The sequence below is a fragment of the Rhizobium sp. TH135 genome, from assembly GCF_002855515.1.
GTDB lineage: Bacteria > Pseudomonadota > Alphaproteobacteria > Rhizobiales > Rhizobiaceae > Allorhizobium.
This window is the reverse complement of sequence record NZ_PKRP01000008.1, coordinates 57,672-115,342: the sequence shown is the minus strand read 5'-3', so window position 1 is coordinate 115,342 and position 57,671 is coordinate 57,672. Positions and strand designations below refer to the sequence as shown.

General features: G+C 61.5%; 49 protein-coding genes and 1 other RNA gene (2 of these 50 cut by a window edge). 14 read left to right on the top strand and 36 right to left on the bottom strand.

The annotated features are described in order from the left end of the window. The 3 genes from C0V73_RS21635 to C0V73_RS21625 all read left to right on the top strand — a co-directional run. On the top strand, positions 1-1,565 hold the 3' portion of the coding sequence (locus C0V73_RS21635; protein ID WP_102022093.1) for a methyl-accepting chemotaxis protein. It extends 403 nt beyond the left edge of the window; only the last 1,565 of its 1,968 coding nucleotides appear in the window; the start codon falls outside the window, past its left edge; it ends in the stop codon at positions 1,563-1,565. 2 nt (positions 1,566-1,567) lie between these two features. After that, the gene (locus C0V73_RS21630) at positions 1,568-2,032 is read left to right on the top strand and encodes a chemotaxis protein CheW (RefSeq protein ID WP_006725961.1); all 465 of its coding nucleotides are present in this window, start codon (positions 1,568-1,570) and stop codon (positions 2,030-2,032) included. A gap of 239 nt (positions 2,033-2,271) precedes the next feature. After that, positions 2,272-2,634, top strand: a complete 363-nt coding sequence (locus C0V73_RS21625) for a hypothetical protein (protein ID WP_102022092.1) — start codon at positions 2,272-2,274, stop codon at positions 2,632-2,634. Positions 2,635-2,843: 209 nt separating this feature from the next. Here the strand turns inward: C0V73_RS21625 and C0V73_RS21620 are convergent, their stop codons facing one another. Both C0V73_RS21620 and C0V73_RS21615 read right to left on the bottom strand, forming a co-directional pair. Beyond that, positions 2,844-3,332, bottom strand: a complete 489-nt coding sequence (locus tag C0V73_RS21620) for a CreA family protein (RefSeq protein WP_102022091.1) — start codon at positions 3,330-3,332, stop codon at positions 2,844-2,846. Positions 3,333-3,378: 46 nt separating this feature from the next. Further along, complete coding sequence (locus tag C0V73_RS21615; protein ID WP_102022090.1) at positions 3,379-4,017, bottom strand: 3'-5' exonuclease; 639 nt, start codon at positions 4,015-4,017, stop codon at positions 3,379-3,381. 192 nt (positions 4,018-4,209) lie between these two features. On the opposite strand from C0V73_RS21615, the gene C0V73_RS21610 reads away from it, so the two are divergent. The 4 genes from C0V73_RS21610 (at position 4,210) to C0V73_RS21595 (ending at position 8,808) form a co-directional block, all read left to right on the top strand. Then, a complete protein-coding gene (locus tag C0V73_RS21610; protein ID WP_102022089.1) occupies positions 4,210-6,294 on the top strand; it encodes a DEAD/DEAH box helicase in 2,085 nt (694 codons plus the stop codon). 136 nt (positions 6,295-6,430) lie between these two features. Then, complete coding sequence (locus tag C0V73_RS21605) at positions 6,431-7,297, top strand: TIGR02587 family membrane protein (protein WP_102022088.1); 867 nt, start codon at positions 6,431-6,433, stop codon at positions 7,295-7,297. 11 nt (positions 7,298-7,308) lie between these two features. Then, positions 7,309-7,719: a hypothetical protein gene (locus C0V73_RS21600; RefSeq protein ID WP_143708364.1), complete on the top strand. Its 411-nt coding sequence runs from the start codon at positions 7,309-7,311 to the stop codon at positions 7,717-7,719. 243 nt (positions 7,720-7,962) lie between these two features. Then, complete coding sequence (locus C0V73_RS21595; protein ID WP_172450261.1) at positions 7,963-8,808, top strand: GGDEF domain-containing protein; 846 nt, start codon at positions 7,963-7,965, stop codon at positions 8,806-8,808. A 2-nt stretch (positions 8,809-8,810) separates the two neighbouring features. Here the strand turns inward: C0V73_RS21595 and ligA are convergent, their stop codons facing one another. The 28 genes from ligA to C0V73_RS21455 all read right to left on the bottom strand — a co-directional run bounded on the left by ligA (position 8,811) and on the right by C0V73_RS21455 (position 41,773). Further along, positions 8,811-10,967 carry an NAD-dependent DNA ligase LigA gene (gene ligA, locus C0V73_RS21590; RefSeq protein ID WP_102022085.1) on the bottom strand — a complete coding sequence of 719 codons (2,157 nt, stop codon included), beginning with the start codon at positions 10,965-10,967 and terminating at the stop codon, positions 8,811-8,813. Between the two features lie 63 nt (positions 10,968-11,030). Further along, positions 11,031-11,843 carry an endonuclease/exonuclease/phosphatase family protein gene (locus C0V73_RS21585; RefSeq protein ID WP_102022084.1) on the bottom strand — a complete coding sequence of 271 codons (813 nt, stop codon included), beginning with the start codon at positions 11,841-11,843 and terminating at the stop codon, positions 11,031-11,033. Positions 11,844-11,918: 75 nt separating this feature from the next. Further along, positions 11,919-13,367, bottom strand: coding sequence for a phospholipase D-like domain-containing protein (locus C0V73_RS21580; RefSeq protein WP_102022083.1), 1,449 nt, complete (start codon positions 13,365-13,367; stop codon positions 11,919-11,921). 58 nt (positions 13,368-13,425) lie between these two features. Beyond that, positions 13,426-15,099 carry a DNA repair protein RecN gene (gene recN / locus C0V73_RS21575; RefSeq protein ID WP_102022082.1) on the bottom strand — a complete coding sequence of 558 codons (1,674 nt, stop codon included), beginning with the start codon at positions 15,097-15,099 and terminating at the stop codon, positions 13,426-13,428. 33 nt (positions 15,100-15,132) lie between these two features. After that, positions 15,133-15,999, bottom strand: a complete 867-nt coding sequence (locus tag C0V73_RS21570) for an outer membrane protein assembly factor BamD (RefSeq protein ID WP_102022081.1) — start codon at positions 15,997-15,999, stop codon at positions 15,133-15,135. Positions 16,000-16,221: 222 nt separating this feature from the next. Beyond that, positions 16,222-17,178, bottom strand: a complete 957-nt coding sequence (gene lpxC / locus C0V73_RS21565; protein ID WP_102022080.1) for a UDP-3-O-acyl-N-acetylglucosamine deacetylase — start codon at positions 17,176-17,178, stop codon at positions 16,222-16,224. Between the two features lie 262 nt (positions 17,179-17,440). Next, positions 17,441-19,186: a cell division protein FtsZ gene (gene ftsZ, locus C0V73_RS21560; RefSeq protein WP_102022143.1), complete on the bottom strand. Its 1,746-nt coding sequence runs from the start codon at positions 19,184-19,186 to the stop codon at positions 17,441-17,443. A 96-nt stretch (positions 19,187-19,282) separates the two neighbouring features. Then, positions 19,283-20,614, bottom strand: coding sequence for a cell division protein FtsA (gene ftsA / locus C0V73_RS21555; protein WP_102022079.1), 1,332 nt, complete (start codon positions 20,612-20,614; stop codon positions 19,283-19,285). Further along, positions 20,611-21,519, bottom strand: coding sequence for a cell division protein FtsQ/DivIB (locus C0V73_RS21550; protein ID WP_102022078.1), 909 nt, complete (start codon positions 21,517-21,519; stop codon positions 20,611-20,613). Before C0V73_RS21550 ends, ftsA begins: the two co-directional genes overlap by 4 nt. A gap of 11 nt (positions 21,520-21,530) precedes the next feature. After that, positions 21,531-22,457 (bottom strand): D-alanine--D-alanine ligase, encoded by a 927-nt coding sequence (locus C0V73_RS21545; RefSeq protein WP_102022077.1) that lies wholly within the window; start codon positions 22,455-22,457, stop codon positions 21,531-21,533. A gap of 203 nt (positions 22,458-22,660) precedes the next feature. Continuing rightward, entirely contained in the window at positions 22,661-23,515 is an 855-nt protein-coding gene (locus C0V73_RS21540; protein WP_102022076.1) for a GGDEF domain-containing protein, read from the bottom strand. A 71-nt stretch (positions 23,516-23,586) separates the two neighbouring features. Then, positions 23,587-24,561, bottom strand: coding sequence for a UDP-N-acetylmuramate dehydrogenase (gene murB / locus C0V73_RS21535; protein WP_102022075.1), 975 nt, complete (start codon positions 24,559-24,561; stop codon positions 23,587-23,589). Then, positions 24,562-25,974 (bottom strand): UDP-N-acetylmuramate--L-alanine ligase, encoded by a 1,413-nt coding sequence (murC, locus tag C0V73_RS21530; RefSeq protein ID WP_102022074.1) that lies wholly within the window; start codon positions 25,972-25,974, stop codon positions 24,562-24,564. It abuts the gene before it with no gap. Further along, complete coding sequence (gene murG, locus C0V73_RS21525) at positions 25,971-27,092, bottom strand: undecaprenyldiphospho-muramoylpentapeptide beta-N-acetylglucosaminyltransferase (RefSeq protein ID WP_102022073.1); 1,122 nt, start codon at positions 27,090-27,092, stop codon at positions 25,971-25,973. The genes murC and murG overlap by 4 nt, the downstream gene beginning before the upstream one ends. Positions 27,093-27,098: 6 nt before the next feature. After that, positions 27,099-28,253, bottom strand: a complete 1,155-nt coding sequence (gene ftsW, locus C0V73_RS21520) for a putative lipid II flippase FtsW (protein ID WP_102022072.1) — start codon at positions 28,251-28,253, stop codon at positions 27,099-27,101. A 1-nt stretch (position 28,254) separates the two neighbouring features. Further along, the gene (gene murD / locus C0V73_RS21515; RefSeq protein ID WP_102022071.1) at positions 28,255-29,664 is read right to left on the bottom strand and encodes a UDP-N-acetylmuramoyl-L-alanine--D-glutamate ligase; all 1,410 of its coding nucleotides are present in this window, start codon (positions 29,662-29,664) and stop codon (positions 28,255-28,257) included. A 7-nt stretch (positions 29,665-29,671) separates the two neighbouring features. Continuing rightward, on the bottom strand, positions 29,672-30,772 hold the full coding sequence (gene mraY / locus C0V73_RS21510) for a phospho-N-acetylmuramoyl-pentapeptide-transferase (RefSeq protein WP_102022070.1): 1,101 nt from the start codon (positions 30,770-30,772) through the stop codon (positions 29,672-29,674). A gap of 24 nt (positions 30,773-30,796) precedes the next feature. Then, positions 30,797-32,230, bottom strand: a complete 1,434-nt coding sequence (locus C0V73_RS21505) for a UDP-N-acetylmuramoylalanyl-D-glutamyl-2,6-diaminopimelate--D-alanyl-D-alanine ligase (RefSeq protein ID WP_102022069.1) — start codon at positions 32,228-32,230, stop codon at positions 30,797-30,799. Continuing rightward, a complete protein-coding gene (locus C0V73_RS21500; RefSeq protein ID WP_102022068.1) occupies positions 32,227-33,681 on the bottom strand; it encodes a UDP-N-acetylmuramoyl-L-alanyl-D-glutamate--2,6-diaminopimelate ligase in 1,455 nt (484 codons plus the stop codon). The genes C0V73_RS21505 and C0V73_RS21500 overlap by 4 nt, the downstream gene beginning before the upstream one ends. Positions 33,682-33,739: 58 nt before the next feature. Further along, positions 33,740-35,485, bottom strand: a complete 1,746-nt coding sequence (locus C0V73_RS21495) for a penicillin-binding protein 2 (protein WP_102022067.1) — start codon at positions 35,483-35,485, stop codon at positions 33,740-33,742. Further along, on the bottom strand, positions 35,485-35,877 hold the full coding sequence (locus C0V73_RS21490) for a hypothetical protein (protein ID WP_102022066.1): 393 nt from the start codon (positions 35,875-35,877) through the stop codon (positions 35,485-35,487). Before C0V73_RS21490 ends, C0V73_RS21495 begins: the two co-directional genes overlap by 1 nt. 2 nt (positions 35,878-35,879) lie before the next feature. Next, the gene (gene rsmH, locus C0V73_RS21485; RefSeq protein WP_102022065.1) at positions 35,880-36,905 is read right to left on the bottom strand and encodes a 16S rRNA (cytosine(1402)-N(4))-methyltransferase RsmH; all 1,026 of its coding nucleotides are present in this window, start codon (positions 36,903-36,905) and stop codon (positions 35,880-35,882) included. Between the two features lie 17 nt (positions 36,906-36,922). After that, positions 36,923-37,360 (bottom strand): division/cell wall cluster transcriptional repressor MraZ, encoded by a 438-nt coding sequence (gene mraZ, locus C0V73_RS21480; RefSeq protein WP_102022064.1) that lies wholly within the window; start codon positions 37,358-37,360, stop codon positions 36,923-36,925. Between the two features lie 382 nt (positions 37,361-37,742). After that, positions 37,743-38,141, bottom strand: an RNA gene (rnpB, locus tag C0V73_RS21475) — RNase P RNA component class A. Positions 38,142-38,220: 79 nt separating this feature from the next. Beyond that, positions 38,221-39,411, bottom strand: a complete 1,191-nt coding sequence (locus C0V73_RS21470; protein ID WP_102022063.1) for an FAD-dependent oxidoreductase — start codon at positions 39,409-39,411, stop codon at positions 38,221-38,223. Between the two features lie 83 nt (positions 39,412-39,494). Then, positions 39,495-40,019 carry a lytic transglycosylase domain-containing protein gene (locus C0V73_RS21465; RefSeq protein WP_102022062.1) on the bottom strand — a complete coding sequence of 175 codons (525 nt, stop codon included), beginning with the start codon at positions 40,017-40,019 and terminating at the stop codon, positions 39,495-39,497. A 258-nt stretch (positions 40,020-40,277) separates the two neighbouring features. Further along, positions 40,278-41,039: an N-acetylmuramoyl-L-alanine amidase gene (locus C0V73_RS21460; RefSeq protein WP_102022061.1), complete on the bottom strand. Its 762-nt coding sequence runs from the start codon at positions 41,037-41,039 to the stop codon at positions 40,278-40,280. Then, positions 41,036-41,773 carry a DnaJ family molecular chaperone gene (locus tag C0V73_RS21455; protein ID WP_102022060.1) on the bottom strand — a complete coding sequence of 246 codons (738 nt, stop codon included), beginning with the start codon at positions 41,771-41,773 and terminating at the stop codon, positions 41,036-41,038. The genes C0V73_RS21460 and C0V73_RS21455 overlap by 4 nt, the downstream gene beginning before the upstream one ends. A 315-nt stretch (positions 41,774-42,088) precedes the next feature. Between C0V73_RS21455 and C0V73_RS21450 the strand changes: the two genes are divergently transcribed. The 3 genes from C0V73_RS21450 (at position 42,089) to C0V73_RS21440 (ending at position 45,092) form a co-directional block, all read left to right on the top strand. Beyond that, positions 42,089-43,303 (top strand): pyrophosphate--fructose-6-phosphate 1-phosphotransferase, encoded by a 1,215-nt coding sequence (locus C0V73_RS21450; protein WP_102022059.1) that lies wholly within the window; start codon positions 42,089-42,091, stop codon positions 43,301-43,303. Between the two features lie 46 nt (positions 43,304-43,349). After that, positions 43,350-43,985 (top strand): LysE family translocator, encoded by a 636-nt coding sequence (locus tag C0V73_RS21445; protein ID WP_102022058.1) that lies wholly within the window; start codon positions 43,350-43,352, stop codon positions 43,983-43,985. Between the two features lie 132 nt (positions 43,986-44,117). Then, positions 44,118-45,092, top strand: a complete 975-nt coding sequence (locus tag C0V73_RS21440; RefSeq protein WP_102022057.1) for a lytic transglycosylase domain-containing protein — start codon at positions 44,118-44,120, stop codon at positions 45,090-45,092. A gap of 10 nt (positions 45,093-45,102) precedes the next feature. Here C0V73_RS21440 and C0V73_RS21435 read toward each other — a convergent pair whose 3' ends face one another. Together C0V73_RS21435 and C0V73_RS21430 are read right to left on the bottom strand one after the other, a co-directional pair. Continuing rightward, positions 45,103-46,470 carry a serine hydrolase gene (locus C0V73_RS21435; RefSeq protein ID WP_102022056.1) on the bottom strand — a complete coding sequence of 456 codons (1,368 nt, stop codon included), beginning with the start codon at positions 46,468-46,470 and terminating at the stop codon, positions 45,103-45,105. A 90-nt stretch (positions 46,471-46,560) separates the two neighbouring features. After that, positions 46,561-48,015 (bottom strand): EAL domain-containing protein, encoded by a 1,455-nt coding sequence (locus C0V73_RS21430; protein ID WP_245408067.1) that lies wholly within the window; start codon positions 48,013-48,015, stop codon positions 46,561-46,563. A 259-nt stretch (positions 48,016-48,274) separates the two neighbouring features. Between C0V73_RS21430 and C0V73_RS21425 the strand changes: the two genes are divergently transcribed. The 4 genes from C0V73_RS21425 (at position 48,275) to C0V73_RS21410 (ending at position 52,395) form a co-directional block, all read left to right on the top strand. Further along, complete coding sequence (locus C0V73_RS21425) at positions 48,275-49,525, top strand: DUF3419 family protein (RefSeq protein ID WP_102022054.1); 1,251 nt, start codon at positions 48,275-48,277, stop codon at positions 49,523-49,525. Continuing rightward, a complete protein-coding gene (locus C0V73_RS21420) occupies positions 49,522-50,202 on the top strand; it encodes a class I SAM-dependent methyltransferase (protein ID WP_102022053.1) in 681 nt (226 codons plus the stop codon). Before C0V73_RS21425 ends, C0V73_RS21420 begins: the two co-directional genes overlap by 4 nt. 127 nt (positions 50,203-50,329) lie before the next feature. Beyond that, positions 50,330-51,109 carry a GH25 family lysozyme gene (locus C0V73_RS21415; protein WP_102022052.1) on the top strand — a complete coding sequence of 260 codons (780 nt, stop codon included), beginning with the start codon at positions 50,330-50,332 and terminating at the stop codon, positions 51,107-51,109. 101 nt (positions 51,110-51,210) lie between these two features. Then, positions 51,211-52,395 (top strand): lytic murein transglycosylase, encoded by a 1,185-nt coding sequence (locus C0V73_RS21410; protein WP_102022051.1) that lies wholly within the window; start codon positions 51,211-51,213, stop codon positions 52,393-52,395. Between the two features lie 521 nt (positions 52,396-52,916). Here the strand turns inward: C0V73_RS21410 and metF are convergent. The 4 genes from metF to C0V73_RS21390 all read right to left on the bottom strand — a co-directional run. Further along, positions 52,917-53,825, bottom strand: a complete 909-nt coding sequence (gene metF, locus C0V73_RS21405) for a methylenetetrahydrofolate reductase [NAD(P)H] (RefSeq protein ID WP_102022050.1) — start codon at positions 53,823-53,825, stop codon at positions 52,917-52,919. Further along, positions 53,825-54,832, bottom strand: a complete 1,008-nt coding sequence (locus tag C0V73_RS21400) for a metalloregulator ArsR/SmtB family transcription factor (RefSeq protein WP_102022142.1) — start codon at positions 54,830-54,832, stop codon at positions 53,825-53,827. Before C0V73_RS21400 ends, metF begins: the two co-directional genes overlap by 1 nt. A 148-nt stretch (positions 54,833-54,980) precedes the next feature. Next, entirely contained in the window at positions 54,981-56,630 is a 1,650-nt protein-coding gene (ettA, locus tag C0V73_RS21395) for an energy-dependent translational throttle protein EttA (RefSeq protein WP_102022049.1), read from the bottom strand. A gap of 126 nt (positions 56,631-56,756) precedes the next feature. Then, positions 56,757-57,671, bottom strand: the 3' portion of a protein-coding gene (locus tag C0V73_RS21390) for a hypothetical protein (protein WP_102022048.1). The gene runs 870 nt beyond the window's last position; the window shows 915 of its 1,785 coding nt (coding positions 871-1,785); its start codon lies beyond the right edge, outside the window — the gene reads right to left on this strand; it ends in the stop codon at positions 56,757-56,759.

Sequence of the window (57,671 nt, the reverse complement as noted above, 5' to 3'; positions counted from 1 at the left end):
TCGACCTGAAGCGGATGGTCGAGACGGGAGCTCCGGAAGAAGATTATGCCGCAATTGACGATGCGATCGACGGCGCCGGCGAGCGACTTGCGGGCGTGCTCAACAATCTCTCGGCCCTTGGTGGCAACCTCGTCGAAGACTACGTCAATGAGGCGACCAACCGAAGCGACCAGGCGCTGACCTTCCAGCTCGGTCTGGGCAGCCTTGCCTTCATTACCGTCATCCTTCTCCAGCTCGTGCACGGCAACTCGATCGCCAACGGCATCCACCTCGTCCGCAACAGCATGAAGCGAATCACCGAGGGCGATTACGATTCGCAGGTCGAGGGCACCGATCGGCGCGATGAAATAGGGGGCATGGCCCACTCAGCCGAGCTCTTCCGCAAGGCCGCGATTGAAAAGCGCGAACTTGAAGAGAGCAGCAAAATCCAGCGCGAACAGAATGAAACGGAGCGCGAAACCCGCACGGCAACCATGGAGGCTGACACGCGCGCCTTGAAACTGGCCGTCGATGCGCTCGGTGAAGGGCTCACACGCCTGTCCAAGGGAGATCTCTGCGCCGCCATCACCGGCCCCTTCCCTGCTGATCTTGAGCGGCTCCGGACCGACTTCAACGAGGTTGCGACCAACCTCAAGCGGGTCATGACCGAGATCGCCACCAACAGCAGCTCGATCTATGCCAACAGCCAGCAGATGCGCAGCGCCGCAGACGACCTGGCACGCCGCACCGAACAGCAGGCTGCGTCTCTCGAAGAGACCTCGGCCGCTCTTTCCGAGATTACCGAAACCGTGAAGACCGCCACCGACCGTGCTGAAGAAGCGAGCCATATGGTCGACAATGCCAAGGTCTATGCCGAGAAGTCGGGCGCCGTGGTCAACGACGCAATGTCAGCCATGAACCGGATAGAAGACGCGACCGACGAAATCGGCAAGATCATCAACGTGATCGACGAGATCGCCTTCCAGACCAACCTTCTCGCGCTCAATGCCGGTGTGGAAGCAGCGCGCGCCGGTGAAGCCGGCAAGGGCTTCGCAGTCGTGGCACAGGAAGTGCGCGCGCTTGCCGGACGGGCTGCTGACGCGGCACGCGATATCAAGACCCTGGTCACCCGATCCAACGACGAAGTGCGCTCTGGCGTCGAACTGGTCACGGCGACCGGACAGGCGCTGCACCGCATCGGCGAAGATGTTTTACGAATTAACGAGCACGTTAAGGCAATCGTTACCAGCGCGAGAGAACAATCAGTCGGACTGAGTGAGATCAATTCGGCCGTCGGACAGATGGACCAGGTCACGCAACAGAACGCCGCCATGGTGGAGCAGACCAATGCGGCAAGCCATACGCTGGCAAGCGACGCGGAAAATCTTTCGCGGCTTGTCGGACAGTTCAAGGTGAACTTGAACGAGACTGCTCATGATCAACATCAGGAGCCGGCCCGGGCCGCCTCCCCTCAGAAACCGTCTCCCGCACGGGCTCTGATGAACAGGGTTGCGGGATCGTTCAACCGTACTGCTTCGGCAACAGCTCCTGCTGCCGCGGCGCAGGAACACTGGGAAGAGTTCTGAACATGAGTAATGCCATCAAACAGTCGGGCGCCTATCTGGAAATCGTATCCTTCCACCTCGGCGACCAGGAATTCTGCATCGACATCATGGCCATCCGCGAAATCCGCGGTTGGGCACCGGTGACCCCGATGCCGCATACCCCGCCTTACGTTCTGGGTCTGATAAACCTGCGTGGCGCCGTTATACCGGTTATCGACATGGCCTGCCGCCTCGGCATGAAGATGACGGAACCGTCGGAGCGCGCCGCCATCATCGTCACCGACATCGCCGGCAAGCTGGTTGGCCTTCTGGTCGAACAGGTCTCCGACATGATGACGATCAAGAGCGAAGACCTCCAGCCGGCACCGGAAATCATTCCGGAAGCACAGCGCGCCTTCTGCCGTGGCATCGTCGCGCTCGAAAAGTCGATGGTCTGCTTCCTCAACCTCGACACCGTGATTGCCGACGAACTGGCCCAAGCCGCCTAAGCCTACATACCTTCCCAGGAAAATGCTCCGCAGCTGCGGGGCATTTTTTCTTTCGTTGACTACCGAACGCGATCGGCTTCACCGATGGCGTGCTTTTTCGTTGTATAAAGCTAAGACGAATATTGGTTATAAATTATAAATAATTTTAGCGCCTGCTGGAACCCTAGTCATGGTCCTGCGTTCTTCTGTCAGCTTCCCACGAAGCAGAAAATTCTGAAAAGAAACCAAGGAGAAAGACCATGAATTCTGCAGTAAAGCTTGCGCTCGCCGGTGCCATGTCCATCGCCTCCGTTTCGGGCGTTGCCCTTGCCCAGACAACTGCCCCGATGGTCGATTCCACGACCACCACGAATTCCACAACGATGGCGACTGAAGGCGTGAGCATCATCCGTCTCGACAGCCTCGACAACGACCAGGGTCGCCAGGAGCACACCCGCCTTGAGCAGATGGCAAACGACCAGGCTGCTATGACAGAAGCCCAGGCTGAAGTCGCCGCTGACCCGGCTATCATGGCCGCTCTCCAGGCCGATAGCATTGAAACCATGAACGTGATCGACGTCGAGACCGCTGCCAACGGCGGCAAGATCGTCTACGTCAAGTAAGCTCTCTCGCGAGACGTCTGAGAACGCCCTGGATCCGAAAGGTTCCAGGGCGTCTTTGTTTGGAGTGGAGAACAGGTTCCGCTCCGGCCGGCTGCGAAATGGGGGTGACGCGACACCGGCCTGGCATGAATGGAGGAGCTAACGCGCTTCGAAAAGTGATCGGCGTCACACGAATGAGTAGCGACGCCGATCCACCCTAAACTGGTCCGTTACTGCGGTTTGCCCGCCGTCCACACGACATTCTGATTGAACAACGGCACGGTCGAGATCGCCATTTTGGCAGACCCCTCCACGACCTGGCGCGAATGCGCCAGATAGATCAGCGTGTCGTTTTCCTTGTCGTAGATTCTGTTCACGACCAGCGACTTCCAGATGATCGAGAGACCTTCGCGGAAGACTTCCTCGCCCTCTTCCGAAAGCTCGATGTCGCCGATCTCGATCGGCCCGGTCTGCCTGCAGGCGATCGAATTGTTGGAAGGGTCTTCGAACCAGTTCCCCTTCGATAGACGATCGATGATCGAGCGGTCGAAATAGGTGACATGGCATGTGACGCCCTTGACGGCGGGATCTGTCATCGCCTCGATGACGATATCGTTGCCGACCCAGTCCACCCCGACCTTGCCGACAACCTCGGCCGCGACAGGAACAGCGGCCACGACTGTCAGCGTGGCGGCGGCGAGGACGTGCTTGAAGGACATATTCTTCACTCCTTTGTGAACTGTCCCCCAAACATAAGGTGCCGCATCAGGCTTGCAAGGAGGCGACGCGGCGCGGCTTCCGCGCAAACGAGCAGGGTTCATAGCCGCGCCGGTTGAGACGCCCGACATTCAGTCCGAGCTTCAAAGCCAGATCGAAGCAATCCAGAGCCTCCGCTTCCACCGCCATGGCAAGGCAGGCCTCGGCGCAGATCCGCGCATCTTCCGCCGCATTGTGATGCGCAAAAGTCAGCCCCAGATGTGCCGCGAGAACGTTTAGGCGGTGCGAACCCAAATCCGGCCAGTGACGCTGGGCGAGCTTGACGCTGCACAAATAGGAAAGCTCGGGATATTCCAGCCCGACAAGGTCAAGGCAGGCCCGCAGCACGGAAAAATCGAACGAAGCATTATGCGCGATCATCCGCGCGCCTTCGAATTCACCCGCAAATTCGGCCATGACATCCGCGAAGTCGGGCGCATGCGCCGTATGTTCGGGACGAATGCCGTGAATGGCGATATTGAAGGGAGAATAGCGGTTGTCCGGCGGCCGGATCAGGCGCTCCTCGATCCGGACCACGCGCCCATTCTCGATGAAGGCAAGACCGATCGAGCAGGCACTGGCCCGTGCTTCGGTCGCGGTTTCGAAGTCGATGGCAATCGTCTTGCCGGAGAAATCGGAGATAGACATGGCAATTCCTTAGGCGTCGGGCGGGATTCGGGCAAGGCATCGGCTTGCACCCGCCTTCACCATAAGACGCCTTTTCCACGCCTCCCCCTCGACTTTCCGGGTCTGTGCGAGTAGGAACAGCGCCAACATACCCGCAATCGGCGGGCGCGGCGCTTTGGCCCGCATCATCCATCACATTCGAAAGACCAATTCATGACTGATTTTGACGCCATCGTCCCGGCGATCGCTGAGGCCTTGCGCAAGCGCGGGTACGAGACCCTCACCCCCGTGCAGCAGGCGATGATCGACCCTGACCTTCAAGGTCGCGATGCGCTCGTCTCAGCCCAGACCGGCTCCGGCAAGACCGTAGCCTTCGGCCTTGCCATGGCCCCGACGCTGCTGCCGGAAGGCGGTCGCTTCGAGCGCGCCGGCGCACCGCTGGCGCTGGCAATTGCACCGACACGTGAACTTGCCATGCAGGTCATGCGCGAACTGGAATGGCTCTATGCCGAGACCGGCGCGATCATCGGCTCCTGCGTCGGCGGCATGGACATCCGCAACGAGCGCCGTGCGCTGGAGCGTGGCGCCCATATCATCGTCGGCACCCCGGGCCGTCTGCGTGACCACATCACCCGCCGCGCGCTCGACCTGTCGCAGATGCGCGTCGTCGTGCTCGACGAAGCCGACGAAATGCTCGACCTCGGCTTCCGCGAAGACCTCGAATTCATCCTCGAAGAATCGCCGGAAGACCGTCGCACACTGATGTTCTCGGCAACCGTGCCGCGTTCGATCGCCGACCTTGCCAAGAGCTACCAGCGCGACGCACGCCGCATCGAGACTGTGTCCGAGCAGAAGCAGCACGTCGACATCGAATACCGCGCGCTTGCCGTCGCGAACCCCGACCGCGAGAACGCGATCATCAACGTGCTTCGCTACTACGAAGCCCGCAATGCGATCGTGTTCTGCTCGACCCGCGCTGCGGTCAACCACCTGACATCCCGCCTGCACAATCGCGGCTTCTCGGTCGTCGCCCTCTCCGGCGAACTGTCGCAGAACGAACGCACCCACGCGCTGCAGGCCATGCGCGACGGCCGCGCCCGGGTTTGCATCGCCACGGACGTTGCCGCCCGCGGCATCGACCTTCCCGGTCTTGAGCTGGTCATCCATGCGGATCTTCCGACCAATTCCGAAACCCTGCTGCACCGTTCGGGCCGCACGGGCCGCGCCGGTAACAAGGGTGTCTCGGCACTGATCGTTCCGAACAGCGCCCGCCGCAAGGCCGAGCGCCTGCTGGGCGGCGCCAATGTCCGCCCGACCTGGGCGCTGCCGCCCTCTGCCGACGAAGTTCAGGCCCGCGACGACGAACGCCTGATGGGCGATCCCTCGCTGACCGAAGTGATCACAGAAGACGAAGCGCCGATGATCGCATCGCTGATCGCGACTCACGGCGCCGAACAGGTGGCCGCCGCCTTCCTGCGCCTGCAGCGTGGCAAGCGCTCGGCACCCGAAGACCTGATCCCCGTCAGCCTGGAAGCCGGCAAGGCCCGCAAGGAGCCTGACTACGCCAACCCTTCCAATTCCGCGACAAAGCCGCGCGGCGATTTTGGCGCCAGCGTATGGTTCTCCGTCTCCGTCGGTCGCCGTCAGAACGCCGAGCCCCGCTGGCTGATCCCGATGCTCTGCCGCAACGGCAACATCACCAAGAATGAGATCGGCGCCATCAAGATGCAGCCGGAGGAAACCTTCGTCGAGATCGCCGCAAGCGCTCTCGACACCTTCCTCGGCGCGCTCGGCCCCAACAAGGCCATGGAACGCGGCATCACGCTCGCCCAGCTGCCGGGCATGCCGGACTTCGGCGCACCGCCGAAGGAACGTGCACCCCGCCCGCCGCGCGAAGAAGGCGATCGCAAGCCTTACGGCGAAAAGAAAGCCTATGGTGACAAGAAGCCTTTCGGGGAAAAGAAGCCCTTTGGCGATAAGAAGCCGTTCGGCGACAAGAAGCCCTATGCCCGCAAGGACGATGCGCCCGCCCGTCCGCGCGATGCCATGGCCGTAACGGATGCCGACGTCTGGGGCGACGCGCCCAAGCCGAAACGCACCGACTGGAGCGACGACAAGCCGGCTTTCAAGAAGAAGCCAAAGGCCGCTTCCAACGCCTGGGACAAGCCGGCCAAGCCCGACTGGTCCGGCAAGCCGAATGGTGACAAGCCAGCCTTCGCCGGCAAGCCGAAGGGCAAGTTCGAAGACCGCGGCGCAGCCGCTGGTCCGAAGAAGAAAACCTTCAAGCCGAAGGGCTGATTGCGCCGCACGCGCAGTAGACTTCCCTCTCAGGTGAGAGGCATTGTGGCGGCCATTGGCCGCCACCTTCTGCCCCGGCAGATGGAACAACCATCGTCTGTTGCGCATTCCCTGCGCGGCAAGGGACGGTGGAACAATGACAGCAATCGACAATGACCATGACGATCCGGCCCGGGTGAACCGGTTTCTGGTCGGCCTGGCGCGCGGTATCGCAGGCGCCCTGCTCTTCTCCATTCCGATGCTGATGACCATGGAGATGTGGTTTCTCGGCTTCTACATGGATCGCGAGCGACTGTTGATCCTGCTCGTCGTCAACCTCCCCCTCCTCCTGCTTCTCTCCCATCGCATTGGCTTCGAACGCACGGCAACCTGGCGCGAGTCGGCCCGGGATGCGATCGTCGCCTATGGCATGGGCGTGGCTGCCAGCGCGCTGATACTGTTTCTCTTCGGCGTGATCACGATCGACATGTCACCGCAGGAATGGGTCGGCATGGTGGCGGTCCAGGCAGTGCCGGCAAGCATCGGTGCACTGCTCGGCCGCAGCCAGCTCAGCATGAAAGACGACGAAGACACGGACGAGGAGGAAGACGAACCGGCTGTCTCCAGCGAGAGCGGCTATGTGATCGAACTCTTCATGATGGCGATCGGCGCCCTGTTCCTATCGCTCAATCTGGCGCCCACGGAGGAAATGATCCTGCTCGCCTACAAGATGACCGTGTGGCACGCTTTGGCCTTGATGCTCCTCTCCATCCTCCTGATGCATGGCTTCGTCTACGCCCTTGCCTTTCGCGGCGGACACCATCTGGACGCCGATACGCCCGTCTGGCACGCCTTCATCCGCTTCACGATCCCCGGTTACGTCATCGCCCTCGCCGTCAGCCTCTACGCCCTCTGGACCTTCGGCCGGCTGGACGACATCGCCGCAGCGGAAGCCGTCCTGACCATCATCGTCCTCGGTTTTCCGGCTGCCATTGGCGCAGCCGCAGCCCGTCTCGTCCTGTGAGGTATCCATTGGTGACCCGTTCCACGCACAGCCAAAACGCCGCCAAGCTTCGCCCGCACTGGATCGAATGGCTGACCGGCGTCATTGCAACCCTGATGGTGCTGGCAATCATCGTCTGGACCCTGTTTGAAGCCGCAACCACCACCGATCGCCCGCCGGAACTGTCGACCCATATACTGGCCGTCGAGTCCGTCGCCTCGGGATGGCGCGTGATGATCGAGGTCCGCAACGAAGGCGATCAGGCCGCAGCAGCCGTCGAGGTGAAGGCTGCCCTTCTCGACGGGACAACCGCTGTCGAAGAAGCCCAGACGACCTTCGACTACGTGGCCGCAGGATCAAGCTCGCGTGGCGGACTGATCTTCGCCCAAGATCCAGCGGGTTTCAGACTGGAAGTTGCGCCTTCAGGCTTCACCGAACCGTGATCGTACCGCTTCGACACAGGATCAATTGCAATCCTGAGTTACAAATTCATTCAAACTTAATTTTTAAGGGACTAAGACTAATAGAAATGCAAATGAGCGCTTTACTGCTCAGGTTGCATTCGTCACCTTGACGTAAATCGGCCGCGGGGCACGGGGCCATACATATTCATGACAGCAGTCGGCATAGTCTTCCATGCTGCGCTACAATTTGTCGTTTCAAGTCTTATTGTGTGGTCAAAACTGATGTTGAAGAAACAGATCGAGGCGTGGGTTATCCGCGATATTGGACTGACAGAGTTCGATAACTGGGACACTGTGCTCCGTTTCGCCACTCGACTGTCAATCCGCAACTCCATCATTGCCTGCGTCATGGTCGCCGGGCTGCTGATCGTCCTGCACGCCTTCGATGTTCTTCTCAATCCCCTTGTTCGTGACATCGCGATAGGCTGCGGCATCGCGGTCATCGTCGCCTTTGTACTGACGATGCTGTGCTGCCTCTACATGGGCTACGCTGTCATTCACCTCGCCCGCACGCGGCTAGAGTTCCGCCAGATGAGCCGGACCGACATGCTGTCGGGGCTGCTGAACCGCCGGGCCTTCATCGAGGACCTCTCGCAGGTCGAACGTGGCTACCTGCTCATTCTCGATATCGATCGCTTCAAGCAGATCAACGACCGTTACGGCCATCTGGCCGGAGATGACGTCATCGTCTCCGTCGCAAACACGCTGACCGAGATCGTCGGGCCGACCAACCTCGTAGCCCGCATCGGAGGCGAGGAATTCGCCATTCTCTTCCAGGATGCGGAGTTTGCCGAAGTGGTCGCCATGACGGAACGCCTGCGCCGTTCGATCGCCAATCGGCTGATCGATGCCTTCCACCAGACGATCGCCGTCACCGTATCCGGCGGCCTCGCCGACATCACGCCCCTGCGGGATTTCTCCGCGGTCTACGCCGCTGCCGACCGCGCGCTTTATGCGGCCAAAACCTCAGGACGCAATCGTATCGTGCTGGAGCGGGACATGTCGCGCAGCCCGCAAGCGGATACACCAAGCCTCACGCTGACGGACGCGGCCATCAGCGCGGCTTGATCTCAGCCCCCGATCAGGGCCAACCACTCGTCTTCCGTCATGACTTCGACACCGAGCTCACGCGCCTTGTCGAGCTTGGAGCCTGCGCCGGGGCCGGCCACGACGTAATCGGTTTTCTTCGATACGGACCCGGCGACCTTCGCGCCCAGGCCCTCGGCCCGTGCCTTGGCCTCATCGCGCGTGAAGCGTTCGAGGGAACCGGTGAAGACAACCGTTTTGCCAGCAACGGGACTATCGCTGACAACGGCCGCCTCCGCATCGAGAGGCGTGACTTCGCTCAGGAGACGCTGAACGACCTCAAGATTGCGCGGCTCCTTGAAAAACTCGACGATCGAAGCGGCGACGACCTCGCCGATCCCATCAATGCTGTTCAATTCGTTCCAGGCGTCGCCAAACTTTGGTCCAGCCGCCTGCATGGCCTCCGCAAAGGCCGCGTAGCTGCCATAGGAGCGCGCTAGGAGCTTCGCCGTGGTCTCGCCGACATGACGGATGCCGAGCGCGAAGATGAAGCGGTTGAGCGCGATCTCGCGCCGTGCATCGATCGCCTCGAAGAGCTTGCGCACACTGACCCGACCGAAGCCTTCTATATTCTCGAGCTTGGTCAGCGACTGGTCCTGGCGCGCCTTCATGGTGAAGATGTCAGGCGCCGTTCGGATCATCAGCGCCGGATCCTCGCTTTCGAAGAAGAAGTCGACCTGCTTGGTGCCGAGCCCTTCGATATCGAAGGCGTTGCGCGAAACGAAATGCTTGATGTGCTCGACGGCCTGGGCCCGGCAGACGAAGCCGCCGGTGCAACGGGTGACGGAATCGAGCTTGCCCGTCTTCTCGTTCTTCTCGCGCACCGCATGGCTGCCACAGACCGGGCAGGTCTTCGGAAACACGTAAGGCGTCTGACCTGCTTCACGCTTTTCCAGAACCACGTCGAGGACCTGCGGAATGACGTCGCCGGCCCGCTGGACGATCACGGTGTCGCCGATGCGGATGTCATGTTCTTCCGGCCGGATTCGATCGCCGGAATTGCCGATGCCCTTGATATAATCCTCGTTGTGCAGCGTCGCGTTGGTGACCACCACGCCGCCGACCGTGATCGGTGTCAGCCGCGCAACGGGCGTGAGTGCACCGGTCCGACCGACCTGGATGTCGATTGCCTCGACCGTCGTGAAAGCCTGCTCGGCCGGAAACTTGTGAGCGGTCGCCCAGCGCGGCGAACGAGACCGGAAGCCCAGGCGCGCCTGCAGGTCGAGACGGTCCACCTTGTAGACGACACCATCGATGTCATAGTCCAGATCAGGCCGCTGCAGCCCGATATCGCTGTAGTGAGCGATAATATCGGCAACGGAACTCAACCGCCGCGTCAGCGGATTGATCGGGAAGCCCCAGCGCCCAAAGACCTGCACCATGTCCCATTGCGTCTCGGCCGGCATCTCGCTCATCTCACCCCAGGCATAGGCAAAGAAGCGCAGCTTGCGGTTCGCCGTCACCTTCGGATCGAGCTGGCGCAGCGAGCCGGAAGCCGTGTTGCGCGGATTGACATAGGTCTGCTTGCCCTCGGCCTCCATCTGCGCATTGAGCGCCAGGAAGTCGGATTTCGCCATATAGACTTCACCGCGCACCTCGACGATATCGGGCGCATCGGCGGGAAGCTCGGTCGGGATTTCCTTGATCGTCAGGATGTTCGCCGTCACGTTTTCGCCGGTCGTGCCATCGCCCCGGGTAGCAGCCGTCACCAGCTTGCGGTTCTCGTAGCGCAGCGACATCGAGAGACCGTCGATCTTCGGCTCGGCGGTGAAGGCGATCGAATTGTCCGGCATCTGCCCGAGGAAGCGATAGACCGACGAGACAAAGTCCTGCACGTCCTCATCGGAAAACGTGTTATCGAGAGACAGCATCGGCCGCGCATGCACGACCTGGGCAAAGATGCCGGCAGGGGCAGCCCCCACCCGTTGCGAGGGGCTGTCGGTGCGCACCAGCTGCGGAAACTGCGCCTCGATCGCATCATTGCGCCGCTTCAGCGCGTCGTAATCCGCGTCCGAGATCTCGGGCTTGTCCTTGCCATGATAAAGCGCGTCGTGATGGGCGATCTCGTCCGCCAGACGCTGCAGCTCGGCCTTCGCCTGCTCCTCGGTCAGGGTTTCGACGGGAATGGTGTCAACGGCCATGGCAACCTCCGGAAATCTCCAGTCGGGTTTAGCGGAAAATCGGCGAATGAAAAGGCCCGGACCTCAGTCCTCCACCTTGCTGAGATCAAGCCGCGCCGTGAGCGGCAGATGGTCTGACGCAAGCCTAGCAAGCGGCGTGTCATGCACAGTCAGATCGGCGATCAACCCGGCCCGGTTTGCCATGATCCGATCGAGTGAGAGCACCGGCAAACGCGCGGGAAAGCTGGGGATCGCTGGCGGCAATGGCCCGAACACCGGCTCCAGCCGCGTGAGCGCCGACCCTGGCCCGAGCCGCCATTCGTTGAAGTCGCCCATCAAGAGCGTCGGGCGCTCATCGCGGCTCTGCAGCAGATCGAGGATAACGTCAGCCTGCTGGCGCCTTGCCCAGCGCAACAGCCCGAGATGGGCAGCGATGACCCGCAGTCCAGCCTTTCCCTCAAGGTCGATCTCGGCCACCAGCGCGCCCCGAGGCTCAAGCCCGGGCAGAGCCACCTGATGCACATCCCGGACGATCCCCTCGCGAAATAACAAGACATTGCCGCGCCAGCCATGCGACTTCGGACCGGCAACCACAGGGACCGGAAGCAATCCGGTTTCGAGCCGCAGCCGGTTGAGATCGAGCAGACCGGAGCGCTCGCCGAAGCGCTGATCCGCCTCTTGCAAGGCAATTACATCGGGGCGAATTTCGTGGATGACATCGATGATCCGCTCCGGATCGAAGCGCCCGTCGGTCCCCACACATTTGTGGACATTGTAGGAGGCGACCGTCATGACACCGTCAGGCGTATCCGAGACCTGCCGCTCGCCCGGACGCCATTTGCGATTGCGCAGCGAGGTCACCATCGTGCGGGCGAGGCTGGGCTTGGTTTTCTTCATCACACCAGGGGCATCCGTCGTCTCTCGAGGCATTGACCGCTCATGGCCATCACAGCCATGAGCAGCTGCGCTATGTCAAAGATAGGGCGATCCGAGCCAGAACAAACGGTCGATCATCCGGTTCGGCAGAGAACGCGCTCGCAGGCCTTCAAGCGTGACCTGTTCTGCCGTTGCCAGTCTCTCGTCGATCCCGTCTTCAATTTGCTCGGCAAGAACTCGGTCATAGACTTCGAGATCGATCTCGAAATTCAGTCGCAGCGAACGCGAATCGAGATTGGACGATCCGATGAAACACCACTGCCGGTCTATGACCATCAGCTTCGAATGATCGAAATGGCCGCTCGACAGATGGACACGGCAGCCATCACGCAGGATCTGGTCGAACTGACCCATCATCGCCCGTGCGACGATCGCGAGATTGTTCTGCGACGGCACGATCACATCGACCTGCACGCCGCGGCGTGCAGCCGTGTTCAACGCGGCTATAAAGGTCGTATCCGGCAGGAAATAGGGCGAGACGATCCGGATCGACCGTTCGGCGACGGAAAATGCACCGAGCAGAAGCCGGTGATTCGTCTCGATATGGGTATCCGGCCCTGAGACCACTGCCCGGATCGCGGTCCCTGCCCCAGGCAGCGCATCGTCGAGCCGCACGCGCCATTCCGGCCCAAGCAGCACCTCGCCGGTCTCGAAGTGCCAGTCCTCGGCAGCAACCGCGAGGATGTCAGCCACCACAGGTCCGGTCACGCGAAAATGGGTGTCGCGCGCGCTATCCGCCCCGACAAAGCCCGCGCGGATATTCATGCCCCCGACAAAGGCAGTCTCACCGTCCACCACCAGAATTTTCCGGTGTGTGCGCAGATTGGCATAAGGGAGCCGCAGCCCCATGATGACCTGCCCGTTGAAAACAGCAACCGGAACGCCACCCTCTTCGAGATAGCCAATGATGCTGGGAACGCTGTAGCGTGCGCCGACGGCATCGACGATGACGCGAACGGCGACACCGCGCTTGTGCGCGGCGATCAGGCAGTCGGCCACGCGCCGGCCGACGACATCGCGATCGAAGATATAGGTTTCGAGGATGATGCTGAACTGTGCGGCCTCGATTGCCTCGCACATCGCATCGAAGGTCTCCTCGCCGGTCGTCAGCATGGTGATGAGGTTGCCCGATGACAGCGGATGGCGGCTGACCTTGTCGCCGAGCAACTTCATCTGCCCGAAGCGGGGTCCGAACTGTGTGGCGACCGTCTCGCGGCTGATGGCGTAGAGAGACAGACTGCGCCAGATCTCGTCGAGTTCGAGCGCACGTCGGGAGATAAGCGTCGCGCGGCGGATTCGGTTGATGCCGGCGACCGCATAAATCATGGCGCCTACGAGCGGCGAGAGGATGATCACCCCCACCCAGCCGAGCGCCGAGCGAACCTCGCGTTTGGTCATCGCCGCATGGGTCGCAGCGACCGTGCCGAACACGACAGAGAGCACGGCAAGGGTCTCGGCCCAGTAGATCTGGATCACTTCAAGCATGGCAGATCAGCGAAACAGGTTTTGGTAAGGAGCGCAACGGACAGCGTGCGGATGGAGATCACTCCCCGGCCGCCAGGAGCTTTGCAGCGGCCGCACGCGCTTCGTCGGTTACGGATGCACCAGCCAGCATGCGGGCGATCTCTTCCTTGCGATGCTCCGGCTCCATGATGGCCACCCGCGTGGCAATCTTGTCACCCGCATCTCCGGTCGGCCCCTTGGAGATCAGGAAATGAGTCGAGGCCCGTGCCGCGACCTGCGGCGCATGGGTGACGGACAGCACCTGCACCTTGGCAGAAAGACGCTTTAGCCGCTGACCAATAGCATCGGCAACCGCGCCACCGACGCCGGTGTCGATTTCGTCGAAGACGAGGGTTGGTGCAGATCCACGATCGGCAAGTGCCACCTTGAGCGCCAGCAGGAAACGCGAGAGTTCACCGCCCGAGGCAACCTTCATGATCGGTCCGGGACGCGTTCCGGGGTTCGTCTGCACATGGAATTCGACCGTGTCTATCCCGTCGGCCGTGGCATTGTCAGGCTCGGCCGCCACTTCCACCATGAAGCGGGCACGCTCGAGCTTCAGCGCCGGCAATTCCTGCATGACCGCGTCCGCCAGGGCCTGGGCGGCATTCTGGCGCTTTGCCGAAAGCTGCTGCGCCAGGTGATCGTAATGCGTTTTTGTCTCGTGGACTGCGGCTTCGAGCTGGCCGAGGCGCTCTTCCCCGGCATCGAGGTCGGCGAGATCCGCGACCATCTTTTCCGCAAGCGCCGGAAGGTCAGCAACCGCGACGGAATACTTGCGCCCGGCGGCCCTCAGCGCGAAGAGCCGCTCTTCAACGCGCTCCAGTTCACGCGGATCGAATTCCGTGCGGCGCAGCGCCGCCTCGACTTCCATCTGGGCGGCGGACAGCGTGTCCAGTGCCGTGCCAAGCAGTTGCACGGTCTCTTCGAGCAGTCCCGGAGCTTCCTGGCTCTTGCGCTCCAGTCGGCGCATCAGCGACGCGATATGTGGCACTGGCGACGCATTGCCATTCAGGAATTCAGAGGCCTCGGCGATATCGCCCGCGATCCGCTCGGATTTCTGCATGGCAGAGCGCCGCTCGGCAAGATCGTCCTCTTCGCCATCGAGAGGTGACAGCGTTTCGAGCTCCTCGACGGAGGCGCGCAGATAATCAGCCTCGCGCGCGGCAGCCTCGACCTTCGCCTTGTGGGTCTTGAACGAACGCTCGGCATCACGCCAGCGGCGATAGCTTTCGCCGAGATTGACGGCTTCATCGGTGAGCCCCGCAAAGGCGTCGAGCAACATCCGGTGGGCATTGGTATCGATCAGCGCCCGATCATCGTGCTGGCCATGGATTTCGACCAGCAATTGTCCGACCTGGCGCATCAACTGCACGCTGACGGGCTGGTCGTTGATATAGGCACGGGTGCGGCCGTCGGCAGACTGAACGCGGCGGAAGATCAGGTCGCCATCGTCGTCAACGCCATTGCCCTTCAGCAGCGTTCTGGCGGCATGGCTATTGCCGACATCAAAGACTGCCGTCACCTGCCCCTTGTCTTCGCCGTGGCGCACGAGAGAACCATCGCCACGCCCACCGAGCGCGAGCGAAAGACTATCAAGCAGAATGGATTTGCCCGCACCCGTTTCACCGGTCAGCACGGAAAGGCCGGTCTCGAACGCAAGATCCAGCCGCTCGATCAGAACGATATCTCGGATCGACAGCTGGACCAGCATGGGCTCAGATTCTCACTTCGTCAAAAGAGACCGTCAGGTCCCGATCAGGAGCCTGCGACCGGCGCGGGTGATCCACGATCCGGTGTTTTCGCGCGGCTCTACCCCGCCCCGCTGCAGCAGCGCGTAACTATCGGCATACCACTGGCTGTCCGGATAGTTATGACCGAGAACGGCTGCGGCTGCCTGTGCCTCGGAGACGACGCCCATAGCGAAATAGGCCTCGACCAGACGCGCGAGCGCCTCTTCGATCTGGTTGGTGTTCGGATACTGCTCGACCACGACGCGGAAGCGCGACACGGCGGCGAGGTATTCCTTACGCTCCAGATAGTAACGACCGACCTGCATTTCCTTGCCGGCGAGCTGGTCACGCGCAAAACGGATCTTCGCCTGCGCGTCGTCGACATATTCCGAATCAGGGAATTCGTTGACCACGCGTTCCATCGCCTCGATCGTCTTGACCGAGTTGCGCTGATCCTGCGTGACGTTGGAGATCTGCTTCCAATACGACAGGCCGACCAGATACTGCGCATAGGCCGCATCCTCGGACTTCGGATAGAGGCTCATGTAGCGGTTGCCGGTAGAAATCGCGTCGGCATAGCGGCCAAGACGATATTTCGTGAAGGTGCTCATGACGAGCGCCTTGCGCGACCACTCGGAGAAGGGATGCTGCGCATCGACGGCATCGAACTTCCGCGATGCTTCGCCCATATTCCCGGCCTTGATGTTGGCGAGGCCCTGATTGTAGAGCACTTCCGGCGGCTCAGTCTCGGCAGCAAGCTTGCTGATGTCGATATCGGGATCCGATTGGCAACCGGCAAGCACCACGCCGACGGACAACATCACGCTCAGGCCTGCAATACGCGCGGCTTTCTTCACAACGACCGATCCCACTTGATTCATTCGAAAGATCCCGATTGCAGCGCCGCTTGAAAACCGTCGCCTTCAACTGGCGTTTCTAGCCACAAAAGCGGCACTAGGGCAACGCAGTGATGTGACTTTAACGCATTTTTGTGGCGAGACGTCCAGAAAGTGCCGTTCATTCAGCATCTTCTGTCGCCCAGCAAAAACGCCGGCCTCCCTTGAGGAAGCCGGCGCTCGATCTGTAACTTGACCGTTTTCTGCTCAGGCAGACCAGGGTGCGAATTCAGGCACCTGGACCGGAACGAATTCGCGGGCACGAACCTGGTGGCTGCGGCTCGGCGCTTCGACAACCTCATAGGCCGTTGGGTCGCTGAGCAACGCCTTCAATGCATTGGCATTCATCTTGTGGCCACCGCGATAGGAGCGATAGCAGCCGATGAACTGCGCACCGGCAAGCGCGAGGTCGCCAACGGCATCCAGCGTCTTGTGACGGACGAATTCGTCCTTCTCGTAGCGCAGGCCTTCGACATTGATCACGGTGTCATCGTCGGAGATGACGACGGAGTTTTCGAGCGAAGAGCCAAGTGCGAAACCGGCAGCCCAAAGACGCTCGACATCGCGCATGAAGCCAAAGGTGCGGGCGCGCGACAGCTCATTCTTGAAGGTTTCAGCCGTCAGATCGCCTTCCCACTTCTGCCGACCGATCATCTTGCTGTCGAAATCGATTTCGACCTCGAAGCGCGTGCCGTCATAGGGGCGAAATTCAGACCAGGATGCACCCGATTCGATGCGGACCGGCTTGATGACGCGGATATAGCGGCGCTTGACGCCGAGATTGGTGATGCCCACCTGCTCGATGGCATCGATGAAGACTTCGGAGCTGCCATCCATGATCGGCATTTCCGCACCGTCGACTTCGACAATCAGATTGTCGAGGCCCAGCGCATAGATGGCCGCCATGACATGTTCGATGGTCGCAATCGAGCGGGCCGGGTTGGTCCCGAGTACGGTGCAGAGATCAGTATTGCCGACATGCGCCGAGACGGCCCGATATTCGCTCGTGGAACCGTCATCGTGCTGACGTTGGAAAACCACTCCTGTCCCGGCTTCTGCCGGCTGGAAAGTGATCGTAACCTCTCGTCCGGAATGAACCCCAATCCCAGTCAGCGTAAGCGGCGCTGCGATCGTGGTTTGAAATCCGAGCAAAGCAATTGCCATTCCGATAGCCTTAAAGTGAAGCAACGAGGCGGTGGATCTTGAACTTCCCGTCGCAAACGCGTGTCAAAGACTCACATCGAGTCCTCTTTCGATCACATACATACGTGGCCCCGCCCCTCCAGCCAAATCACTGATTCTTTCGCTTTGTAACGAAGCCAGGCCATTGATTAACATCAACAAATCTACGTTCTGGAACAAGCCATGAAACGCAAGAAACCCGAGCCTCTCGGCCCGGGTTTCTTCAATCAATCTGGCCTGGCACTTAGCTCGTCTGGCGACGAAGAAAGGCCGGGATCTCGAGCTGATCATCTTCGCTGGTGGCGCGAGCCGGCGTTGCACGACCGTGGTCGTCCAGCTGGCCGCGACGCGGAGCGTAGAGGCTGGCTTCTGCAGAGAGCGGACGGCGCTGCTGCGAGGCGGCGGCCGGTGCGGAACCGGTCATGTCACCCATAACCTGCTCGTCTTCAGCCTGACGGCCGAGCGAGTTGGTGATGCGCTTCAGGAGGCCCATCGGGCCGCGCTCGTCCTGGGCAGCCGGAGCTGCAGGCTGGGCGCGGTGATCGATTTCGGCGCGAAGCACCGGCGGGAAGTCCTCGACCTTCGGCATGCGGACCGGTTCGGCGGCCATGCGGGGTTCAGCTGCCATCGGTGCCGGTGCAATGGGCGCCTGCATGACGGGGGCAGGCTGCTGCATGACCGGAGCCGGCTGGCTCATGACCGGGGCCGGAGCAACCGGCTGCATCATCTGCGGAGCGGGAGCAGCTTCCGGAGCCGGCGAAGCAAACAGGCGGCTTGCCGGACGGAATTCCTGCTGCGGAGCAGGCTGCGGCTGGCTCAGGGGCTGACGGGCAACGGCGATTTCGAGTTCGCGTTCCATGGCAGCTTCAGCCGAACGAATGGTGTCTGCGACCGGATCCATGGTCGGCTTGGGGGCCTGCGTCATTGCAGGCTGATATGCGGCCGGTGCCGGAGCAACGGCCGCGGAGGAACGCATAGCGGGCTTTGCCAGCGGAGCGGCCTCGAAGCCCTTGGATGCGAGAGCCGCACGGTCGATGCCGGTAGCAACGACGGAGACGCGAATGATGCCTTCGAGCGCTTCGTCGAAGGTAGCGCCGAGGATGATGTTTGCGTCCGGATCGACTTCTTCGCGGATGCGGGTTGCGGCTTCGTCGACTTCGAACAGCGTGAGGTCACGGCCGCCGGTGATCGAGATCAGCAGGCCTTGGGCGCCCTTCATCGAGGTTTCGTCGAGCAGCGGGTTGGCGATGGCAGCTTCGGCAGCCTGCATCGCACGGCCTTCGCCGGATGCTTCGCCGGTGCCCATCATCGCACGGCCCATTTCGCGCATCACGGAGCGAACGTCCGCGAAGTCGAGGTTGATCAGGCCTTCCTTGACCATCAGGTCGGTGATGCAGGCAACGCCCGAATACAGAACCTGGTCAGCCATTGCGAATGCGTCGGCGAAGGTGGTGCGATCGTTGGCGATGCGGAAGAGGTTCTGGTTCGGGATGACGATCAGCGTATCGACCGACTTCTGCAGTTCTTCGATACCGGATTCGGCAAGCCGCATGCGGCGAGCACCTTCGAAGTGGAACGGCTTGGTCACGACGCCGACGGTCAGGATGCCCTTGTTGCGAGCGGCCTGGGCGACGACAGGAGCAGCACCGGTACCGGTACCACCACCCATGCCGGCGGTGACGAAGCACATGTGGGTACCGTTCAGGTGATCGATGATCTCATCGATGCACTCTTCCGCGGCAGCGCGACCGACTTCCGGCTGCGAACCGGCGCCGAGGCCTTCGGTGACGTTGACGCCGAGCTGGATGATGCGCTCGGCCTTGGTCATGGTCAGCGCCTGGGCATCCGTGTTGGCAACGACGAAATCGACGCCTTGCAGACCAGCGGTGATCATGTTGTTGACGGCATTGCCGCCGCCGCCACCGACACCGAAAACGGTGATGCGTGGCTTCAGCTCAGTGATATCTGGCTTCTGCAACTTGATGGTCATGGTACCCGTTCCTTCTTTTTCCGGCCGCATCGCCAAGCCGGCCATGTCATTTCAACAGATTTCCCTTGGCCGAACCTTGCGCCCAGCCGGGTGAACTCAAAAACTCTCTTTCAGCCACTGGCCCATACGGGCGAACCGGCTGTTTCCGTTGCCGAAGGGCGAGAACAACCCGCCCTGCCCGGCATGTGTTTCCTGATCCGCCATCTGCGGATAGATTGTCAGGCCGACGGCCGTCGAAAAGGCCGGTCCCTTGGCCGCTGCCGGCAGACCCGACACACCCATCGGACGACCGATACGCACGTTCCGGGCCAGAATACGGCGGGCCGCTTCCGGCATGCCGGTGAGCTGGCAGGCGCCACCCGTCAAAACGACGCGTTTTCCGACCACCGGCGAGAAGCCCGACTTCTGGATCCGGTCGCGCAGCATCTCGAGGGTTTCCTCGATACGCGCGCTGATGATCCGGGTCAGAAGCGCCTTCGACACCTGGGTCGGCTGGTCGCGATCGTCCTCGCCGATCGGCGGAACGGATACGACTTCGCGATCGTCGGCGCCGTTGGCGACAGCCGAACCGTGAACGACCTTCAGACGTTCTGCATCCTCGATACGGGTGGAAAGCCCGCGCGCCAGATCGGTCGTCACATGGTGACCGCCGATCCCGATGGCGTCCGTATGGATCAGCTTGCCTTCAGCGAAGACAGAGATGGTGGTCATGCCACCGCCCATGTCGATCGCCGCGCAACCCAGCTCCACCTCGTCGTCGACCAGAGCTGCAAGGCCGCTGGCATAAGGCGTGGCAACCACTCCCTCGACGGTCAGATGGGCGCGGTTGATGCAGAGCTCCAGATTGCGAAGCGCTGCCCGTTCGGCCGTGACCACGTGCATGTCGACGCCGAGAACATCGCCATACATTCCAAGGGGATCGCGGATTCCCCGCTCTCCGTCAAGCGAAAAGCCTGTCGGAAGCGAGTGCAGCACGGCGCGGTCATTGCCCTGAGACTGCTGACCAGCAGCGATCAGCACCTTGCGCAGGTCACCGGCCTCAACTTCCTGGCCACCGAGATCGATGGTCGCGGTGTAGACATCAGAACCGATGCGACCGGCAGAGACGTTGACGATCAGGCTTTCGACCGTAAGGCCGGCCATGCGCTCAGCCGCGTCGACGGCAAGGCGCACAACGTTTTCTACTGCGTCGAGATCGGCGATCACGCCGGACTTGATGCCATGCGAACGCTGGTGCCCGAGACCGATCACCTCGACATTATGCGTGCGGCCCGGCAGGACGGCGGATTCGCGGCGCGGCGTCAGGCGAGCGATAATGCAGACGACCTTTGTCGTACCGATATCGAGAACCGAAACGACATGAGCCCGCTTGGAAGACAGCGGCCGGGTGCGCGGAAGGCCGAAGGAGGAGCCGCCAAAGATGCTCATATCTTCTGCTCCAGCTTCTTGAGGGCTTTGCGACGCTCTTCAAGCGCCGCCGTGCGGCGCCCCTGTGCACCGGGCGTGAGGCGCACGGCAACCCGGTCGGGAAGGCGCATATCGATAAGCGCCACATCGCGAGATAGAACCTGCTGCTCGACGTCGAAACGGTTGAGCAGGGCAAGCGCGCCAGCGACGTTCTCTTCCGGCAGGCGCACGACGATACCGTTGTTGAGATGAACATCCCAACGACGACCGCCAACCCGAACGAAAGCCTTCACTCGCGAAGCGATCGACGGCCACTTGGAGAATTCTTCATCGATGGAGGCCGCTGCCGTCTCGGCATCTCGACCTACGAAGAGCGGCAGCGAGGCAAACTTGTTATCGCGCAGCGGCGCAATCACCGAACCCGAACGCTCGATGAGCGAGAGATCGCTGCCATGCTGCCAGATCGCATAGGCCTGGCGCTCGCGCAGCGTTACTTCGACGGTGGACGGATAAACCTTGCGAACCTCAGCCGATTCGACCCAGGGGAGCTCGGACAGCGACTTGCGGGCAGCCGCAATGTCAAGGCCCAGCAGGCTCGTCGAACCGTCAAGGCCGAGCAGCTGCAGGATATCAATTTCGGACGTATGCTGATTGCCGGAGACGCGGACATCCTCGACGGCAAAGCCGGCCTTGGACGTCACCGCCTGCATAACGACAGGACCATGACCACCAACTACGACACCATGCAGCGATACGGCGCCGTAGAAGGCCGCCAGGCTGAACTTGCCGAGATGGCGAGGCAGAACGATGCGCCCCGAGCACAGGCTGATGACGAAACGAACGACGCGACGCAGCGGACGCGGAAGCACCTTGGCCTCCTGGGAGGCGAGCGGCGCAGCCGGATACACTCCGGAAACCTCAGCCATTTTGTTACCGCTCAACGAGAACAAGAAGCGTCCTCCACCATCCAACGAACGAACTCACCAAAGCTATAGCCCGCATGGGCAGCCATTTCCGGCAGCAACGAGGTAGGGGTCATGCCCGGCTGGTTGTTGAGCTCCAGCCAAATCAGATCACCATCTTCGGAGAGACGATCGTCGTAGCGGAAGTCGGACCGACTCACTCCGCGACACCCGAGCGCCTGGTGTGCCTTGAGCGCCAATGATTGTATTTTTTGGTAAATTTTCGGTGAAATTTCCGCAGGAAGAACGTGCTGAGAGCCACCGGCAGCATACTTGGAGTCGTAATCGTAGAAGCTGTGGCCGAGCGGCACGATCTCGGTCACGCCAAGCACCTTCCCGTCCATCACGCCACAGGTCAGCTCGCGACCCGCCACATAGCGCTCGACCATCACAACATCGCCGTAGCGCCATTCGCTGGAGGTCAGGATCTGTGGCGGATGCGCCATGTCTTCGCGCACGATGACAACGCCGAAACTGGAGCCCTCGCGGACCGGCTTGACCACGTAAGGCGGCGCCATCGGATGGCTATTGCCGATGTCGAAACGGTTGATCACCATGGCCTCAGCGACAGGAATGCCAGCCTGGGCCGCAACGATCTTCGCCTGCTTCTTGTCCATGGCGAGAGCCGAAGCAAGAACGCCGGAATGCGTATAGGGGATCTCGAGGTATTCAAGCACGCCCTGGATCGTGCCGTCCTCACCGAACGGCCCATGCAGAGCATTGAAGGCGACGTCAGGCTTCAGATCCTCGAGGACACGGCCGATATCACGACCGACATCCACCCGCGTCACCTTGAAACCCTCACCCTCGAGGGCAGAGGCACAGGCGTTACCCGACGACAAGCTCACAGGCCGCTCGGAGGACAATCCACCCATCAAAACCGCGACATGCTTGCCACTCATAAACGCCTCGCAAAATTCCAAACCAACCGGTAGCCGCATCGATTGGACGGCTCCGTAGGCTCAGTTCAACAACATTAAGGTTAATGAAGCGTTTACTTTCGTTAACTTCCGACACTCAGCCGGGCGCCCACACGCTCATCCGTGAGGTTAATCTAATTATTCAAGATCATGATTTTAATGCGATAATAACGACTTTAATACCGTCAAGCCGTCTTGCGCTGCGCCACAGGTTCCAGCTGCATCTCGGCACGTTGCGACGGGTCCAAAGCCGTTTCAGCCAGCTCTCTGGCATGCACGATTCGATTCCGGCCACTGGCTTTGGCCAAATAGAGTGCACGGTCGGCTGCGGAGAAAAGCTCGCTGAAACCCAGTTCAGAGACGCCGGCAGACACGCCGCCGGAGATGGTGACGGACACCGGAAGTCCGGCCACTTCGAAGCCCATGGCCTCAACGGAACGGCAGATCGACTTGGCAACCTCGAGCGCTTCGTCGTTGCGTGGGCCCACCAGAAGCACGGCAAATTCCTCGCCGCCGATGCGGGCGACGGTCGCCCCCTCACCCAGCAGGTCCGTCAGGCATTGGGCAACGCGGACGATCACATCATCCCCGGCCTTATGACCCAGCGTGTCGTTGATTGATTTGAAGCGATCGATATCGAGCAGGATCAGCGCAACATCCCCTCGCGTGCGCTCGAAAGTGTCGAGGAAGGCGCGGCGGTTCATCAGGCCCGACAGCATGTCCGTTCGGCTGAGCATTTCGAAACGCTGCCGTGACATCCCGAGATCGTAGACCGCAAGCCCGACGACAGAATAGGCGATCATGGCCACCACGAAGGATACCGGTGGCGTGAGCATGGTGGCAACGACAAGTGCGGCCCCGAGCGGATACGGAAGAAGCCCGAGCGCCACCAGGATCAGATGTCCGACGATATTGAGGAGATAGGCAAAGATGGCGATCTTCGCCGCCATGAAGGCAGCCTTTGATACCACAGCACGCCGGGACGAAAACTCGCCCAACGTCAACTGTCGGATCACCCATACATGGACCAGATCGAACATAGCACTCCCCATACCCCTGGGGAGCCTAATTGAGCGAAGTTAAAACTTCGTGGGATCCGGCGTGACGGCCATCACACCGCAACGACACCCATGAATGGCTTCACTTCACGACCGGGCATGAAAATGCCGAGGCGCTTGATTTCCCATTCGAGCTTGATGCCGGAGGTCTCGAAAACCCGCTGGCGAACGGTCTCGCCAAGATATTCGAGATCGTAGCCGGTCGCATGGCCGACATTGATCATGAAGTTGCAGTGGAGCGACGACATCTGTGCCCCGCCAATCATCAGACCGCGGCAACCGGCCTCATCGATCAGCTCCCAGGCCGAATGGCCCTCAGGGTTCTTGAACGTCGAGCCGCCGGTCTTTTCCTTGACCGGCTGCACCGTTTCGCGATGGTGGCGCACAGCATCCATATCCGCGCGGATCTTGGCCTTCTCTTCCGGATAGCCCTCAAAGATAGCGCTGGTAAAGATCAGGCCTTCGGACGCTGCCGAATGGCGGTAGCTATAGCCCATGTCGGCATTCGACAGGACATGAACATTGCCCTTGCGATCGACGGCCTCGACCTCGACCAACCGGCCGGCGGTGTCGCCGCCATTGGCGCCCGCATTCATGCGGATCGCGCCACCGATCGAACCGGGAATGCCGTAGTAGAAGTGGAAACCGCCGATATTGTTGTCCATTGCCATGGCGGCAATGTGCTTGTCGGGGCAGATCGCTCCGGCACGGATGCGGTTCTCGCCCGCGAGCTCGACCTGGCCGAAGCCCTTGGCAGAGAGACGGATCACCACACCGGGGATCCCGCCGTCACGCACCAGCAGGTTCGAGCCGACGCCGACGACCGTTAGCGGCACCTCTTCGGGCAGAAGCTTGAGGAACGCGGTCAGATCTTCGACGTCATGCGGCTGAAACATCAGTTCGGCGAGGCCGCCGGCCTGGAACCAGGTCACCCTGTCCATCGGCGCATTGGGCGTCAGCCGCCCCTTGAGATCGTTAACTCCAGGGCCGAGCGACGCCAGAAGCTTTTCCCCATCCACCTGTTTCATTCAAGACTTTCCCGAAATTGCATCTAGTTCCGTCGGCAGGGCAGCAGCCCACTGAGTGATGTTGCCGGCCCCCAACAGGACCACGAAATCACCCGGTTGTGCAATGCCCGCGACGAGCGAGGCCAGTTGCTCAGGCGCGGCCAAGTATCGCGCGTCGCGATGGCCGCCCGATTTGATGCGCGAGACCAGCGTTTCCGAATCGATCCCCTCGATCGGCTCTTCGCCCGCTGCATAAACCGGCGACAGGAAGATCGTGTCGGCATCGTTGAAGCAGTTGGCAAAGTCATCGAACAGGCTTGCAAGCCGGCTGAAGCGGTGCGGCTGATGCACGGCAATGATCCGCCCCTTGCAAGATTCGCGCGCGGCCCGGAGCACGGCCTTTATCTCGACCGGGTGGTGACCATAGTCGTCGAACACCTGCACGCCGTTGGACGCGCCGGTCAGCGTGAAGCGTCGCTTGACGCCGCCGAAGCCGGCAAGGCCCTTCCGGATCGCCTCTTCCGGAATGTCGAGCCGGTTGGCGACAGCGATTGCTGCGCAGGCATTGGAAATGTTGTGCCGGCCCGGCATGGGCAGGACCAGATCCTTGAAATTGAACACACGGCCCGTGCGGCGACGGCGGATTTCGACGTCGAAGATCGAACGCGTGCCATCGAGACGCACATTCGAGAAGCGCACATCCGCCTGCGGGTTCTCACCGTAGGTGATGACCTTGCGATCCTCGATTCGGCCAACCAGCGCCTGTACTTCCGGATGGTCGAGGCACATCACGCCGAAGCCGTAGAACGGCACATTCTCGACGAACTGGCGGAAGGCCGCACGTGCATTGTCGAAAGTGCCGTAGTGGTCGAGATGCTCGGGATCGATATTGGTGACGATCGCAACATCGGCGGGAAGCTTCAGGAAGGTGCCGTCGGACTCATCAGCCTCGACCACCATCCACTCGCCCTCGCCCATGCGGGCATTGGTGCCATAGGCATTGATGATGCCGCCATTGATGACGGTCGGGTCGAGAGCGCCAGCATCGAGAAGCGCCGCTACCATCGACGTCGTAGTGGTCTTGCCATGTGTGCCGCCAACGGCGATCGCATTGCGGAAGCGCATCAGCTCAGCCAGCATTTCTGCGCGGCGAACGATCGGCAGCAGCTTCTCGCGCGCCGCAATCAGCTCCGGATTGCTCTTTTTGATCGCAGTCGAAACGACGACGACCTCGGCCTCACCCAGGTTCTCGGCCTTATGGCCGACAAACACCTCGATACCCTTGGCACGCAGGCGTTGGACGTTGGCGCTTTCGGCCTGGTCCGACCCTTGCACCCTGTGCCCGAGATTGTGCAGCACCTCTGCGATCCCGCTCATCCCGATGCCACCGATCCCGATGAAATGGACGAGGCCAATGGATTTCGGCATTTTCATTGTGTGGCTCCCTTCGACTGGGCAATACCCTTGCCGGCGGCAATAGCCTCTACGAGGTCTGCGAGCAAGCCGGCCGCATCGGGCTTGCCCGTGCTTTTCGCAGCAGCTGCCATTATGGCGAGCCGATCAGGCCCCTCCATCGCCTCCGTCAGAAGGCTTGCGATCCTGTCGGTGGAAAGCTGCGCCTGCGGGATGACCTGCGCACCACCCTGAGCGGCGAGCGCCGCAGCATTCGCCGCCTGGTCATGGTCAAGCGCATGCGGATAGGGCACGAGCAGGCTCGGCCTACCGATAACCGCGAGCTCCGAAACCGTCGATGCACCGGAGCGGCAGATCACCAGATGCGCGGCTGCCAGCCGTTCGGCCATGTCGGTAAAGAACGGCGCGACATCGGCGCGAATGCCGAGCGTCGCATAGCTGTCGATAACCTTCTGACGGTCTTCAGGGCGTGCCTGTTGCGTCACAACGAGCCGCGCACGCAAAGCATCCGGCATCAGCCGGATGGCGCCGGGGATAGCGTCGGAGAAGAACTGCGCCCCCTGGCTTCCACCAAAGACAACAAGGTTAAACGGTGCGCTGTCGCGGGATGGAGAATAGGGCTGTTCTGCAGCGGCAATCACCGCCGGCCGCACGGGATTTCCGGTCAAAACCATCTTCGCCGCATGCTCCCCGCCCGGCGACAGAAAACCGCCGGCGATTGCCCGCACCCGCGACGCAAGAAGCTTGTTGGCACGGCCCATGACGGCGTTCTGCTCGTGCACCGCAGTCGGCACACCAAGGCCGGCTGCCGCGAACAGCGGAGGCACAGTCGGATATCCGCCAAAGCCGATCACGGCCTTCGGCTTCAGGCGCGACACAAGGCCCCGCGCCTCGCGATAACCGCGCCAGAGCGAGAGAAACGCCTTGACGACGGCGACCGGGTTCTTGGAGCCGATCGTGGCCGAGGAGACGGTATGGATTTCGTCGGCCGGAAAGCTGCCGGCATAACGTTCGGCGCGCCTGTCGGTCACCAGATGCACGCCATAGCCACGGGATTTCAGCTCGTGCGCCAGCGCCTCAGCCGGAAAGAGATGTCCGCCGGTGCCACCGGCGGCAAGCAGGACGATACCTTTTGTCATACGCAATTACTCCGCGGGTACGCCCGCAACCGAGCGGAACAGGCTGCGCTCCTGCGCGCGTTTTTCCGGACGGCGGCGGGTGAGCGCCAGGATGAAGCCGGCGGTGACGCAGATCGCCGTCATCGACGATCCACCATAAGAGATGAGCGGCAGCGTCATGCCCTTGGCCGGCAGCAGTTCGAGATTGACGCCGATATTGATCATCGACTGCACGCCGAGAAGCAGGACCAGACCGGACACGGCAAGACGGTTGAAGTCATTGCGTTCCTTGTAGGCGTGGCTCAAGCCCCGAAGAACAAGAAAGCCGAAGATCGCCACGAGCACCATGCAGAAGACGATGCCGAACTCTTCCGCCGCGACCGAGAAGATGAAGTCAGTATGACTGTCTGGAATGATTCGCTTGACGATGCCTTCGCCCGGGCCCTGGCCGAACCAGTCGCCACGAATGATCGCCTCGCGCGCCGTGTCGACCTGGAAGGTGTCGCCCTCCCCGGTCAGGAAGCGGTCTATTCGTCCTGCGACGTGCGGCAGGGTCATGTAGGCGCCGAAGAACCCTGCGCCGCCGAGAACGCCGAGCACGACGATCCAGAGCCACGGCATGCCGGCCATGAAGAACATGGCGCCCCACACGCTGCCGATCAGGATGGTCTGCCCAAGGTCAGGCTGCGCGATGAGAAGAGCAGCTGCGATACCGAACAACAGGATGGCGAAGAGATTGCCGGGGATTTCCGGCTGCCGCGCATGTTCCGCGAACAACCAGGCGCAGATCACGACGAAGGCAGGCTTCATGAATTCAGACGGCTGGATCGACATCGAACCGATCGACAGCCAGCGCCGGCCGCCCTTGACCTCAAGGCCGATGAACAGAACCAGCACCATCATGATCAGCGAGGCCGCCAGGATCAGCATGGCCATGCGCCTGACCTGGCGTGGCGACAGGAAGGACAGGCCGATCATCACGCCGAGAGCCGGCATCATGAAGAAGGCATGACGCTTGACGAAATGGAAGCTGTCGAGATTGAGACGTTCTGCAACCGCCGGAGACGCCGCGAAAGAGAGCATCAGCCCGATCCCCATGAGGAGAACGAAGGTGATCAGGAACAGACGGTCGATCGTCCAGAACCAGTCAGCGACCGGGCCCCTCTCTACACGGCTTACCATCTCATTTACCTCCTGTCGGCAGGTCGATCAGCATCGTCACTCCATCGAGGTCCGCCACATGCCCCACGAAGGCATCGCCGCGGACTTCGAAATTCTTGTACTGGTCGAAGCTTGCGCAAGCCGGTGACAGCATCACGGCAGAAGCGTCGCCATCCCGATCGGCATCGGCAGCCGCATGGGCCACGGCGCGCTCCAGCCTGTCCGAGATCTCGTAAGCCACCCGGTCACCAAGCTGCGCGGCAAAGGCCGAAGCAGCCTCACCGATCAGATAAGCTTTCACGATGCGCGGGAAGAGTGGTGCGAGGCTTGCGATGCCGCCTTCCTTGGACAGTCCACCGGCGATCCAGTAGATCCGATCGTAGCTGGACAGCGCAGGTGCTGCCGCATCCGCATTGGTTGCCTTGCTGTCATTGACGAAGACCACCTGACGGCGCCGCCCGACCGGCTGCATGCGATGCTTAAGGCCGGGGAAGCTTTTCAGGCCCTTGCGGATCTCGTCTTCCGATACGCCGGCTGCCAGGCATGCGGCGATCGCCGCGCAGGCATTCTGCGCGTTGTGGCTGCCGCGCAGCGTCTGAATGCCGTCGAGATCGACAAGAACCGAGGTCGCCCCCTGTTCGGCCCGCACGATGCGCGAGCCCTCAGCATAAAGCCCATCGGCGAGAGGCTGCCGCTTGGAGATCCGGATAACCTTGGTGCCGGCGCGCTCGACACGATCGCCGATCAGCTCGCAATAGCTGTCATCGATGCCGATGATCGCAGTCTTGGCTCCCGCGACCAGGCGTTCCTTCACGTCGGCATAATGCTGCATCGTGCCGTGGCGATCGAGATGATCGGGCGTCAGGTTGAGCAGGATGCCAGCGGTCGGGTTGAGCGTCGGCGCAAGGTCGATCTGATAGGACGAGCATTCGACGACGAAAAACCTGCCATCCCGGGGCGGATCGAGCGTCAGAACCGCACGGCCGATATTGCCGCCAAGCTGCGTATCGCGACCGCTTGCCTGAAGGATATGGGCAATGAGAGCGGTGGTCGTCGACTTGCCGTTAGTCCCGGTGATCGCGATGAAGGGGCAGTCCGGCGCCTGCGCCCGCCGCTCGCGCACGAAGATCTCGACATCGCCGATGATCTCCACGCCGGCATTGCGGGCAAAGCCCACCGTCCAATGCGGCTTCGGATGGGTGAGCGGCACGCCGGGCGACAGCACGAAGGATGCAACCGACGACCAGTCGATTTCGCGCAAGTCCCGGGTCGGTACGCCGTCGGCCTCAGCCCGTGCAACGCTGTCGGGATTGTCGTCCCAGGCAATCACATTGGCGCCGCCGGCCTGCAGCGCCTTGGCCGTGGCGAGCCCTGAACCGCCGAGCCCGAAAAGCGCGACGGTCTTGCCCTTGAAGGTGTTGGCCGCGATCATTGCCGCCTCACCGCAGCTTCAGGGTCGAGAGGCCGAGCATGGCAAGGCCCACAGCGATGATCCAGAAGCGGATGACGACCTGGCTCTCGGTCCAGCCGAGCTTTTCGAAATGGTGGTGGATCGGCGCCATCAGGAAAACGCGCTTGCCGGTCAGCTTGAAATACCCGACCTGGATGATGACCGAGAGCGTCTCCATGACGAACAGACCGCCGATGATCGCCATGACGATCTCGTGCTTGGTAGCGACAGCCACCGAGCCGATCAGGCCGCCGAGGGCGAGCGAACCCGTGTCACCCATGAAAATGGCAGCTGGCGGCGCATTGAACCAGAGGAAGCCAAGGCCTGCCCCGATCACGGCGCCCAGCACTACGGCGAGCTCGCCCGTGCCCGGCGTGAAATTGATCTGCAGATAGTTGGAGAACACCGCATTGCCGGCGAGATAGGCGATCACGCCGAAGGAGGCGGCCGCGATCATGACAGGAACGATCGCGAGGCCGTCGAGGCCGTCGGTCAGGTTGACCGCATTGCCGGCACCCACGATGACGAAACCACCGAACAGCACGAAGAAGATCCCGAGATCGATCAGGAAATCCTTGAAGAAGGGAAAGGCGATCGAGGAGCCGAAGGTCGAACCTTGCGGCCCGGAGCTCAAGGCGGTCGACATCATGAAATAGACGGCGATGCCGGCGATCAGGAATTCGATACCGAGGCGCGCCTTGCCGGAGAAACCCTTCTCCGTCTGCTTCGTCACCTTGAGGTAGTCGTCATAGAAGCCGATGGCACCGAAGCCGAGCGTCACGAGCAGCGTTGCCACGACATAGACGTTGGAGAGATCCGCCCAGAGCAGCGACGACACGACGATCCCCGCGAGGATCATCAGACCGCCCATGGTCGGCGTTCCCGCCTTCTTGAAATGGGTCTGCGGTCCGTCAGCCCGGATCGGCTGGCCCTTGCCCTGGCGCACGCGCAGCGATGCGATCATCGCCGGGCCAAACAGGAAGACCACCAGCGCCGAGGTGAAGAGAGCTGCCCCCGTCCGGAAGGTGATGTAACGGAAGAGATTGAAAAACTGAAGGTTGTCCGACAGTTCCACAAGCCAGATCAGCATTGGAGCCCTTTCCCGAAGCCCGGATTAAAATTGGCGCTCCGTGTCGGAGAATGCTGGATGCTTGTCAAGCAGAGCCGATACGATCTTGCCGAAACCGATGCCGAGAGAAGATTTGACCATCACGACATCACCGGGGCGGACCTCTGCGGTGACGAAATTCGCGAGTTCCTCCGTGGTCTCGAGATAGACAACGTGGACCGTTTCGGGCAGCGCATCGCGCAGTGCCACCATTTCCGGTCCGGCGAGCCAGACATGTTCGATGCCGGCTGCGAGCAGCGGCCCGGCGAGGTCAGCGTGAACGCTGGGGGCGAATTCGCCCATCTCCAACATGTCGCCAAGCACGGCAATCCGCCGCCCCTCGCCCGTCGGCTGGGCCGATGCGAGCACGGAGATCGCCGCGCGCATGGAGGCAGGGTTCGCATTGTAGCTTTCGTCGATCAGCGTCAGGACACCTTCCGGCATCTTCAGCTTGTGGCGCGCACCGCGTCCCTTGACCGCCGTCAGATTGGCAAGCGCCTCGATCGCCGCATCGACATCGGCGCCAACAAGCGAAACAGCCGCGAGAACCGCCATGGCGTTCTCGGCCAGATGTCGTCCGGGCGCACCGATCGTTACTTCCCGCGTCTCGCCACCGAACGAGACCCAAACGGTCGAACGCTCGGCCGCACCGTCGAATTCGGCAAGGCGGAACTCAGCCTTGGCATGCTGGCCAAAGCTGTGAATATTCTCGACACCCTGAGCAAGTGCGGCCTGTTCGAGGCGCTCGTAATAGGGATTGTCACGGTTGAGGATCGCGTCCCCGCCACTGACGACGCCCTCGAAGATCTCGGCCTTGGCGTCGGCAATCTCGTCGACGCTGGAGAAATTGCCGAGGTGCGCGGGCGCAATGGTCGTGATGACAGCCACATCGGGCCGCACCATGCGCGACAGCGGGCCGATTTCGCCGGGATGGTTCATGCCGAGTTCGAAAACGCCGTAGCGCGTGTCGATCGGCATGCGGGCAAGCGTCAGTGGCACGCCCCAGTGATTGTTGAAGGAGGCAACGGAAGCATGCACCTTGCCTGAGGGCTCGAGCGTCATCCGCAGCATTTCCTTGGTCGTCGTCTTGCCGACAGATCCGGTAACAGCAATCACGGTCGCCGGCGTACGATCACGTGCGGCCATGCCGAGCTTTTGTAGGCCGACCAGCACGTCTTCGACGACGATCATCGGAATGGTCAGCCGGCCGAGTGCTGGCAGCTTCGCTTCGCTGACAACGAGCAGCGAGGCGCCATTGGCAATCGCGATGCTCGCATAATCATGGCCATCGACGCGGTCGCCCTTGATGGCGAAGAATGCTTCGCCCGAGGTAATCGTCCGGCTGTCGATCGAGATACCGGTAATGCCTTCGGGCAGATTGCCGAATGGCCGGCCGCCCATGGCGACGACCATTTCACGCGCGGTCCAGAGCAGGGTCAACGGTCGAACTCCTCCAAGGCTTTGCGGACTTCCTGATGGTCAGAGAACGGCAACGTCTCCGATCCAACCGTCTGCCCTTCCTCATGCCCCTTGCCCGCCACGATCAGCGTATCTCCGGCCGACATCATGGCGACGCCAGCCCGGATTGCCTGAGCGCGGTCGCCGATCTCGATACCCTTGGGCGTTGCGGCCATGATCTCGGAGCGGATGGTTGCCGGCACTTCAGAGCGAGGATTGTCGTCGGTGACGATGACGACGTCAGCGAGCCGCAAGGCGATCTCGCCCATGATCGGTCGCTTGCCCTTGTCGCGGTCACCGCCACAGCCAAAGACCACGATGACGCGACCAGTGGTGAACGGGCGCACTGAGGTCAGCACGTTTTCCAGCGCTTCCGGCTTGTGCGCGTAGTCGACATAGGCGAGCGCGCCGGCCTTGGTCTGTCCAACCAGTTCGAGGCGACCCGAAGCACCCTTGAGATGCTCGAGAGCCTTGAGAGCGACGGCGGGTGCAACGCCGGTCGATATTGCGAGGCCGGCAGACACCAGCGCATTGGCGATCTGGAAGTCGCCTGCCAACGGGATATGTACCTCGAAGATTTCGCCGCCGCGATGCACTTCGGCCACCTGCTTGTGGCGGAAATGCTCGACCCGCTTGAGGCTGAGGAATTCGCCCTTGCGGCCAACAGTCCGCACATCGTGGCCGGCAGCCTTCGCGGCGCGGATCGCGGCGTCAGACCAGGCGTCATCGGCAAAGATGACCGCCGGTGCGCCCTTCGGCAGCAGCGTATCGAACAGACGCATCTTCGCCGCCATGTAGTCTTCCATGGTCGGATGATAGTCCATGTGATCACGGCCAAGATTGGTAAAGCCGGCCGCCGCCAGCACAACGCCATCGAGACGGCTCTGGTCGAGGCCGTGGCTAGAGGCCTCCATCGCAGCATGCGTCACGCCTTCGTCGGCGAGCTCGCCGAGCAGTGTGTGCAGTGCAAGCGGGTCAGGCGTGGTCAACGAGCCGTAATCGTTCCGCGAAGGGGAAATGACACCAGTCGTACCGATCTGCGCGGCGGCATGGCCGGCTTCAGCCCAGATCTGGCGTGTGAAGGAGGCGACAGAAGTCTTGCCGGCGGTGCCGGTCACCGCAACCATGGTCTTCGGCTGGCGTCCGACGAGGCGAGCTGCCGCGAGCGCCAGGAAACGCCTGGGATTATCGACGGTGATCACAGGAACGGATGCATCGACGGGATGCGAGGCGACGATAGCGACAGCGCCTTTCTCGACGGCCTGGGCGACGAAAGCGGATCCGTCGGCCTTTGTACCGGAAAGAGCGAAGAACACAGTGCCCGGCTCGACCTTGCGGCTATCGGCAGAGAGCCCTCGTACTTCGACGGACGCAGCGCCAACGGCTGCCACCTGATCCCCAAACTCTTCGCCAGCCAGTGCGCCCAAAAGCATTTGCAGTCCATCCTTCCGGGGCAAGTTCCGCGAATCGCCCCGCCTGTAGTCGTTCTGATCAATAAGAGACGAGCAACGCTGAGCCGTCTTCCCCGAAAGTGGGTTCTACACCAAGAATTGCGGCGCTTCTGCGGATGATCTCGCCGACGATCGGTGCAGCCGTCAGACCGGCGGTCCGACCACCGCCCTCACCCGTCTTTGGCGCGTCGATGAAACTCAGCACCAGATATTGCGGGTTTTCGATCGGGAAGGCGGCGACATAGGAGTTGAAGTTCTGGTCGTCGGAATAGCGGCCATTGACGACCTTTTCAGCCGTTCCGGTCTTGCCGCCGACATCGAACCCTTCAACGAGAGCGTACTTGCCCGAGCCGCTCTTGCCGTTCAGCCAGAACAGGTGGCGGATATCGTCACTAGTCTGCTTCTTGACCACGACCTGGGCAATGTCTTCGGCCTGTTCACGCGTGCGGGTCAGGAATGTCGGCGCGATGAGCTTGCCGCCATTGACTAGGGCTGCAGCCCCGACAGCCGTTTGCAGAGGCGTGGTCGACACACCATGGCCGAAGGAGATGGTGATCGAGTTGATCTGCTTCCACTCGCGTGGCTGCGAGGGTGCCTTGACCTCCGGCAGTTCCGTCTCCAGGCGCGTGAGAAGGCCCATGCGGGTCAGGAATTCCTTGTGCCCCGCAGTGCCGACGGCCTCGGCCATGCGCGCGGTGCCGATATTCGACGAATACTGGAAGATCTCGGGCACCGTCAGAACGCGGTGCTTTCCGTGAAAGTCCTTGATCGTGAAGCGGCCGATTCGGATCGGATAGCGCGCGTCAAAACTGTCCTTCATCGTGACCTTGCCCGAATCGAGCGCCATGGCCGTCGTGAAGGTCTTGAAGGTCGAACCCATTTCGAAGGTGCCGTTCGTCATCCGGTTCATCCAGCCTTCCTCTGCCCCTTCCTGAGGGCGATTCGGGTCGAAGTCAGGGATAGACGACATGGCAACGACTTCACCGGTGTGCACGTCGAGGACGACGGCACCTGCAGCGATCGCCTCATACTTGGTGACTGCACTCACAAGCGCGTCGCGCAGGATGTTCTGCACGCGGATGTCGACCGAAAGCCGCACCGGCTCCAGCGGCGCATCACTGGTCATGCCGAGCGCGCGCAGATCCGCCATGCCCTGGTTGTCGATATACTTTTCCATCCCGGCCATGCCGCGATTGTCGATGTTGACGTAACCGACGATGTGCGAGGCAGTCGCCCCACCCGGATAGAAGCGGCGCTTTTCCGGACGGAAGCCGATGCCGGGAATGCCGAGCGCCAGGATCTGGCTCTGCTGCTTCGGTGTCAGCTGACGGCGCAGCCACTGGAATCGCGAATTGGACGACAGCTTGCGATAGGTATCCTTGACGTCCAGATCCTTGAGCACCGTGGACAGCCGCTCGACGGCTTCATCGGGATCGACGATCTTGTGCGGCTCGGCAAACAGCGAGACCGTACGAATGTCTGTCGCCAGGATCTCGCCATTACGATCGAGAATATCGGGCCGCGACGCCATGAGGCGGTCGGCGGGAAGGATGCTGGAAACGGTTTCCGGCTGGGCATGACCATATTGGACCAGGCGGCCGCCGATGATCGCATAGGCAACACAGAACGTGGCGAACATCAGCCCGACGCGGGTCTTAGCCATCTCCGTCTTGCGCTTGCCGGTTCCCTTGAAGGTCGCACCGTTCACAACGGTACCGCCGCGCTGCACGTCGGTCGAGAAATGCGCCTGGCTCTTCAGCAGCATGATTCGCGAGAGAAATGTCATCAGCGGTCCACCGATCCTGTCGTAATGAGATCCTTGATGGGGTCGGAAGGTTCAGCTGCGCTGGCGCTCTCCGCCGCCTCTTCGCCTTCCGGCACGGGAACCTGATCCTTCGGCATGGGCAGCTCCATCGGCCGCGCGAGCTGGGTCGGCAAGGTCGGAACGAGCTGCAGTTCGGCGGCATAGGTCTGTACGAGACGCTCAAGCCGGTTCGGCTGCGTCAGCAGCGCCTCGTCGGCTCTCAGCAGCTCGATCGTATCCTTCTCCAGCTTGATCTCGGCTTCGAGGCGGCGCACTTCGGCTGCCTTATTATCCGTGTCGTGCTTGATCTGGTAAGTGACCGTCGCTGCCGCCAGCATGGCCCCGATCATCAGGAAGTCGAAGGGTCTCAGCACGGTCAGCCTCCGATCTTTTCGAGAGTGGCGAGGTCAGGCAGGTCGAAGATCGACATGTCGGCGCGCTCGGCAGGCGCCGAGCTGCGGATACCGGCACGCAGCTTCGCGGAACGAGCACGCGAATTGATCTCCGCCTCTTCCTCGGTGGCTGCGACCATGCCTTTGCCGACGGGATCGAAGGTAGCCGCTCGCGCTTCGACCATCGGAAGATGGCGCGAACCTGACGCTTTGCCGGAACGCTCCGAGAAGAACTTCTTGACGATGCGATCCTCCAGCGAATGGAAGGTCACGACAACGAGGCGACCGCCCGGCTTCAGCGCCCGCTCGGCGGCAAACAGCGCCTGAGCAAGCTCGCCAAGCTCGTCGTTTACATAGATGCGCAGCGCCTGGAAGACGCGGGTTGCCGGATGGATCTTGTCCTTGGCCTTGCGCGGATTGACGGTCTCGATGAGGTTGGCGAGATCGCGGGTCGTCTGAAAAGGCTCGTTTACCCGCCGCTTCTCGATGGCGCGTGCGATTCGGCCGGAATGCTTCTCTTCGCCGAGAAAACCGAAGATGCGGATGAGATCGGACACCTTGGCACGATTGACGACATCGGCGGCAGAAACGCCGGAGACGGCCATGCGCATGTCGAGCGGCCCGTTGCGCTGGAACGAGAAACCGCGCTCGGCCTCATCGATCTGCATCGAGGACACGCCGATGTCGAGAACGACACCGTCAAGACCACCCTCGGGAGCGAAGTTGGCGAGTTGGGAAAACTCCGTGTGATGCAGGGCAAGCCTGCCCTCGCTTGATGCGACGAGGGCCTTGCCGCCGGCAATGGCGTTCGGATCGCGGTCAAGCGCGATCACGTGAGCACCCTGTGCGAGAATGGCAGAGGTATAGCCACCAGCGCCGAAAGTTCCGTCGAGGATGACCTTGCCGGCTTCGGGCTCGAGAGCCTTCAGGACTTCGGAAAGAAGAACCGGAATGTGGCGAACCGGTCCGCCATCGGCATCGGAATTACCTTCGCCAAAGTTCGCCGCCATTCCGTTTCCCCGTCTTTCTAGGTGCGCAGGCCGCGTTGCCTGACCACCTCTCTGGCTCTCGCCTGCGCCTCGTGAAACGCCTGCGGTTGCCACACCTGAAAATGATCCGAACGACCGACGAAACAGACCTCCGAGGAAATCCCCGTGAAATCCCGGATGAAATCCGTCACCGCCAATCGCCCTTCGGCATCGAGTCGCGCGAAGACGCCGCCACCATGAAGCAGCAGCGACATCTCGTTTGCCTCCAACGCGAAGGGATCCTCGGCCGCCATCTTCCGCTCGTACCGCTCGAGCAGATCCGGACCACCGATGTTGACTGCCGGATAGACGAAATCCTGGAGACAATAAAGCTCCTGAATTTCGCGCTGCACCAGCACGGCACGAAAGGGCGCAGGGACGGAAACCCGCCCCTTCGCATCGATCCTGTTTGTCGCGTTGGACAGGAAGCGGCCCATCACTGACAACCGACCTCCCCTTGAACGTAGGGCCGATCAAAGACCCCCGAATACACATGAATACGCCAGCCGCCACACCCGTGACACGACCACCCGAAGGACGAGAGGAAGCACTTGATTCACGAGACTTCGGGGATGAAACGACCCCCGCAACGGCATGCAAATGGGATACCATGGGACAATATGGGCGTCAATGGGAACGGTCGGGATGAGCCAGCTCCACGAGTCAAACATTGATAGGCGGTTAAGCTTAACGAATGGTTAGAAACCGCTGTTTTCCGACGCCTTTTCGGAGCCGGTTGCCGTGAACGTGATCTGCGACACGCAGAAGCGTTCCGCCTTTGATTTCAGACGGTTCGCTCAAAAGCCCAAAAAGGGGAAATTTGCCAGTTGGCCTGTAAGCCGGGTTCTGTATGGCCCCGGTTTCCCGGAACGTGGCAGCCATTCATCTGGGACAGCGTTCGCACGCTGCCTCGCGCAACCCACCCGGATGACTGGCCCAGAAACAGGCTGTAGCAACGCTTTCGCGCCACCCGCGTCATCCCTATTCGGTCTTGCTCCCGGTGGGGTTTGCCGTGCCGTCCCTGTTGCCAGCGACGCGGTGGGCTCTTACCCCACCCTTTCACCCTGACCTCGCAAGCGAGGCGGTTTGCTTTCTGTGGCACTTTCCCTGAGGTCACCCTCGCCGGACGTTATCCGGCACCGTGTTTCCGTGGAGCCCGGACTTTCCTCACCTTACCGCCTTTCGGCATTGGTAAAGCGCGGCTGCCCGGCCAACTGGCAAGGCGTCCTTAACCGACCCTTTGGCCGAATGCCATCGAAAAGCGAGCATGAAGGACCACTTGGGCGCTTTTGGTGAATCAGTCTCTGAAGACCGGCCGGAACACGTCGCCATAGGCCTCGTCGATGATTCGGCCGTGCTGGAGAAGCTCGGCACCCAACCGGCCGATCTCGTCAGAGCTTTTGGCCGCCGCGCCACAGCCGCCCGTGAGCACAGCGATATGCTCGCTCGCAAAACCGATCGACGGATAATTCTCCGGGGTGAACGAGGTCACGCAGGCGGCCATCGAAATGGGCGCATCGGCCAGGGTCGGCACGAGCCCCGTGATAATCCGGTGCAGGTGATCGCGGGTGGTCAGCCGACCACCCCGCCTGAACCACGCCCGGATCTCCGGCTCCGTCTCCAGCTGCAGATCGTCCGGATCCCCGCCGATCTTCAGATAGGTCTTGCCGTCGGGATAACGCACCGGCGGCAGCAGATAGATGTGGTCGATGGGATCAGCCGGCTGATGGATAAGCGACGGCATGCCGGCATAGGCGGCAAGATCTTCGTCCGGGATCTCGAAGAAGGCGACGGTTCGCGCATAGACCTTGAGATCGATGGGACGCGGCAACAGGTTCTCGTTGATCGAGAAACCACCGGCGGCAATCAGCACGCGCTCGGCGGTATAGACGGCCCCGTCATCTGTAGTGACGATGGCAAGACCGCCCTCCTCCCGGACGGATACCGCCGTCTGACGAATCACCCTTGCGCCGGCCTTCTCCGCAAGCAGGCTCTGCGCCTCCACGAGCCGGCGCGGATTGACGTAACCCGCATTCCGCTGCTCGTAGACACCCTCGCAATCGGAGCCGAAGTCGAAATAGCGGAACCGCGACTTGAGTGCTGCGTCCGACAGCATCTCGATCGAGACACCAAGCTGCGCGGCGGCAGCCTCCACCTGGCCGACATAGGGGTCGTGCCCACCGCGCTTCGGTCCGACGATCAGGCATCCGACCTCATCATAAAACGCGACGCCGCTTTCGGATGCGATGTCGGCGTAGCGCGCGATCGAGCGATTGGCGAGCCGCGCCCAGATGGGGTTCGAATCGATCGTCCGGGTAATCCGGGCCTCGTCGTAGTGGCTGGCGAAGACACCGTGATGGCTAGACCAGTCCCTCGGCTCATCGGGCCCGATGACGGCGACGCCATCTCCGGAAAGTGCCAGATACCGGGCTGCCGCAGCCCCCATCATGCCTCGACCAACGACAATCGACTTGAACCGCTCAACCATGCGTCACCATCCTTACGTTGAGTGCGGTGATAGCATGACGAAGCCGGCTGTCCAGCCGATTTGAAGCCGGATGGCGGCGTTTTTCAATTGCCGATCAAGGCGATCACCTTGCCGCAATAGCGCTTCGAGATCGGGTTCATGCGCTTGGCGCCATGGCCGGCATTGTAGCGAAGAATGGTACCGCAGGTCTCACCGCCACCCAGTTCGTGGGCCATGGAGAGATACTTCATGCCATACCTGATATTGGTCTCGGGGTCATAAAGCCCCTTGGTCTTGCCGCGGTAGCCCATGGCCCGCGCCGTCGCCGGCTTGATCTGCATGAGCCCCACCTCGCCGGCACTTCCGCGCGCCTTGGGGTTGAAGTTGCTCTCCACGCGGACGACGGCATGGGCAAGATCAACCGGGACGCCGTAGCTCTTGGCGTATTTCGTGATGATCGCGCTGTAGGGGCTTTTCGAGAAGGAAGGCGCTGCCGGATAACCGGCATCACGGGTGATTGTCTTGAGGGGCTTTTTGAAGCGGCGCTCCTCGCTGCCGGCAAGCGCGGACTGGACGTTGGTCAAAAGCATTGCAATGCATGCCGCGGCAGCAACAAGTCGTCGTGTCATGAGAAGGTTCAGTCTCCAGTCAAGAACCGGCATCGGCGCGCGTCAAAGCAAACGCAGGTCATGCGTCGCGAGCCCAGGTTGGGCTGCCCGTTTCGGTTCTCTCGAGTTGATGTTTGCGCCGGGTTCTGAAGAGAACCACCCGCGCCGTTCAGCCCGTCCTTTAGAACGGCGCAATAAGGAATTCGTGTGGCGTTGCAACAAAACGGGGCTGCGGTCGTTGACGACGATGGCCTTTTGAACCGTGCCGAAGAGGCCCGATCAGCTGAAACGCGGCAGGCTTGTCAGCAGCCGATGCAGCGTCTCGATAGTCGAGCTGTCGGCGACACCGTCAACCTTGGCTTGCCGGAAATGACGCTGGAACGCGGCGACGACGCCCTCTGTCTGGGCGCAGAATTCACCAGAGATCTCAATGCCGTAACCATAGAGCGACAGCATGGACTGCAGGGCCTCGACCGGCTGGCCGCGATCACCCCGCTGGAAGAAGCGTCCGCCCCCGATCACAGAGGGCTCAACCCAGTGTCCGACACCTGCGCCATGCAGGCGGTCCCAGGGGAAATTTTCACCGGGATCGACCTTGCGAATGGGGGCCACATCGGAGTGTGCCAGCACCCGTTCTGGGGCAATTCCATGCCGGTTGACGCATTCGAGACACAATTCGATGACGGATTCGAGCTGCCTCTCGGGGAAGTCTGGAAGACCGCCAGGGTGTCCGGCATTGGCGATCTCGATGCCGATCGAACGGGAATTGATATCCGTCTCGCCGCCCCAGATGCTTTTGCCTGCGTGCCAGGCGCGCCGCTCTTCCGGCACCATCTGAACCACGCGTCCGTCCTCGTGCACCAGATAGTGGCTGGAGACCTGGCTTTCCGGCGCGCAGAGCCAAGCCTGCGCACCCTCGGCGGACGGCATGCCCGTATAGTGCAGAAGGAGAATATCCGGACGCTCGACGCCGACGCGTTCGCCATGATTGGGCGAAGGACAGACCTCCGCGCGCTCAAAATCCGCAGTGAACGAACTCATGCCGCCCGGCGCGCCTTCTCGATCGCCGAATAGGCCTCGTTGAACTTGGCCATGCGATGGTTGGCGACGCTGTGGAATTCCGTCGGAATGCCGCGCGCATGCAGTCGGTCGGGATGATGTTCGGCCGCCAGCGCCCTGTACTTCTTGCGGATCGTCGCAAAATCGTCGGACGGCTGCACCCCGAGAACCCCATAAGGATCGCCGTCGAGATGGATATGCCGTTCGGTGATCATCGCGAACCGTTCTTCCGAGATTGAGAAGATCTCGGCGATGCGTGACAGGAAGGCGAGTTCCTTCTCATGCACGAGGCCATCGGCCTTGGCGATGTGGAACAGAGCATCGATAATGTCTTCCAGGACCGGGCAGAACTCGTCGCAGGTCCGGCACATGCCGGCGAGGTTCTTCGCATAGGTCTCGAAACCGGCCACGTCCTGGCGGGCCAGATTGTAGAGCCGGGCGACGTTGCGCGCTTCCTCAGGCGGAAACTCGAAGATCTTGCGGAAGGCCTCGACCTCGGCATTGGAGACAATCCCGTCTGCCTTGGCCATCTTCGCCGAGAGCGCGATGATGGCAACCGAGAAAGACACGCGCCTGCGCGTTTCCGGATCGCCTTCGAAGGCCGTGCGAATGGCCTCGACGATACCGCCGATCACATTGCCGGCGGCATCCCCGATCGCGCCCAGAAGGCGGTCCCAGAATGACGATATTTGTTCGCAGGCGAAATCGAAAATCATGGAGAAGCTTGACCAAAATTACCCAGAAAAAGCAAGGCGGGCCGGCCTTTGGTGAAGATTAAAGTTTCTTCATCTTGAATATGTTTCGCTGAACGCGTCGGCTTTGGCCGATGCTGGTATCGGCCCAATCTTATCCACAGACCACGTTGCGCCACCGTCATCGATTGAATCGATTATATCCGATCAAGCGCAGCCAACACCGGCGAAATGCCCGTTTTCCTTGATTTTTTCGCTTTACAGCTCGCCTCTGCTGTCGCATCCATTTGCCACCTGAACACCCAGCAGCCGGGCGATAAAGACGCCTGAGGAGGATCGATGGCCAAGCAGAAAGTCGCGATGTTGACCGCCGGGGGCCTTGCGCCCTGTCTCTCGTCCGCAGTCGGCGGATTGATCGAGCGCTACACCGACATCGCACCCGAAGTCGATCTTATCGCCTACAAGTCCGGCTTCCGCGGCCTGCTGATGGACTACAAGATCGAGATCACCAAGGAGATGCGCGAAAAGGCACATGTGCTGCATCGCTACGGCGGATCGCCGATCGGCAACAGCCGCGTGAAGCTCACCAATGTCGCAGACTGCGTGAAGCGCGGCCTCGTCAGGGAAGACCAGAACCCGCTGCGTGTCGCAGCCGAACGTCTCGCGGCAGATGGCGTGACGATCCTCCACACCATCGGTGGTGACGACACCAACACAACAGCTGCCGACCTTGCCGCCTATCTCGGCGCCAACGGCTACGACCTGACGGTCGTCGGCATGCCGAAGACCGTCGACAACGACGTCTACCCGATCAAGCAGACGCTCGGCGCCTGGACGGCCGCCGAAGTCGGCGCACGCTTCTTTGACCATGTCTCGAACGAGCAGAGCGCTTCGCCGCGCACGCTGGTCATCCACGAAGTCATGGGCCGCCACTGCGGCTGGCTGACGGCGGCGACGGCCCGCGCCTACATGCAGCGGACCAAGCATAACGAATATGTCGAAGGCTTCATGATGAACCAGGAGCTAAAGAACATCGACGGCCTCTATCTGCCGGAGACGCATTTCGACATGGAGGGTGAAGCCGCCCGCCTGAAGGAAATCATGGATCGCACAGGTTTCGTCACGCTCTTCGTCTCGGAAGGCGCCTGCATGGACGAGATCGTCGCCGATCGTGAGGCGGCCGGCGAAGAGATCAAGCGCGACGCCTTCGGCCATGTGAAGCTCGACACGATCAATGTCGGCAACTGGTTCCAGAAGCACTTCGCGAAACTCCTCGATGCCGACCGCTCCATGGTGCAGAAATCGGGCTATTACGCGCGCTCCGCCCCGGCAAATTATGAGGACCTGCGCCTGATCCAGAGCATGGTCGATCTCGCGGTCGAAAGCGGTCTGAACAAGGTGTCGGGCGTGACCGGTCACGATGAAGACAGGGGTGGCCGCCTGCGCACCATCGAGTTCCCGCGGATCAAGGGTGGCAAGCCGTTTGACCTCGAAACGCCGTGGTTCAAAGAAGTGATGGACTATCTGGGGCAGAAGTACCGTCCGATCCATTGACCTCGCGGCCGAAAGCTGGCTTCCTCTCAACCGAGGAGTGAGTGCCATGTCCCATGTTACCTGGATCCTGTTCGCCGTCGTCGCGACCGCCTTCTTGGTCGCGCCGGACCGGTCGAAACGGCTGGTTCTCGCCTATGCCATGGCGCATGGGCGAAAGAGCGCCTTTGCCACGGTGACCGGCGTTACCCTCGGCACTGCATTGACGGCTGCCGCGGTCCTGGCGGTGTCTTTCGCTGTGATCTCGATCTCCCCTTCGGCCTTCTCTGTCCTGCAGTGGATCGCGCTCGGTTGCCTCGTGCTGTTCGGCCTTGGCCTCTCGCGTGCCCCGGCCGGCAGCGAGCCGGTCGCCGACAATGACAATCTGCCAGAAGAAAAGCCGCTGCGAGTCATCTCCCATTGCGTCGCGAGCGAGCTGCGTGATCCGCGGAGCGCCCTGCTCATCGCCGCACTTCTGCCGCAATTCCTAAGCCCCGCCAGCCCCTTCCTCCCGCAGGCCGCGATCCTTGGCGGCCTCTTGGTTTTCCTCTCCGCCACCACCTCTCTCGTCTACGCGATGATGGCCGACAAGGTGCGAAAAACCATCAGAAAACATGTGGTTCGCCGGACAATCAACCGCTCCGGCGGCACGGTACTGATCGCGGCCAAGGCCGTGACAGCCGGCTATCGCAAGATCGCCGCCTGAGCCACTTCGCTTGCGAAGTTCCGCCGCTTCGACCGTAAGCTTGCCGCAATCTCGGGCATAGATTAAGAATTGGAAACGAACCGCCGGGTGATTTGCTCAGGTGTTCGCGTGCATCTCGTAACGGATAGTGGCATGAACGTCAGAACTGACCGCGGCATCGCACTCTGCATGGCTGCTTCATTGTTGGCCGGACTGGGCGGATGCACAGCGATCGACGAGAGCGTCAAGGCAGATCTTGCCTCTGCTCCGATTGCCAATCCCAAGTCCCCGGAAATGCTCGCGGCTTCGGCCGCAGAAGCTGCCGTGAACGGCGCATCGACGACCCCGGGTGCTCCCACGATGACCCAGGCTGAACTGGCTGCCGCCAATCCAGGACCGGCCCCGATCATTCCAGGCACCGAAACGGCAGCTCCGATCCCTGCGCTCAAGGCATCCGCGCTGTCAGCGACTGCACCCCAGACGGCTGCGACCGATGCACTCGCCATGGTGACGGCACCGGCCACGCCGCAGACCGGCGCCCAGCAGATGGCGGCAGCGGCCGCCTCCACCGAAGCGACACTGACACCTCCAGGCGTGGCACCGGCCACCGCTGCCGCAGCAACGGCCGCAGTTACGACTTCGACTGAGCAGAAGCCTTTGGTTCTTGCTTATGCCGCACCATTGCGGGCAACGGCGCTGACCAGCTTCGGCGACCCCTTTGACGTGTCTCCGCCCGGTGCACCGCCTACGCTTGATCTCGAGCGCAAACCTGAAACGGTTGGCCCGACGCGTCTCAACGCGCTGATCGAGAAATACTCCAGGCTCTACGAGATCCCGGTCGATCTCGTGCATCGCGTCGTCCATCGCGAGAGCCGCTACAACCCCGCAGCCTACAGCAAAGGCAATTACGGCCTGATGCAGATCCGCTACAACACCGCCAGGGCCATGGGTTATGATGGCCCGGCCGACGGTCTTTTCGACGCGGAAACCAATATCAAATATGCGGTCAAATATCTGAAGGGCGCCTGGGTCGTTGCCGACAACGATCACGACCAGGCAGTCCGCCTTTATGCACGCGGCTATTATTACGATGCCAAGCGCAAGGGCCTGCTTCACCTGACACGGTGAAACCGCCCTCTCATTTCAGCGCCTCGCGAACCGCCTGAACGAGCTTTTGCGGTCTGTAGCCGACACTTCGTGGCGTGAGGCCAAGCCTCACCACCACCAGCCCCTCCGAGGGGATCACGGCAATCGACTGACCGTCATGGCCGAGCATCCAGAGCGTCTCGGCTGGAAGTGCGTAATTCTCGTCCTTGTCGACTGGACCGTTCTGCCAGGCTTGCCCCTGCGTGTAGTCACCGCCAGAAACGGTCGTCGGCCGATTGACGCGCTCGATGAAGGACGGGGCGAGAACCTGCTGTTCGCCCCATTTGCCATTGTCGGCAAGAAGCAGACCGAATCGTGCCCAGTCGCGTGCCGTCGCATAGAGGTAGGAACTGCCGACAAAGGTCCCGGTTGGGTCCGCCTCCAGGACGGCACTCCGCATACCGATTGGATCGAAGAGAGCACGACGCGGATAGGCCAGCGCTTCAGAGCGCTCTGAAAAGCGGGACATCCAGTAGCGCGAAATGAGCACCGTTTCACCGGATGAGTACTTGAAGCGGGTCCCTGGAGCGGCTTCAGTGGGAAGCGACGCGACGTAGGCGCCCATGTCACCTTCAAGATACAGCATCCGGGTGACGTCGGTGACATCGCCGTAGCTCTCATTGAAGCTGATCCCGCTTTCCATTGCGAGCAGGTCGGTGAGCTTGATATCGCGCCGGGCATCGCCCGACCATTCGGGAAAGAGTTGGGCCGCCTCGACGTCCAGACGTCCCTCCCCGGCCATGAGCCCGACCAGCGCAGCCGTGACCGTCTTGGTCATCGACCAGCCCAACAGCGGCGTGTTCTCATTGAACCCCGGTGCATAGGTTTCGCCGACGATGCGGCCGTCCTTCACGACCACAACGGCGCGCGCCGCAGGGCCAATCAGTGCCGCATCGGCCAGAATGCTCTGAAGCCGGGGATCGCCACTCTGTACAGCCTCGCCTTCAGGCCAGGGCAGACTGAGATCGGCGGGTGCTGCCTCGGCCGGCGGGGCAGTCAGTCCTTTCGCGTTCGCGATCTGCGCGTCGCTGACGGGCGTGCACCCCAGCCCCTGGCGATGGAGAGCCACTGACGGCGCAATCATGTCCAGCATCGACGTGCGCACGATCCCCTGCTCAAGATCCACCTCGGCTCGTATCAGCCGCAAGAGCGGATGCCCGGGCGCCTGCACATCGTCACGCAAAACCTCGTCAGCATCTCGACCGGCGATGAAAACGTTGGAGCAGATGATCTTGGCAGCGTAACCGGTTCCGACCCGGAGCAACTCCGGAGGGAATGCAACAACAAACCCGATGCCGACGACAACGATCGCAACCAAGGCGACCACCAGCCGCACACCCCACTTCACCAGTATTTGCATCCGCATTCCTCCACACCTCGCCATCGAAGCAGGAAAGAATGACAGACGGAAGATGCTGAGTGCCGCGAGGGGACGATTTCTCGCCCGCTCTTAACCGGCAGGCGCGGAACTTGTCTGCTGGATCAGGCGGGCCTGCAGATAGGCAACCACCTCTCCGGCACCGAAGGGTTTTGAGAACAGAAACCCCTGGGCCTCTCCGATACCGAGCCGCTTGACGAAATCGAGCTGGTTCTTGGTTTCGATGCCCTCGATCGTCGTGCGGATCTGAAAGGTCTCGGAGAGCTTGTGCATGAGATCGACGAGCTTGGCTCCCTGGCTCGTTTCCAGCATCTGCCCGGCGAAAGACCGGTCGATCTTCAGTTCGTCGAGCGGGAAGAGCCGCAGATTGTTGATCGACGAGAAGCCCGTACCGAAATCATCGAGCGCGATGCGCACTCCGCTCGACCGGAGTTCGGCAAGGCTTCGGCAGACGAGATCGATGTCGACGGAAAACACCGCCTCCGTCACCTCGATCGTCAGCCGCTCCGGTGCAAGCCCGGTGTCGACGAGACAATCGAGGATATGCGTGACGAAGTTGGGATCCTTGAACTGGTCGCCGGAGACGTTGACGCTGACGCCCGTCGGCTTTGGCCAGGTGACCGCTGCCGCGCAGGCCTGCTGGACCACCCACTTGCCGATGACCTGGATGCTCCCGGTCTTTTCCGCCAGCGGAATGAAGACGTCGGGTGTGATCAAACCCCGCGTTGGATGGTGCCAACGCAGAAGCGCCTCCAGCGATCGAACTTCGCCATGTTCGACGCCGACGATTGGCTGGTATTCGAGATAGAACTCGCCATCGACGAAGCCGCGCGACAGGTCGCGCTCAAGTTCGAGGCCATCCATCACCTCGCGGGCCAGCGCCTCGTCATAGAAGGCGTGGGCCGGGCCGAAGACTTCCTTGGCGCGGTAGAGCGCGAGATCGGCGCGCTGCTGAAGCGCCGCAGCATCCCGGTCTGCGGGGGAGATAACCGTCGCGCCGATACTGACGCCAGCCATCACCCGACCATGCTCAAGCTCGAAGGGCTGGGCGAGCACATGTTCGATTTCCAGGCAGACGAATTCGGCCACCGGCCGTCGCTGCACTTGCGGCAGAAGGACAGCGAACTCATCGCCGCCCAACCGGAAGAGCTGAGCATCATCTCCGGCAGCATCCCGCAGCCGCTTTGCCACACCGACCAGCAGCCCATCGCCCGCAGCACGACCGAGCGTGTCGTTTACATATTTGAAGCGGTCCAGATCGATCAGAAGAAGCGTTCCGCGGGGCTGGCTGCCTGGCTTAAGGACCGCCGCCAAGGCCTCGTTGAACGCCTGCCGATTGCCGAGCCCGGTCAGCCGATCGACACGCGATGCAGCCTCGAGCTCCCCTGCTCCGCCTTCCAGACGAAGGATCCGCTCATGCAGAAGCGCCTCCCATGCAGCGATTCGCCAACCGATCGCAGCCCCGACAAAGGGCAGACAAAAGGCTGCAAGCGACGACCAGTCACCGAGAAATTCTGTGAAGAGCATGCCAAAACCGCTCTGTTTGAAAGCGGTGAGCACGATGATAGCTGGCGCAACAGCACCGCCAATAAAGCCGGCAAGACCGTAACGCAGCCTCCTGCCAAGCGGGATTTCAATTAACATCATGTTAAACACCCCTAAAATAACTGAGGATAAATTGTATTAAATGCGTTGAAATTCGGTTACCGACGTTAGGCGCAAACGTCATCAAACTGTAGCAAGCGAAAGCTACACGCCGTGAAACCCTAGAGGACGGCGGATCGACATGACAGACCTTGCACCCGATGCCGGATTTCGTGGAAACGAGAAGCTGAAAGACGCGCTTCTCCAGCATGCGGCTCTATCGCCCGCCGGCATGTCGGAGCGCCTGTTCGGCCTGCTCTTTTCTGGCCTCGTCTACGCCCAGATCTGGGAAGATCCTGAGGTCGACATGCAGGCCATGGATCTTACTGAGGGCCACCGCATCGTCACCATCGGCTCCGGCGGCTGCAATATGCTCGCCTATCTCGGCCGCCGTCCGGCCTCGATCGACGTGGTGGACCTGAACCCGAACCACGTGGCACTCAATCGCTTGAAGCTTGCCGCCGTCCGCCATCTACCGGACCATGCCTCCGTGCGCCGCCTGCTCGGCGATCAGATGGTCGCGACGAATGTGAGCCTCTACGACCGCCACATCGCGCCCAATCTCGACGCGGCGACACGGCGCTACTGGGAGACCCGCGGCATCAGCGGCCGTCGCCGCATCTCCGTCTTCAATCGCAACATTTACCGCACCGGACTTCTTGGTCGCTTCATCGCTATCGGCCATCTGATTGCCCGCAGCCACGGCGTGCGGTTGGAGGAACTGGCCGAGACTCGCTCTCTGCGCGAACAGCGCATGTTCTTCGACAGCCGTATCGCTCCGCTCTTCGACAAGCCGCTGATCCGCTGGCTCACCCGCCGCAAGAGCTCGCTCTTCGGGCTTGGCATTCCCCCGCAGCAATATGACGAACTCGCCTCGCTCGCCGATGACGGAACGATTGCGCCCGTCCTGCGCCACCGCCTCGAAAAGCTCTGCTGCCACTTCCTTCTGCGCGACAACTACTTCGCCTGGCAGGCTTTCATGCGCCGCTATCCGAAACCCGAGGAAGGCGTCCTGCCGACCTATCTTCAGGAGGCGCATTATCCGGCCATCCGCGATTCAGTCGCGAACGTAACGGTCCACCATGCAAACTTCACCGAATTGCTGGCGAAAAAGCCCGCGGGAAGCGTCGATCGCTACGTTCTTCTCGACGCCCAGGACTGGATGAACGAGCGGCAGCTGAACGAATTATGGACCGAAATCACAAGGACGGCAGCCGACGGTGCCCGGGTCATCTTCCGCACCGCTGCGGAAGAGAGCATCCTGACCGGCAAGCTGGCACCTGCGCTGCTCGACCAGTGGCACTACCAGGTTGAACGCTCGCAGTCGCTGAACGCCCAGGATCGCTCCGCAATCTACGGCGGCTTCCACATCTATGAAAAGCGCGCGGCATGAGCGATATCCCGGCAATCCTGGCAGTCGATGACAAGAAGGATCATGCCGACCGCATGGACCGGATGTACCGCTACCAGCGGCACATCTACGACCTCACCCGTAAATACTATCTGCTTGGCCGTGACCACATGATCGCGGGCCTGGATGTGCCGAGCGCCGGCACGCTGCTGGAAGTCGGCTGCGGCACGGGGCGCAACCTCGCCCTCGCCCGCAGGCACTTTCCCGCGGCAAACCTCTTCGGGCTTGATATCTCGGCCGAGATGCTCGCCACGGCTCAGGCGAAGCTGGCGCGTGACAACACGCCACCAAGGCTGCATGTCGCCGATGCCACGGCTTTCTCTCCAGAAGACTTCGGCCAGCCGCATTTCGACCGCGTGATGATCTCTTATGCCCTGTCGATGATACCCGACTGGCAGGCCGCGATCGATCGGGGCATCGAGGCACTCGGGCCTGCGGGCTCGCTGCACATCGTCGATTTCGGCCAGCAGGAACGCCTGCCCGTGTGGTTCCAGAAAGCGCTGCAGGCCTGGCTTGCACGCTTCCACGTGACGCCCCGCCATGACCTGCGCCACGTGCTCGAAGAACGCGCGGAAGCCCATGGCCTGACCTTGCGCTTCGAGCCACTCTGGCGTGGTTACGCCTGGCATGCCGTCCTGACACGCTCATCATCTAGCTGATCAGCAACATTGCATCTAACCAGATTTTAACCATGATGGGCCAAGGGTGGTGTCGGCTCTCCCCATGTTTCGTCTTGGTCGCACCGCCTGGGGGCATATCTCTTCATTCCCAGCAGACGGACCCTCCATGCGGTGGTTATCGACACTCCTTTTTCCTCTCTGCCTGACGGTTACGGCCTGCACTACGGGCTCCTATGACCTGATGGACACGGCCTCCGTCTCACCGCGCTTTCACGATACCGACCCACAGCATTTCGACGGCAAGACACCGCATCGTCACGAGGTGCATGGCATCGACGTGTCCAAGTGGAACGGCGATGTCGATTGGCGCGCGGTGAAGAAGTCAGGCGTGGCCTTCGTCTTCATCAAGGCGACGGAGGGTGGTGACATGCTCGACCCGCGCTTCCATGAATACTGGCAGGGTGCCCGCGCCGCTGGCATTCCCCATGCGCCCTATCACTTCTACTATTTCTGCTCGTCTGCCGATGAACAGGCTGACTGGTTCATCCGCAACGTACCGCGCGAAGCAAACTTGCTGCCGCCGGTGCTCGATGTCGAGTGGAACCCGACCTCCCCGACCTGCCGCCTGCGCCCGGATGCTGCCACCGTCAGATCCGAGATGCAGCGCTTCATGCAGCGCATCGAAGCCCACTACGGCAAGCGGCCGATCATCTACACCTCCGTCGACTTCCACCGGGAAAACCTGGAGGGCGCCTTCAAGGATCACCATTTCTGGGTTCGCGCGGTCGCCCAGCATCCAAGCGAGATCTATCCCGACCGCCGCTGGGCCTTCTGGCAATATACGTCGACTGGCGTCGTCCCAGGCATCCGCGGCGGCACTGATATCAATGTCTTTGCCGGCACCCAGAAGAACTGGCAGAATTGGGTCAGATCCGTCTCGAAATGATCGCAAACGAGCGCTAGAGGCTCCGCAGAACCCGCCAGAAATGGCGGCACGAATGCGCGAGACTGAAGCCCTCTGCGCGCCAACCCTTGAAGGACCGACTGATGAACAAAGCCCTGCGTCATGCGCTCCCCCTCGCCCTCCTCCTCGCCTCGACCGGCCTTGTGCAGGCGCAGCAATGCGGTGGCGACCTCGCAGCCTTCCTCGAAGGCGTGAAGGCCGAATCCGTCGCAGCCGGCACGCCGCCTGAAATCGCGGACAAGGCGCTGGCAGGTGCTGCCATCGACCAGAAGGTTCTCTCCCGCGATCGATCGCAGGGTGTCTTCCGCCAGACCTTCCTCGAATTCTCCGGCCGCACCGTCAGCCAGGGCCGTCTCGACATCGGTCGCCAGAAGATCAAGGAATACGCAGAGGTCTTCGCTCGCGCTGAACAGGAATACGGCGTACCGGCAGGCGTGATCACCGCCTTCTGGGCCATGGAGACGGACTTTGGTGCCGTGCAGGGCGATTTCAACACCCGTAACGCCCTCGTCACCTTGGCGCACGACTGCCGCCGCCCGGAACTGTTCCGTCCGCAGCTCCTCTCCCTGATCAAGATGGTCGAGCATGGCGATCTCGACCCGGCCGGCAATACCGGTGCCTGGGCCGGCGAAATCGGCCAGGTTCAGATGCTGCCCAAGGACATCATCGAATTCGGCATCGACGGCGATGGCGACGGCCATGTGAACGTCAAGCAGAGCAGCCCGGACGCCATCCTGACGGCTGCCAAGTTCATCCAGCATCTCGGCTTCAAGCGCGGCGAGCCCTGGATCCAGGAAGTAACGATCCCGGAGACCCTGCCCTTCGAAAAGTCCGGCCTCGGCGGCACGATGACGGCAGCTGAATGGTTTGCGCTGGGCGTCCAGCCGCGCGATGGGAACACCGGCTTCGGCTCCCTGCCCGCCTCTCTGGTGCTGCCGCAAGGCCGCAAAGGCCCGGCCTTCATCACCTATCCGAACTTCAACATCTATCTCGAATGGAACCAGTCCTTCATCTACACGACCTCGGCCGCTTATTTCGCCACCCGTTTCGGCGGCGCGCCGGTCTATCAGAAGGGCAACCCTGAACCGGGCCTCGACGTCGACCAGATGACAGCCCTGCAGACGAAACTTCAGGGACTGGGCCACGACGTCGGCAAGATCGACGGCATCCTCGGCGCCGGCACGCGCGTCGCGGTCCAGAAAGAGCAGCAGCGGGTCGGTCTGCCCGCCGATGGCTGGCCGACACCGGCTCTTCTCAACGCCCTCTAAGACGCGGTCAGATACGCGCCAAATAGAGGAAAAAATGGCCGGGTTGGCATGGCTACCCCGGCTTTTTTACGTGCAATGGCTGAGCGATGAGCCTGGGCAGAAGCCCGCAGAACCGCTTATGCACAGCCTCTAGCGCTCACGGATATTAAACTTCATTAACAGCGCGAGATCGCCATCAAGCCTCTGTAATTCAATATTTATTGGTGAAATCCGGTAGGTTTTCCGGCGAGAAATGCCGCATCGCAACACCGATTAGCCCTTGCGCAGACACAAAACAGACATAATATCTAACGGTCAACGCAAGGAGGCACACATGGGACTGACCAATTCTATCAATGTCCTGATCGTAGGTGCAGCGTTTGTTTTTGTAGCCACTATGCTGTTCATCTGACACAGGTCGAATGAACCAAAACCCATGGCTTGGCCGAACCAGGCCACTCCAGCATCCATGAATTTCAAAAGAGCAAGAGGCGCATGACAAGGACCGTCATGCGCCTCTTTCCATTCTGCGGCATCTGAGATCAGGCAGCGGCGCCCGAAAGGGTCTGGGCCTTCGCGGACACGCCGAGGCGCTCGAGCGTCGCAATCGTGAGCGGCGCCCTGTTCATCGTATAGATGTGGAACTCCTCGACACCACGTCGCGACAGGTCCGCGATCTGCTCGGCGGCGATATCAGCGGCGATGGCGGCTCGGGCCTGTGGGTCGTTCTCCGTGCCTTCAAAGCGCGCGTCGATAAAGGCAGGAACGCTTGCCCCGCACATCGAGGCGAAACGCTTGAGCTGGGTCAGGTTCTGGATCGGCATGATGCCCGGCACGATCGGGATCGAAATGCCTGCCGCACGAACGCGGTCCATGTACCGTTCATAGACGTCGTTATCGAAGAAGAACTGGGTGAGCGCGCGCGTGGCCCCCGCATCGACCTTCTGCTTCAGCATATCGAGGTCGACGGCCTCGCTCTCGCTTTCCGGGTGACGCTCCGGATAGGCGGAGACCGAGATCTCGAAGTCCCCCATGTCACGCAAACCGGCTACCAGATCGGCGGCATTGACGAAGCCGCCGGGATGCGGCGCGTAGCGCGTCCCGACACCGCCCTGCGGGTCGCCGCGCAGAGCGACGAAATGACGAACGCCGGCAGCCTGGAATTCCTCGACAACGGCCCGAACCTCCTCACGCGACGCTCCGACACAGGTCAGGTGCGAAGCGGTGGCGAGCGGCGTGTCGGCAATCAGGCGCTTGACGGTCGCAAGCGTCGGCTCGCGCGTCGTGCCACCGGCACCATAGGTTACCGAGACAAAATCCGGCTGGTAGGGCTGTAGCGCCTCGACCGTCTGCCAGAGCTGCTCAGCCATATCAGGCGACTTGGGCGGGAAAAACTCGAAGGAGACCTTGAGGTCAGAGGGCTTGGCGATCGGCCGTTCGGTCTTCGTCATTATCGGCTCCCGGTCAAGGCAAGAGGTTGGTCCTGGGGTGTGGCAGCGGCAGCGTCTCCGCGGCGAGCAAGCCAGATGGTGACTGTGAGACCGCGCCCGGCTGCACTTTGCGGCGGCAGGTCGATTACGTCTTCGACCGAAAGCCCCTGCCGGCCGAGCCATTCGGCCATCACGCCATGCGAAAAGCCGAGACGCACATGGGCATGTTCGTCGCGGAGATATTCATGGACATGGGGGGCGAGATCGATGATCGCCAGACGGCCACCGTCCCGCAGCATGCGCGCGGCTTCCGCCAGAGCCAGTTCCGGCTCTTCGAGGAAGTGCAGAACTTGGTGGATGGTCACGAGATCGTAGTCGCCGGCATCGAGCGGCAGGTTAAGAATGTCGCCATGGCGCACGCTGGCCGACAGGATGCCTTCCTTGTCGAGATTGGAGCGGGCAACCGCCAGCATGTCACGGCTGGCATCGATGCCGATAGCCCGACGATACCGCGGTGACAGCAATTGCAGGATGCGCCCCGTGCCGGTGCCAAGGTCCAGCATCGATTCGACCGCTTCGGTGCCAACGATCTGCAGAAGAGCGGCCTCCACATCGGCATCGTTGACATGCAGTCGGCGAAGCTCGTCCCATTCAGACGCGTTGCGGCTAAAATAGGCCTGCGCCTTCTCCGCCCTCGCACGCTTCACGCCAGCCAGGCGATCACGGTCACGCTGGAGAACAGGGTCGCTCTCCTCGGCGGCATCGAGCAGCAGGCGAATGAGTTCGGCCCCGGCCCCGTCCTGCTTCAGACGGAAATAGGCCCAGGCGCCTTCCTGATAACGATCGATCAGATCGGCTTCCGCGAGCAATTTCAGGTGGCGCGAGATACGGGGCTGCGACTGACCGAGAATTTCGGTAAGATCCGTAACAGTCAAGTCGCCGGAGGAGAGCAGCGTGAGCAGCCGCAGGCGGGTCGGCTCGCCCGCCGCCTTCAGCAAATCCACAAGAGTATCGACGCCCAGTCTCATCAGCACCACCGCAATAACGACATAAAGATATCTTTATGTCTGTTCGGCGAATGATGCAAGCCGAAATGTGTGGGGCCACTGGATCGATTGAATAAAAAAAGGCCGGCGCCTTTCGGCCCGGCCCTCCTAATGATCGTCGCAGAGCGCGTTAGCGCGTCAGGCGCTTGTAGGCCTGGCTGCCAGGGTTGAGCGCATCCGGGCCGAGGCGGCGGATCTTGTCCTGCTCGTAGTCTTCGAAGTTGCCCTCGAACCATTCGACATGGCCGTCGCCTTCGAAAGCCAGGATATGCGTCGCCAGACGGTCAAGGAACATGCGATCGTGAGAGATGATGATCGCGCAACCGGCGAAGTTTTCGAGCGCAGTCTCAAGCGCACCCAGCGTTTCCGTATCAAGGTCGTTGGTCGGTTCGTCGAGCAGCAGAACGTTGCCGCCGGCCTTCAGCATCTTGGCCAGGTGCACGCGGTTGCGCTGACCGCCGGAGAGATTGCCGACCTTCTGCTGCTGGTCGCCACCCTTGAAGTTGAAGGCGCCACAATAGGCACGGGAGTTCATGTCGAACTTGCCGAGCTTGATGATTTCGGCGCCGCCGGAGATCTCTTCCCACACCGTCTTGTTGGGATCAAGTGAGTCGCGGCTCTGGTCGACATAGCCGAGATGCACGGTGTCACCGATGCGGATCGAACCGGCATCCGGCTTTTCCTGACCGGTGATCATCTTGAACAGCGTCGACTTGCCGGCGCCGTTCGGACCGATGATACCGACAATACCGCCGGGCGGCAGCTTGATCGAGAGATCGTTGATCAGAGTGCGCCCTTCGAAGCCCTTGTTGATGCCTTCCATCTCGATGACGACGTTGCCGAGACGCTCGGAGACCGGAATGATGATTTGCGCATCGCCGGGACGAATGCCTTCAGCCGCATCGACCAGCTGTTCATAAGCCTTGATACGGGCCTTGGACTTGGCCTGACGGGCCTTCGGGCTGGATGCGATCCATTCCTGTTCGCGCGAGATCGCCTTCTGGCGACCAGCCTCTTCGCGGTTTTCCTGAAGCATGCGCTTGGCCTTCGCCTGCAGGTAGGCCGAATAGTTGCCTTCGTACGGAATGCCACGGCCGCGGTCGAGTTCGAGGATCCAGCCGGTGACGTTGTCGAGGAAGTAGCGATCGTGGGTGATCATCATGACGGCACCCGGATAATCGCGCAGGTGCTTTTCGAGCCAGGCAATGGTCTCGGCGTCCAGATGGTTGGTCGGTTCGTCGAGCAGCAGCAGGTCCGGCTGCGAGAGCAGCAGGCGGCAAAGCGCGATACGACGGCGCTCACCACCGGACAGAAGGGTGACGTCTGCATCCTTCGGCGGGCAGCGCAGCGCTTCCATCGCCATTTCGACCTGCTGCTCCAGATCCCAGAGGTTCTGGCTGTCGATGATGTCCTGAAGCTTGGAGCCCTCTTCCGCCGTCTCGTCGGAATAGTTCATCATCAGTTCGTTGTAGCGGTCGAGCACGGCCTGCTTGTCGGCAACGCCTTCCATGACGTTTTCAAAGGCGTTCTTGGCCGGATCGAGATGCGGTTCCTGCTCCAGGTAGCCGACGGTGGCACCTTCGGCGAGCCAGGCTTCACCGGTGTATTCCTTGTCCTGACCGGCGATGATGCGCAGAACGGTCGACTTACCGGCGCCGTTCGGGCCGAGGATACCGATCTTGGCATCGGGATAGAACGAGAGATGGATGTTCTCGAGAATCTTCTTTGCGCCGTAGGACTTGCTAAGTCCCGACATGTGATAGATGAACTGGCGTGCCATGGGGTCTTGCTCCGGCGGGAATGGGAATTTGCCGCTATGTAGGCGAATTGCGTCGCGTGAGCAATGCAGACCGGGCCAGGATGCCGGGTTTTTCTAACTCTTGTCGCGAGGAACAGAACCTCGCGATCACTTCAGCGCAGCATGCACGACGCTGTAGATCTTGAGGCGGCCCGGCTCTGCACCCGCGACAGGCACGAGCCCTGACCACTCTTTCCCGCCAACCAATGCCGCATAGAGTGGCGCCTCTTCGGACGGAACGGGAAAAGGCACGTGGCAGACCGCCACATAGTCGGATTCCTTAAGTGCAGCCTTGCGCGCGGCGGCATCGGTTCCCGCAAAGGCGCTGAAACTCAGTCGGATTCCTGGCGCTGCACGATGGAACGGGATCGCCATGACCGAGACGCCATCAGGCACATGCGCTGCCAAAGCAAGCCCGATGCCGGTCGGAGCCAGGATCCGGCCCGGCGCCAGCCCTGTCAACTCGGCGAAATCCTCGCCACGGCAATCATCCACCGACATCAGCCAGACCGCGTCCTGCGGTGACGGCCGGTAGGGCATGAGCGCATAGAGGCCGCCCACAATGGCTGTCAGAACCGCGACGGGTGCGATCACGAGCGCCTTTGCCCGCCGTCCCTCACCGCTTGAGAGCGTATCGACGCAGAACTTCAGCGCCAGCGGCAGAAAGACCGGCATCAGGGCCGCAGGAAATCGCACATAGCGGATCAGGATCACGGTCATGGCAAGGGAACTGCAGGCAAACAGGTAGCCCGCCCAGTGCCGCGCGCTGCCCCGCGTCTCCCGACGCCAGAAAGGGCAGCTAAACAACGCAACGAGCGCCATCAGCGCCAGAAACACCAGCACCGCCGCACCCGTCTGTCCGATCTGCCGGAACCCCAGAATGCTCTGTTCCTGCTGGATCCGTTCGAACCAGTAGAGGCGGGAGACCGGATCGATCATCTGGTAGGGGCCAGCAAGGCAGGACGGAAAGAGGAGTACGAGGCCGCAAGTCACGAGCGCGCCGGAAACCGAAAGCGTCAGCAA

What these genes read in the sequence shown, in the direction of transcription:
- C0V73_RS21630 (WP_006725961.1), top strand. Translation starts at nt 1,568, where the DNA reads ATGAGTAATGCCATCAAACAGTCGGGCGCCTATCTGGAAATCGTATCC.
- C0V73_RS21625 (WP_102022092.1), top strand. Translation starts at nt 2,272, where the DNA reads ATGAATTCTGCAGTAAAGCTTGCGCTCGCCGGTGCCATGTCCATCGCC.
- C0V73_RS21620 (WP_102022091.1), bottom strand. Translation starts at nt 3,332, where the DNA reads ATGTCCTTCAAGCACGTCCTCGCCGCCGCCACGCTGACAGTCGTGGCC.
- C0V73_RS21615 (WP_102022090.1), bottom strand. Translation starts at nt 4,017, where the DNA reads ATGTCTATCTCCGATTTCTCCGGCAAGACGATTGCCATCGACTTCGAA.
- C0V73_RS21610 (WP_102022089.1), top strand. Translation starts at nt 4,210, where the DNA reads ATGACTGATTTTGACGCCATCGTCCCGGCGATCGCTGAGGCCTTGCGC.
- C0V73_RS21605 (WP_102022088.1), top strand. Translation starts at nt 6,431, where the DNA reads ATGACAGCAATCGACAATGACCATGACGATCCGGCCCGGGTGAACCGG.
- C0V73_RS21595 (WP_172450261.1), top strand. Translation starts at nt 7,963, where the DNA reads ATGTTGAAGAAACAGATCGAGGCGTGGGTTATCCGCGATATTGGACTG.
- ligA (WP_102022085.1), bottom strand. Translation starts at nt 10,967, where the DNA reads ATGGCCGTTGACACCATTCCCGTCGAAACCCTGACCGAGGAGCAGGCG.
- C0V73_RS21585 (WP_102022084.1), bottom strand. Translation starts at nt 11,843, where the DNA reads ATGAAGAAAACCAAGCCCAGCCTCGCCCGCACGATGGTGACCTCGCTG.
- C0V73_RS21580 (WP_102022083.1), bottom strand. Translation starts at nt 13,367, where the DNA reads ATGCTTGAAGTGATCCAGATCTACTGGGCCGAGACCCTTGCCGTGCTC.
- recN (WP_102022082.1), bottom strand. Translation starts at nt 15,099, where the DNA reads ATGCTGGTCCAGCTGTCGATCCGAGATATCGTTCTGATCGAGCGGCTG.
- C0V73_RS21570 (WP_102022081.1), bottom strand. Translation starts at nt 15,999, where the DNA reads ATGAATCAAGTGGGATCGGTCGTTGTGAAGAAAGCCGCGCGTATTGCA.
- lpxC (WP_102022080.1), bottom strand. Translation starts at nt 17,178, where the DNA reads ATGGCAATTGCTTTGCTCGGATTTCAAACCACGATCGCAGCGCCGCTT.
- ftsZ (WP_102022143.1), bottom strand. Translation starts at nt 19,186, where the DNA reads ATGACCATCAAGTTGCAGAAGCCAGATATCACTGAGCTGAAGCCACGC.
- ftsA (WP_102022079.1), bottom strand. Translation starts at nt 20,614, where the DNA reads ATGAGCATCTTTGGCGGCTCCTCCTTCGGCCTTCCGCGCACCCGGCCG.
- C0V73_RS21550 (WP_102022078.1), bottom strand. Translation starts at nt 21,519, where the DNA reads ATGGCTGAGGTTTCCGGAGTGTATCCGGCTGCGCCGCTCGCCTCCCAG.
- C0V73_RS21545 (WP_102022077.1), bottom strand. Translation starts at nt 22,457, where the DNA reads ATGAGTGGCAAGCATGTCGCGGTTTTGATGGGTGGATTGTCCTCCGAG.
- C0V73_RS21540 (WP_102022076.1), bottom strand. Translation starts at nt 23,515, where the DNA reads ATGTTCGATCTGGTCCATGTATGGGTGATCCGACAGTTGACGTTGGGC.
- murB (WP_102022075.1), bottom strand. Translation starts at nt 24,561, where the DNA reads ATGAAACAGGTGGATGGGGAAAAGCTTCTGGCGTCGCTCGGCCCTGGA.
- murC (WP_102022074.1), bottom strand. Translation starts at nt 25,974, where the DNA reads ATGAAAATGCCGAAATCCATTGGCCTCGTCCATTTCATCGGGATCGGT.
- murG (WP_102022073.1), bottom strand. Translation starts at nt 27,092, where the DNA reads ATGACAAAAGGTATCGTCCTGCTTGCCGCCGGTGGCACCGGCGGACAT.
- ftsW (WP_102022072.1), bottom strand. Translation starts at nt 28,253, where the DNA reads ATGGTAAGCCGTGTAGAGAGGGGCCCGGTCGCTGACTGGTTCTGGACG.
- murD (WP_102022071.1), bottom strand. Translation starts at nt 29,664, where the DNA reads ATGATCGCGGCCAACACCTTCAAGGGCAAGACCGTCGCGCTTTTCGGG.
- mraY (WP_102022070.1), bottom strand. Translation starts at nt 30,772, where the DNA reads ATGCTGATCTGGCTTGTGGAACTGTCGGACAACCTTCAGTTTTTCAAT.
- C0V73_RS21500 (WP_102022068.1), bottom strand. Translation starts at nt 33,681, where the DNA reads ATGCTTTTGGGCGCACTGGCTGGCGAAGAGTTTGGGGATCAGGTGGCA.
- C0V73_RS21495 (WP_102022067.1), bottom strand. Translation starts at nt 35,485, where the DNA reads ATGACATTTCTCTCGCGAATCATGCTGCTGAAGAGCCAGGCGCATTTC.
- rsmH (WP_102022065.1), bottom strand. Translation starts at nt 36,905, where the DNA reads ATGGCGGCGAACTTTGGCGAAGGTAATTCCGATGCCGATGGCGGACCG.
- mraZ (WP_102022064.1), bottom strand. Translation starts at nt 37,360, where the DNA reads ATGGGCCGCTTCCTGTCCAACGCGACAAACAGGATCGATGCGAAGGGG.
- C0V73_RS21470 (WP_102022063.1), bottom strand. Translation starts at nt 39,411, where the DNA reads ATGGTTGAGCGGTTCAAGTCGATTGTCGTTGGTCGAGGCATGATGGGG.
- C0V73_RS21465 (WP_102022062.1), bottom strand. Translation starts at nt 40,019, where the DNA reads ATGACACGACGACTTGTTGCTGCCGCGGCATGCATTGCAATGCTTTTG.
- C0V73_RS21460 (WP_102022061.1), bottom strand. Translation starts at nt 41,039, where the DNA reads ATGAGTTCGTTCACTGCGGATTTTGAGCGCGCGGAGGTCTGTCCTTCG.
- C0V73_RS21455 (WP_102022060.1), bottom strand. Translation starts at nt 41,773, where the DNA reads ATGATTTTCGATTTCGCCTGCGAACAAATATCGTCATTCTGGGACCGC.
- C0V73_RS21450 (WP_102022059.1), top strand. Translation starts at nt 42,089, where the DNA reads ATGGCCAAGCAGAAAGTCGCGATGTTGACCGCCGGGGGCCTTGCGCCC.
- C0V73_RS21445 (WP_102022058.1), top strand. Translation starts at nt 43,350, where the DNA reads ATGTCCCATGTTACCTGGATCCTGTTCGCCGTCGTCGCGACCGCCTTC.
- C0V73_RS21440 (WP_102022057.1), top strand. Translation starts at nt 44,118, where the DNA reads ATGAACGTCAGAACTGACCGCGGCATCGCACTCTGCATGGCTGCTTCA.
- C0V73_RS21435 (WP_102022056.1), bottom strand. Translation starts at nt 46,470, where the DNA reads ATGCAAATACTGGTGAAGTGGGGTGTGCGGCTGGTGGTCGCCTTGGTT.
- C0V73_RS21430 (WP_245408067.1), bottom strand. Translation starts at nt 48,015, where the DNA reads ATGCTCTTCACAGAATTTCTCGGTGACTGGTCGTCGCTTGCAGCCTTT.
- C0V73_RS21425 (WP_102022054.1), top strand. Translation starts at nt 48,275, where the DNA reads ATGACAGACCTTGCACCCGATGCCGGATTTCGTGGAAACGAGAAGCTG.
- C0V73_RS21420 (WP_102022053.1), top strand. Translation starts at nt 49,522, where the DNA reads ATGAGCGATATCCCGGCAATCCTGGCAGTCGATGACAAGAAGGATCAT.
- C0V73_RS21415 (WP_102022052.1), top strand. Translation starts at nt 50,330, where the DNA reads ATGCGGTGGTTATCGACACTCCTTTTTCCTCTCTGCCTGACGGTTACG.
- C0V73_RS21410 (WP_102022051.1), top strand. Translation starts at nt 51,211, where the DNA reads ATGAACAAAGCCCTGCGTCATGCGCTCCCCCTCGCCCTCCTCCTCGCC.
- metF (WP_102022050.1), bottom strand. Translation starts at nt 53,825, where the DNA reads ATGACGAAGACCGAACGGCCGATCGCCAAGCCCTCTGACCTCAAGGTC.
- C0V73_RS21400 (WP_102022142.1), bottom strand. Translation starts at nt 54,832, where the DNA reads ATGAGACTGGGCGTCGATACTCTTGTGGATTTGCTGAAGGCGGCGGGC.
- ettA (WP_102022049.1), bottom strand. Translation starts at nt 56,630, where the DNA reads ATGGCACGCCAGTTCATCTATCACATGTCGGGACTTAGCAAGTCCTAC.